Source organism: Adonisia turfae CCMR0081, from assembly GCF_011009555.1.
In the GTDB taxonomy this organism is placed as follows: Bacteria; Cyanobacteriota; Cyanobacteriia; order Phormidesmidales; family Phormidesmidaceae; genus Leptothoe; species Leptothoe turfae.
On record NZ_QXHD01000004.1, the window covers coordinates 5,565,465 to 5,623,135 of the forward strand.

General features: G+C 48.6%; 49 protein-coding genes and 1 pseudogene (1 of these 50 only partly in view). 29 read left to right on the forward strand and 21 right to left on the reverse strand.

From position 1 onward, the window contains the following. A pseudogene (locus tag DXZ20_RS27675) lies at window positions 1-341 on the reverse strand (SpoIID/LytB domain-containing protein); the annotation flags it as partial. A gap of 409 nt (window positions 342-750) precedes the next feature. Between DXZ20_RS27675 and DXZ20_RS27680 the strand changes: the two are divergent. After that, a complete protein-coding gene (locus DXZ20_RS27680; RefSeq protein ID WP_163660363.1) occupies window positions 751-1,233 on the forward strand; it encodes a Dps family protein in 483 nt (160 codons plus the stop codon). 309 nt (window positions 1,234-1,542) lie between these two features. Beyond that, a complete protein-coding gene (locus tag DXZ20_RS27685) occupies window positions 1,543-2,700 on the forward strand; it encodes an aminotransferase class V-fold PLP-dependent enzyme (protein WP_163702310.1) in 1,158 nt (385 codons plus the stop codon). Window positions 2,701-2,708: 8 nt separating this feature from the next. On the opposite strand, the gene DXZ20_RS27690 is transcribed toward DXZ20_RS27685, so the two are convergent. After that, window positions 2,709-2,915, reverse strand: a complete 207-nt coding sequence (locus DXZ20_RS27690; protein ID WP_163702312.1) for a hypothetical protein — start codon at window positions 2,913-2,915, stop codon at window positions 2,709-2,711. Between the two features lie 254 nt (window positions 2,916-3,169). On the opposite strand from DXZ20_RS27690, the gene DXZ20_RS27695 reads away from it, so the two are divergent. Next, window positions 3,170-3,853 (forward strand): helix-turn-helix domain-containing protein, encoded by a 684-nt coding sequence (locus tag DXZ20_RS27695; RefSeq protein WP_163660357.1) that lies wholly within the window; start codon window positions 3,170-3,172, stop codon window positions 3,851-3,853. Here DXZ20_RS27695 and DXZ20_RS27700 read toward each other — a convergent pair. After that, window positions 3,843-4,196, reverse strand: a complete 354-nt coding sequence (locus tag DXZ20_RS27700) for a CU044_2847 family protein (protein WP_163660355.1) — start codon at window positions 4,194-4,196, stop codon at window positions 3,843-3,845. The genes DXZ20_RS27695 and DXZ20_RS27700 overlap by 11 nt on opposite strands. Window positions 4,197-4,633: 437 nt before the next feature. Here DXZ20_RS27700 and DXZ20_RS27705 point away from each other — a divergent pair, with 437 nt between their 5' ends. The 6 genes from DXZ20_RS27705 (at window position 4,634) to DXZ20_RS27730 (ending at window position 10,219) form a co-directional block, all read left to right on the forward strand. Next, window positions 4,634-5,095 (forward strand): Fur family transcriptional regulator, encoded by a 462-nt coding sequence (locus DXZ20_RS27705; protein WP_163660353.1) that lies wholly within the window; start codon window positions 4,634-4,636, stop codon window positions 5,093-5,095. Window positions 5,096-5,450: 355 nt separating this feature from the next. Continuing rightward, window positions 5,451-6,191, forward strand: a complete 741-nt coding sequence (locus DXZ20_RS27710; protein WP_163660351.1) for an alpha/beta fold hydrolase — start codon at window positions 5,451-5,453, stop codon at window positions 6,189-6,191. A 138-nt stretch (window positions 6,192-6,329) separates the two neighbouring features. Continuing rightward, complete coding sequence (locus DXZ20_RS27715) at window positions 6,330-6,905, forward strand: Crp/Fnr family transcriptional regulator (RefSeq protein ID WP_006513766.1); 576 nt, start codon at window positions 6,330-6,332, stop codon at window positions 6,903-6,905. Window positions 6,906-7,134: 229 nt separating this feature from the next. After that, window positions 7,135-7,899 (forward strand): histidine phosphatase family protein, encoded by a 765-nt coding sequence (locus DXZ20_RS27720; protein WP_163661684.1) that lies wholly within the window; start codon window positions 7,135-7,137, stop codon window positions 7,897-7,899. A 590-nt stretch (window positions 7,900-8,489) separates the two neighbouring features. Then, on the forward strand, window positions 8,490-9,548 hold the full coding sequence (locus DXZ20_RS27725; protein ID WP_163702321.1) for a Fe(3+) ABC transporter substrate-binding protein: 1,059 nt from the start codon (window positions 8,490-8,492) through the stop codon (window positions 9,546-9,548). A 224-nt stretch (window positions 9,549-9,772) separates the two neighbouring features. Then, window positions 9,773-10,219, forward strand: coding sequence for an SRPBCC family protein (locus tag DXZ20_RS27730; protein WP_163702323.1), 447 nt, complete (start codon window positions 9,773-9,775; stop codon window positions 10,217-10,219). A 12-nt stretch (window positions 10,220-10,231) separates the two neighbouring features. Here DXZ20_RS27730 and DXZ20_RS27735 read toward each other — a convergent pair whose 3' ends face one another. The 3 genes from DXZ20_RS27735 to dpsA all read right to left on the reverse strand — a co-directional run bounded on the left by DXZ20_RS27735 (window position 10,232) and on the right by dpsA (window position 12,481). After that, window positions 10,232-11,002 carry a hypothetical protein gene (locus tag DXZ20_RS27735; protein WP_163702325.1) on the reverse strand — a complete coding sequence of 257 codons (771 nt, stop codon included), beginning with the start codon at window positions 11,000-11,002 and terminating at the stop codon, window positions 10,232-10,234. Next, window positions 10,992-11,576, reverse strand: coding sequence for a (2Fe-2S) ferredoxin domain-containing protein (locus DXZ20_RS27740; RefSeq protein ID WP_163702327.1), 585 nt, complete (start codon window positions 11,574-11,576; stop codon window positions 10,992-10,994). Before DXZ20_RS27740 ends, DXZ20_RS27735 begins: the two co-directional genes overlap by 11 nt. Window positions 11,577-11,941: 365 nt before the next feature. Further along, window positions 11,942-12,481, reverse strand: coding sequence for a DNA starvation/stress protection protein DpsA (dpsA, locus tag DXZ20_RS27745; RefSeq protein ID WP_163702330.1), 540 nt, complete (start codon window positions 12,479-12,481; stop codon window positions 11,942-11,944). A 532-nt stretch (window positions 12,482-13,013) separates the two neighbouring features. On the opposite strand from dpsA, the gene DXZ20_RS27750 reads away from it, so the two are divergent. Continuing rightward, a complete protein-coding gene (locus DXZ20_RS27750; RefSeq protein ID WP_163702332.1) occupies window positions 13,014-13,226 on the forward strand; it encodes an Asr1405/Asl0597 family protein in 213 nt (70 codons plus the stop codon). A 432-nt stretch (window positions 13,227-13,658) separates the two neighbouring features. Continuing rightward, window positions 13,659-14,687: a chlorophyll a/b binding light-harvesting protein gene (locus DXZ20_RS27755; protein ID WP_163702333.1), complete on the forward strand. Its 1,029-nt coding sequence runs from the start codon at window positions 13,659-13,661 to the stop codon at window positions 14,685-14,687. Between the two features lie 557 nt (window positions 14,688-15,244). Here the strand turns inward: DXZ20_RS27755 and DXZ20_RS27760 are convergent. Then, on the reverse strand, window positions 15,245-16,909 hold the full coding sequence (locus tag DXZ20_RS27760) for an ABC transporter permease (protein WP_163702335.1): 1,665 nt from the start codon (window positions 16,907-16,909) through the stop codon (window positions 15,245-15,247). Window positions 16,910-17,036: 127 nt separating this feature from the next. Here DXZ20_RS27760 and DXZ20_RS27765 point away from each other — a divergent pair, with 127 nt between their 5' ends. Beyond that, on the forward strand, window positions 17,037-18,152 hold the full coding sequence (locus DXZ20_RS27765; protein ID WP_163702337.1) for a saccharopine dehydrogenase family protein: 1,116 nt from the start codon (window positions 17,037-17,039) through the stop codon (window positions 18,150-18,152). A 74-nt stretch (window positions 18,153-18,226) separates the two neighbouring features. On the opposite strand, the gene DXZ20_RS27770 is transcribed toward DXZ20_RS27765, so the two are convergent. The 7 genes from DXZ20_RS27770 to DXZ20_RS27800 all read right to left on the reverse strand — a co-directional run bounded on the left by DXZ20_RS27770 (window position 18,227) and on the right by DXZ20_RS27800 (window position 28,748). Next, window positions 18,227-19,180: an S-layer homology domain-containing protein gene (locus tag DXZ20_RS27770; protein WP_163660329.1), complete on the reverse strand. Its 954-nt coding sequence runs from the start codon at window positions 19,178-19,180 to the stop codon at window positions 18,227-18,229. A 797-nt stretch (window positions 19,181-19,977) separates the two neighbouring features. Next, window positions 19,978-20,613, reverse strand: a complete 636-nt coding sequence (locus DXZ20_RS27775) for a DUF6232 family protein (RefSeq protein WP_163702340.1) — start codon at window positions 20,611-20,613, stop codon at window positions 19,978-19,980. A gap of 17 nt (window positions 20,614-20,630) precedes the next feature. After that, the gene (locus tag DXZ20_RS27780) at window positions 20,631-21,830 is read right to left on the reverse strand and encodes an HlyD family secretion protein (RefSeq protein ID WP_163702342.1); all 1,200 of its coding nucleotides are present in this window, start codon (window positions 21,828-21,830) and stop codon (window positions 20,631-20,633) included. Between the two features lie 48 nt (window positions 21,831-21,878). Further along, on the reverse strand, window positions 21,879-24,119 hold the full coding sequence (locus DXZ20_RS27785) for a peptidase domain-containing ABC transporter (RefSeq protein WP_163702344.1): 2,241 nt from the start codon (window positions 24,117-24,119) through the stop codon (window positions 21,879-21,881). Between the two features lie 669 nt (window positions 24,120-24,788). After that, the gene (locus DXZ20_RS27790; RefSeq protein WP_163702346.1) at window positions 24,789-25,292 is read right to left on the reverse strand and encodes a DUF937 domain-containing protein; all 504 of its coding nucleotides are present in this window, start codon (window positions 25,290-25,292) and stop codon (window positions 24,789-24,791) included. A 57-nt stretch (window positions 25,293-25,349) separates the two neighbouring features. Continuing rightward, window positions 25,350-28,292 carry a DUF4912 domain-containing protein gene (locus DXZ20_RS27795; RefSeq protein ID WP_163702347.1) on the reverse strand — a complete coding sequence of 981 codons (2,943 nt, stop codon included), beginning with the start codon at window positions 28,290-28,292 and terminating at the stop codon, window positions 25,350-25,352. Between the two features lie 63 nt (window positions 28,293-28,355). Further along, window positions 28,356-28,748 (reverse strand): hypothetical protein, encoded by a 393-nt coding sequence (locus tag DXZ20_RS27800; RefSeq protein ID WP_163702350.1) that lies wholly within the window; start codon window positions 28,746-28,748, stop codon window positions 28,356-28,358. 293 nt (window positions 28,749-29,041) lie between these two features. On the opposite strand from DXZ20_RS27800, the gene DXZ20_RS27805 reads away from it, so the two are divergent. The 8 genes from DXZ20_RS27805 (at window position 29,042) to DXZ20_RS27840 (ending at window position 40,045) form a co-directional block, all read left to right on the forward strand. After that, a complete protein-coding gene (locus DXZ20_RS27805; RefSeq protein WP_163702352.1) occupies window positions 29,042-32,023 on the forward strand; it encodes an AAA family ATPase in 2,982 nt (993 codons plus the stop codon). 207 nt (window positions 32,024-32,230) lie between these two features. Beyond that, window positions 32,231-33,679, forward strand: a complete 1,449-nt coding sequence (locus DXZ20_RS27810) for a glycoside hydrolase family 13 protein (protein ID WP_163703636.1) — start codon at window positions 32,231-32,233, stop codon at window positions 33,677-33,679. Between the two features lie 80 nt (window positions 33,680-33,759). Then, window positions 33,760-34,929: an esterase-like activity of phytase family protein gene (locus DXZ20_RS27815; protein WP_163661682.1), complete on the forward strand. Its 1,170-nt coding sequence runs from the start codon at window positions 33,760-33,762 to the stop codon at window positions 34,927-34,929. A gap of 41 nt (window positions 34,930-34,970) precedes the next feature. Then, the gene (locus DXZ20_RS27820) at window positions 34,971-35,117 is read left to right on the forward strand and encodes a hypothetical protein (protein ID WP_163702354.1); all 147 of its coding nucleotides are present in this window, start codon (window positions 34,971-34,973) and stop codon (window positions 35,115-35,117) included. Window positions 35,118-35,302: 185 nt separating this feature from the next. Next, window positions 35,303-35,710, forward strand: a complete 408-nt coding sequence (locus tag DXZ20_RS27825; protein WP_163660311.1) for a Gp49 family protein — start codon at window positions 35,303-35,305, stop codon at window positions 35,708-35,710. Window positions 35,711-36,029: 319 nt separating this feature from the next. Further along, window positions 36,030-37,229, forward strand: a complete 1,200-nt coding sequence (locus tag DXZ20_RS27830) for an NAD-dependent epimerase/dehydratase family protein (RefSeq protein WP_163702355.1) — start codon at window positions 36,030-36,032, stop codon at window positions 37,227-37,229. A 262-nt stretch (window positions 37,230-37,491) separates the two neighbouring features. Then, window positions 37,492-38,622, forward strand: a complete 1,131-nt coding sequence (locus DXZ20_RS27835; protein WP_163660308.1) for a glycosyltransferase family 4 protein — start codon at window positions 37,492-37,494, stop codon at window positions 38,620-38,622. A 352-nt stretch (window positions 38,623-38,974) separates the two neighbouring features. Beyond that, on the forward strand, window positions 38,975-40,045 hold the full coding sequence (locus DXZ20_RS27840) for a WD40 repeat domain-containing protein (RefSeq protein ID WP_163702357.1): 1,071 nt from the start codon (window positions 38,975-38,977) through the stop codon (window positions 40,043-40,045). 99 nt (window positions 40,046-40,144) lie between these two features. Here the strand turns inward: DXZ20_RS27840 and DXZ20_RS27845 are convergent, their stop codons facing one another. The 3 genes from DXZ20_RS27845 to DXZ20_RS27855 all read right to left on the reverse strand — a co-directional run bounded on the left by DXZ20_RS27845 (window position 40,145) and on the right by DXZ20_RS27855 (window position 43,008). Further along, window positions 40,145-40,600 carry a phosphatase domain-containing putative toxin gene (locus tag DXZ20_RS27845; RefSeq protein ID WP_163702359.1) on the reverse strand — a complete coding sequence of 152 codons (456 nt, stop codon included), beginning with the start codon at window positions 40,598-40,600 and terminating at the stop codon, window positions 40,145-40,147. A 28-nt stretch (window positions 40,601-40,628) separates the two neighbouring features. Then, a complete protein-coding gene (arsB, locus tag DXZ20_RS27850) occupies window positions 40,629-41,774 on the reverse strand; it encodes an ACR3 family arsenite efflux transporter (protein ID WP_163702361.1) in 1,146 nt (381 codons plus the stop codon). Window positions 41,775-41,994: 220 nt separating this feature from the next. Further along, a complete protein-coding gene (locus DXZ20_RS27855) occupies window positions 41,995-43,008 on the reverse strand; it encodes an ArsJ-associated glyceraldehyde-3-phosphate dehydrogenase (protein ID WP_163702363.1) in 1,014 nt (337 codons plus the stop codon). 534 nt (window positions 43,009-43,542) lie between these two features. On the opposite strand from DXZ20_RS27855, the gene DXZ20_RS27860 reads away from it, so the two are divergent. The 5 genes from DXZ20_RS27860 to DXZ20_RS27880 are packed head-to-tail and all read left to right on the forward strand — an operon-like array spanning window position 43,543 to window position 48,610. Beyond that, window positions 43,543-45,174: an ABC transporter substrate-binding protein gene (locus DXZ20_RS27860; RefSeq protein WP_163702365.1), complete on the forward strand. Its 1,632-nt coding sequence runs from the start codon at window positions 43,543-43,545 to the stop codon at window positions 45,172-45,174. After that, complete coding sequence (locus DXZ20_RS27865; RefSeq protein ID WP_250564694.1) at window positions 45,165-46,169, forward strand: ABC transporter permease; 1,005 nt, start codon at window positions 45,165-45,167, stop codon at window positions 46,167-46,169. Before DXZ20_RS27860 ends, DXZ20_RS27865 begins: the two co-directional genes overlap by 10 nt. Further along, the gene (locus DXZ20_RS27870; RefSeq protein ID WP_163702367.1) at window positions 46,166-47,026 is read left to right on the forward strand and encodes an ABC transporter permease; all 861 of its coding nucleotides are present in this window, start codon (window positions 46,166-46,168) and stop codon (window positions 47,024-47,026) included. The genes DXZ20_RS27865 and DXZ20_RS27870 overlap by 4 nt, the downstream gene beginning before the upstream one ends. Window positions 47,027-47,028: 2 nt before the next feature. Next, window positions 47,029-47,958 (forward strand): ABC transporter ATP-binding protein, encoded by a 930-nt coding sequence (locus DXZ20_RS27875; RefSeq protein ID WP_163660293.1) that lies wholly within the window; start codon window positions 47,029-47,031, stop codon window positions 47,956-47,958. Next, window positions 47,945-48,610 carry an ABC transporter ATP-binding protein gene (locus DXZ20_RS27880; RefSeq protein WP_163702369.1) on the forward strand — a complete coding sequence of 222 codons (666 nt, stop codon included), beginning with the start codon at window positions 47,945-47,947 and terminating at the stop codon, window positions 48,608-48,610. Before DXZ20_RS27875 ends, DXZ20_RS27880 begins: the two co-directional genes overlap by 14 nt. 68 nt (window positions 48,611-48,678) lie before the next feature. Here DXZ20_RS27880 and DXZ20_RS27885 read toward each other — a convergent pair whose 3' ends face one another. Next, window positions 48,679-50,172 carry a serine hydrolase gene (locus DXZ20_RS27885; RefSeq protein ID WP_163702371.1) on the reverse strand — a complete coding sequence of 498 codons (1,494 nt, stop codon included), beginning with the start codon at window positions 50,170-50,172 and terminating at the stop codon, window positions 48,679-48,681. Window positions 50,173-50,406: 234 nt separating this feature from the next. Between DXZ20_RS27885 and DXZ20_RS27890 the strand changes: the two genes are divergently transcribed. Both DXZ20_RS27890 and DXZ20_RS27895 read left to right on the forward strand, forming a co-directional pair. Next, window positions 50,407-51,672, forward strand: a complete 1,266-nt coding sequence (locus DXZ20_RS27890; RefSeq protein WP_163660287.1) for a sensor histidine kinase — start codon at window positions 50,407-50,409, stop codon at window positions 51,670-51,672. Then, complete coding sequence (locus tag DXZ20_RS27895) at window positions 51,669-52,304, forward strand: response regulator (RefSeq protein WP_163702373.1); 636 nt, start codon at window positions 51,669-51,671, stop codon at window positions 52,302-52,304. Before DXZ20_RS27890 ends, DXZ20_RS27895 begins: the two co-directional genes overlap by 4 nt. 37 nt (window positions 52,305-52,341) lie before the next feature. Here DXZ20_RS27895 and DXZ20_RS27900 read toward each other — a convergent pair whose 3' ends face one another. Further along, a complete protein-coding gene (locus tag DXZ20_RS27900) occupies window positions 52,342-53,187 on the reverse strand; it encodes a response regulator transcription factor (protein WP_163702375.1) in 846 nt (281 codons plus the stop codon). Between the two features lie 543 nt (window positions 53,188-53,730). Here DXZ20_RS27900 and DXZ20_RS27905 point away from each other — a divergent pair. Continuing rightward, window positions 53,731-54,288: an RICIN domain-containing protein gene (locus tag DXZ20_RS27905; RefSeq protein WP_163702376.1), complete on the forward strand. Its 558-nt coding sequence runs from the start codon at window positions 53,731-53,733 to the stop codon at window positions 54,286-54,288. Window positions 54,289-54,395: 107 nt separating this feature from the next. Here the strand turns inward: DXZ20_RS27905 and DXZ20_RS27910 are convergent, their stop codons facing one another. Together DXZ20_RS27910 and DXZ20_RS27915 are read right to left on the reverse strand one after the other, a co-directional pair. Continuing rightward, a complete protein-coding gene (locus DXZ20_RS27910) occupies window positions 54,396-55,460 on the reverse strand; it encodes a hypothetical protein (RefSeq protein ID WP_163660279.1) in 1,065 nt (354 codons plus the stop codon). Between the two features lie 5 nt (window positions 55,461-55,465). Next, complete coding sequence (locus DXZ20_RS27915; protein ID WP_163660277.1) at window positions 55,466-57,298, reverse strand: purple acid phosphatase family protein; 1,833 nt, start codon at window positions 57,296-57,298, stop codon at window positions 55,466-55,468. A 332-nt stretch (window positions 57,299-57,630) separates the two neighbouring features. On the opposite strand from DXZ20_RS27915, the gene DXZ20_RS27920 reads away from it, so the two are divergent. Further along, a protein-coding gene (locus DXZ20_RS27920) for an energy transducer TonB (protein ID WP_163702378.1) crosses the window boundary here: on the forward strand, window positions 57,631-57,671 show its beginning. It continues 802 nt past the right edge of the window; only the first 41 of its 843 coding nucleotides appear in the window; the start codon lies at window positions 57,631-57,633; the stop codon falls past the right edge of the window.

The following is a 57,671-nucleotide window of genomic DNA, read 5'->3' on the forward strand; positions in this document are numbered from 1 at the left end:
TGTGCAACTTCTGCGGCAATGCCCTTTGCTATCCACTGATTTGCACTTTCTTCGGCACTTTCAAAGCTACGGTGGCTACTGAGCACCACCCATTCTTGTAAAACAGGTTGGGGTAAAGGGTTAGCCCCTACCGCCAACGTCAGCTCCTGGGTGGTAATTGTCTGGGGTTGGCCACCGGTTTCAAAGGTCACCGTTAGGGTATCGCCATTTAGGGGGGTGAGGACAAGCTGATCGTCCCGCTCTTCTCCAAACCGCTGCACCAGACCGATTTGAATTTCGGGATTGAGCGGTGCTTGGGCTAGACCACGGCTGGGAATTACAGCCAGAAAACCGACAGCCATAACTATGGCGTGTTTGCCTAAGGACCGCTTCACTATCTGCCAATGTGCCAATGCCATTTGCCCAAATGTAATAATCCCTCAAACCATAGCCCAAACCTCGATCAACTGTGTTGGTAATTTGTCTGAGTTTTATATCTAACTGATGTTGCCATGCAGTGGTGTTTTTACATTGACTGTAGTCAATAAAAAAATATTGCAAGTCGAAGTCGTTATGAGTATGATTAAGAAGGCCACAAAATACAGTCAGGCAAGGTTTCAATATCTATAATTGCTGCGCTGCACTATATTGTTTGGCCAAGCAGGTTATTGAACGTTGTGCATGTCTAAGGCTAGAGTGCTCTTGCAAAAGCAGCTGCATTTCAACTTGGACATCGTTTAAGACCCACCACTCACTATCAGGAGACTAGTCATGTCCACGTCAACTCTCCCTATTAACATTGGTATCAGTGACGATCAGCGTCAGGCGATCGCAGATGGTCTATCTCGCACCCTGGCTGATACGTACACGCTCTATCTCAAGACCCATAATTTTCATTGGAACGTGACTGGCCCTATGTTCCAGACACTTCATCTCATGTTTGAAGGGCAGTATAACGAACTGGCGCTGGCGGTGGATGCGATCGCAGAGCGTATTCGTGCCCTCGGTTTTCCTGCCCCTGGCACCTACAGTGAATATGCCAAACTCAGTTCTATTAGTGAGACTGAGGGGGTTCCCAAGGCAGAAGAGATGATCGCTCTGTTGGTTGAAGGCCAGGAGGCGGTTGCTCGCACGGCCCGTGAAGTGTTTGCGATCGCAGATGAGGCCAACGATGAGCCGACGGCTGATTTGTTGACCCAGCGGCTACAGATTCATGAGAAAAATGCGTGGATGCTACGCAGTTTGTTGCAGTAATCAATACCTGTTACTCGTGGGACTAGTCTCCGAGTAACAGGTATAACCAAGTACTTGTGTCCCCCTAACGTTGGCGAAGCCTATCCCTGTGACTAGGGGGATGACAGGGGGTAAACACTATTAGCCGAGTCTCCTCTGCCCACAGAATCTTTCTTAGGGGAGCGTGTTATTAGGCTGTTTTATTATGGGAGCAAACGCCACCTGACTAATATCCTCCACCAGCTGAACACTCCTAATTCCGTGGGCCAGTGGCGATCACAACGGTGAATATGATGACAAGATCAGGTGGTTTTCTATTGAATTTAGGATATGGCAAACTTCACGATTAACGCTCTCATCGATCGATCTAATTATCCAAGCCTTAACGATTCTGTCTATCTCAACCAGGCTTCATTAGGGCTCATTGGTCAGCCCGCTGTACAGTCAATGCACGACTTTCTTGATAAGATTGCCCGCCATGGCAATCTCAGAATGACCGATGAGGAAGAGGTGGGATTCTTTGAGTCGTTACGTCAGCGCGGTGCAAGACTCTTGAATTGTAGTCCTGATCGGCTGGCAATTATAGCCAGCGCTAGTGAATTGCTCGGTCAACTTCCCTTTTTGATTCGCCCAACATCCGGTAGTTGCATTGTTGCCGTATCAACAGATTTTCCAGCCATCACTCGCCCTTGGATTCGATATGCGGAAGAGCATGATTGCGCTCTTCGTTTTGTTGATGACATTGCAACCGAGAATCTTACAGATGGCCTGATCGATAACATCGATAGTCGTACCGCCGTTGTAGCCATCAGCTCTGTTCAGTTTTCCACTGGAACCATGGTTGATATTCCCCGGTTACGCGAAGCCTGTGGGCGTGTGGATGCAAGGCTCGTGGTCGATGTCACCCAAGCAGCAGGAATTCTGAAGATAGATTCACAGCATTGGCAGGCTGATGCTGTTGTTACCAGTGGCTATAAGTGGTTGGGGGGGCATGGTGGTGTTGCGATCGCAACCGTTGCTCCCGGTTTGCTTGAGCAAGATACACCGCTTCCAGGCTGGATGGGAACAACCAATCCGTTTGATTTTGACGCCACAACGTTAACGTTTGCCACCGGCGCACGACGCTTTACACAGTCGACGATGTCCTACATTTCGATGGTGGGCCTCACAACGGCGCTTGAAAATTTAATGACGTTGAGCGCAGGTCAACGTGAGGCCCACTCACGTCGTCTTGCCCACAGGTTAATCCAGGGAACCCAGACATACGGATGGACACCATTTCGAGCATTGGAGACTCCGTCGGCTTCTCCCCATATCGTCACGCTTGCTCACTCAGAATTTGATGTGGAGAGAGCAAGAGACGCCTTACGTCGTAACCGAATCGTTTGTGGCACGCGCAATGGTCGCATTAGGATTTCGCTTGCGCCGTATAACAATAGTGTTGATATTGATGCGTTGGTCGATGTGTTGGCTACCCTCGAAAGCTGAAGACTCTATCAGTCTTCACCGCCTTCACCCCCTTCGTCGTCGCCATCGTCGTCGTCGTCGTCTCCTTCACCGCCTTCACCGCCCTCAGGGGCCACGTCTTCAATGTCAGCAGGCTCTGTAGCTTCACCGCCTTCACCCCCACCACAAGCCGTACCAAGGGTGGCAATCATACCGACGGTTAGAAAAAGTTCTAGGGGCTTCAATCGCTTCTTCATAACTCACCTGTACTAAAAATATATTTCAAGAAATAAAACTAATTATGAGCCTATATTTATCAATATTACATGTCAATTATATAATTATTATTTCTTCACTATTAGTGGCGCTAGGAAACCGTTTGCATCATTGGGAATAGTTTTCAGCCATAGGAGCGCTCAGCTCGATGGAGTCGACGATTCTATGGCTGGCCCTAGGCACAGCAGGTTCTGGTTAAGCGGTACAATCCCATAACGCTTCATACCGCACGTCAATGTCCAACGCATCTAACCACGGTGATCCCTCAGCCAGCGAGCAGGCTCTGCAAACTATGATGCAGCAAGCCAATATCCCTAGCCAGCGGGCACTGGCCGAAAAAGCAAAGGTCTCTCGCTGGCAGGTACAACAGCTGAGGCAGGGAAATATTGACACCATGCGGGTGACTGCTTTGAAAAAGCTAGCAGCAGCTCTTGAATGCTCTCTTGCTGAGCTGTTTCAGGCATTTGACCCCGAACAGTCTACGGCAGAAATCATAGCTGCTTCCATTGGAGAGAGCACCAGTGACGAAGTTGCCCGATTGCGCCAGGAATATGCTCGTTTAGAGCAACGGTTAGAACAACAAAGCCAGTATCTACAGGAGCAATTCCAAGCGGATTCGCTGCAGGTGCTGGAATCTTGGCTGACTTATTGGCCCACAGCGGCAAAAGCCGCCACCGAGCATGACGGCTTTGATGCTAAAAAACTATTGCCTTTGGTCAAACCCGTGGAACGATTGCTGGAAAGCTGGGGGGTGACTGTTATCGGCACAGTGGGCCAACAGCTTTCCTATGATCCACAACAGCATCAATTGGTCAGGGGCATGGCCAACCCCGAAGACCTGGTACGTGTTAGCCATGTAGGATATCGCCATGGCGGTAATTTACTGCAACGGGTTAAAGTGGTGCCGCTTAATCCTTAAATGAGCATTCAACGGTAATTTGTAGATTGGCCTCGGCACTGCCCTCTGTGATATAGGGAATGCCCGATGATCCTGCTATTTTCAGACCAAACTCAAGGTTGACCTTATCGACATTACCACTGCCTAATTCTTTGAAGGCGTTTAAGACATAACGGGTGTACTGGGTAATGGTGTTTTTGACGGTTGGTAACTGGCGCTGAATGCCTGAGGAAAATGCTCCTTTAGACACCCGTCCTGGTTCCGATTCATCAGTAGGGGGGGCACTGGGGATATCGTTACGATCGGCCGCTTCAATGTAAATGGTCGTTCCGTCTTCGAGAATAATAGGCGCTAGTTGAGACATGAATAGACGTCCTGTGACGTGTAGATGCTGTTCTTTCTATGCCCATTTTCTAAGAGTTACTACCGTTGATATATGCAACCCCTTGGCATGCTTTGGATTTGCCCCCTCCCTCACTATTGAAAATCTATATTATTTATGTGACGTGGGATACGAGAAGCCGCCAGCGATCTTTAATAGAAACTATCGTTAACTGTCTGGGCATTGAATTATGGTTATCGCAATGCTGATTTTTTGTAGAAGGCGTTAGATTAGTCGATAAACTAGGTATTTAATAGGCATTTTCGGCAATTGCGCTAGCTATTTAACATAAAAAACTTGACCAATCTAGGTCCTCTAAATAAGAATGAGTATCAATCTTGTTAATGCGAACTAGTCCATGGCGGAGTGCATAGCCCAAATAGCGTGGCTCAGGCGAAGCCTTTCCAAAGGAGAATCCCATGTCTTTCTATTCTGATGATGTATGGAAAGCCGAGCTTAATGCCCGAGGCTACCGCTCTACGCCTCAGCGTCAGAAGATTCTCAGTATTTTTCAGACCCTAAGTCAAGGCAATCATCTGAGTGCTGAGGATCTTCACGATGTTCTTAGAGAAGATGGCGAACGCATTAGTCTGTCAACGGTATATAGGACGTTGCATCTATTGGTGTATATGGGTTTATTGAGGGAATTAGAATTGGCTGAAGGACATAAGCATTACGAACTCAACCGCCCTCTGCGGGATCACCATCACCATTTGGTGTGTGTTCAATGTGGTCAAACCCTGGAATTTCAGGAAAATAATATTGATCGGATTGGTCAAGGACAGGCAGATAGCTCTGGCTACCATGTTTTAGATTGTCAGCTAATGCTCTACGGTGTCTGCCCTAGCTGTAAATCACGGGGCAAGGTCTCCTGTGGGTAGCCTAACTAATTGGAAGAATTCTTAATAATTCTGTCATCACACTTAATTCAGTAAGCTGAAGCCTTTTTCTCCAAGCGCTTCAGCTTTTTTATTATTCAGCTATCGAGATCTATTCCTATTTATCCAAAAGTGATTTATACTAACTTCGAAGCTTATTGAAATCTATAATCAATAAGCTGGTGGGCTTGGGAGGTTTCAATGTGGCCATGATTGGTTTGTTTCTAGTGGGGGCAAACGTTTGCCACTAGTTGCTTATTTCAGAAATAACGTTGAGAAGTGACGTTGTCGTCATCCAGGTTGTTTTACCAAATATCAAAACCCGTTAATCAGATTGTTGCGTTAATCATTATTGTCTATGTCTTACTTTCCCTCTGCGTTGTGGTTGACGGTTAGTCCTAATCTCAAGAGATTTGACCAGAGATTATTGTGTCGTCTGTCAAAGCGAGTTTCCATCGCTCGCTGGGAATATATTCAAACGGCTGATGAGCCCTGTTGTTTAGAGGTGGCCATCAGTTTGTTGCATGACTATTTGCATAAGAATTTTGTACATACCAAGCAGCCGATAGATTTAATAGGACATGGTTTGAGTGGCGTTGTGGGCTGGCTTTATGCCCAGCGATATCCAGAACATGTTAGATCGTTGACGCTGTTGTCTGTGGCAGCTAGTCCAGGGGTTAATTGGCACGCACACTACTATGCTTTGCGACAGTTGTTGCCCTGTAGTCGTGAAATTGTGTTGGCCCAGATGGCGCGAATGTTGTTTGGTCAACGCAGTTGTGATATCACCCGCGTATTGGTCGAAATGCTGCAACAAGATTTAGATTCAGGGCTCGCTATCCATTCTTTGGTGAAGTGTCAAGATATTGAGTCAACCCAGATTCAGCCTCCATTGTTGGTATGTCAAGGGGGTAATGATGCCGTTGTGAATGGTTCGGAACGTTGGCAGTCGTTGCTGAAGCCCAGCGATCGCATATGGACCTGTCCTGAAGGCCATCATTTCTTTCACTTTGATCAGCCGCGTTTAGTCGAATCCACCATCCTGCACCATTGGCAACAGGTAGAACAGTTAAGCCGTGCTGCTGTATTAAATCACTAGTGTTGCTGGTTCTTGGGAGGGTCTAATCTGAAAAATACTGATGTAGGACAATCTTGCTAGATCGATTCATCCTTTAAATCAGCAACGGAGATTACTAACTTTCTAGCTATATCCCATGTTGTAAACACTCTATTCACTATGTCTTCAACGCTGTTACAACCCAATTATCGTTTTAAGCGTCGCGATCGCATCTCTGTTGACACGTGTACACTTTGGCAAGTGCGCTCTGGGTTAGTGCGTACGGTCACATGGAGTGAAGAGGGTGAAATTGTTGTTCTGGGTTTATGGAGCCCAGGCAGTGTTATTGGCGTTCCCATCAGTCAAGTGGAACCCTGTGAATTACAGTGTTTGAGTGCCGTTGAACTGATTCGACTACCCCTAGATTATCCCCTCACAATTGATATGCTGCTCAAGCATACGGCCCAGGTTAATCGCTTATTACAAATTATGCACTGCCGCCAGGTACAAGATCGATTGCTGCAGTTTACCTGTTGGTTAGCAGAGAATTTTGGTCAACCCACGAGCCATGGCCGGTTGATCACTATCAGATTAACCCATCAAGAAATTGCTGAAACCATTGGTACTTCAAGAGTTACCATCACCCGATTTATTAAACAACTGGAGGCCACTGGGCTTATGCGCTGGTCTGGTAGAGAACGATTTGTCAGCAATAAAGCCCTTAAGGCTCACCACAGAGAATTGATGATTGCCTAAACATCATCATAAAGAGGTCCCATAAGGTCCGTAACGCGTTAGTGCCTGTGTTGATTGTCGGTCAGCACAGGTTTTTTCTCCTGTAATGCTGGAGTAATTTTTTAGGTGTGTTGACAACAGAATCGGCAGCTAATCGATATTTTAATGGATGTCAACATTTTTATTTGACATCCACTCTCAATAGTGTAATTAATCTGTAATGACTGTTTTAAACAGATGGAGAGTGATGATGAGACAACCAAAAGCTGTTGAGTTATTTTTAACCCTTGGTCTTACAGTGGCTCTTGTGGGATGTGGTGGTGGAACGACGACTGGTGACGCTGCTGATACAGCGACCGATGCACCCGTCGCTGAGATTGCTGAAGGCGGGGAAGGCGGAGAAGGTGGAGAAGGTGGAGAAGGCGGTGCTGACTACAGTGCTGGAGAGCAGGCCAATGCTGATTTTCAGGACCAACTAACTGGCGCGGATTTATTGGCTGCACTGCAAGAAGGCGGTCATGTGATCTATTTCCGACATGCTCAAACAGAGCGTGACTATGCGGATCAGGCTGATCCCAACATGGACCTCAACGACTGTGAAACCCAGCGTAAACTCAACGATGTGGGTATACAGCAGTCAAAGGATATTGGCGCGGCCTTTGAAGAAAAAGCAATTCCAGTGGGTGATGTCATCTCCAGTGACTACTGCCGGGCATGGCAGACAGCGGATTTAGCCTTTGGTCGCCATGAGAAGAATTCCAAGCTAAACTTCCTGCCTTTTGAGGAATACACCGATGCTCAGGTGGAAGAAATGCAGGATAACGTGATGCCACTGCTGACAGCGGTACCTGAGGCTGGGCAAAACACGGTCATTGTTGGTCATGACGATATTTTTGAAGCTGCAACGGGTATCTATCCGGCCCCCCAAGGGTTAGCCTATGTGCTCACCCCCGATGGTGCTGGAAGTTTTGAACTGGTTGCCAATATGCTGCCTGAAGAATGGGCCGATCTATAATCTCCCTTTTAACCCATTAACTTTCCTTAACGCACACATGTGGTCCGATGGAGTCGTTTTCTCCATCGGATTTTCTGCCTAGAACATTGATATTGGTTATCAACTATATATTCTATAGAAAATAGATTAGTTAAACTTATTATGATTACTACCTGGCTTAACGTGTGTCTAAAGCTGGTGAAATTACCATAAACAAAGGATTTATCGCTTCTGTAAGCGATAAATCCGCTTAAATGCGTGTTCAGTTTATTAGCTATTGATGTCAATAAGCTTCTGTGGGATAATCCTTTGGCATCTGTGAAATTACTGAAAGTGGGAGTCAATAACTACGTTCATGCTCAGTAATGGAGCGCTTAGATATATCGCCAGCCCGATATTTAAGCACGACAAGGATGGCTACTGATACAAGCGGGATTTGTATCGTTGCTCACCTTAGTCTCAGTGAGCAGAAATTGATGATTTTTGCAACCAGTTTGTTTTTGGGTTTTCATCTGTTAAAAGTAATCACCATGCAGAATGATAATTAATCCTAATAAACGATGCGTATTGATGGCGTTGTTCGCCTGTAGTCACCAGAAGGATCGGAATCTATGAAATTTTCACGGCGTTCTCTTTTGATTAGCGGTGCTGGTTCAACAGCAGCGTTTGCAGCAACTCAGGTGTTTGCCCCTAAGCGGGGGGGTGCGCAAACGGGTGAAGTAAACCTGTATTCTTCTCGCCATTACAACACCGATGACACGCTCTACAAGGAGTTTACTGAGCGCACAGGGATTCGGGTTAATTTGTTAGAAGGTAAGGCTGATGAGCTGTTAGAGCGTCTTAAGGCAGAAGGTGATCGCAGCCCAGCTGATGTGTTTATGACCGTGGATGCAGGCCGGCTCTGGCGAGCTGATCAAGAGGGTGTCTTTGCACCCGTATCTTCCACCATTCTAGAAGAGCGTATTCCTGAGAGTCTACGTCACCCTGATGGCCATTGGTTTGGTGTCAGCAAGCGGGCACGGGTGCTGATGTACAACAAAGATTTAGTGGATCCTTCTGAGCTATCTACCTATGAAGCACTGGCAGATTCTCGCTGGCGTGGCAAGATTTTGACCCGCTCTTCCAGCAACATCTACAGTCAGTCTTTGACGGCGTCTATGGTTTCTGTCCATGGTGCAGCAGATGCTGAAGATTGGGCGACCGGACTGGTGGCTAATTTTGCACGTCAACCTGAGGGTAATGATCGGGCCCAAATTGAAGCGGCAGCCGCTGGCATCGGGGCAATTGCGATCGCAAACACGTACTATCTGCCCCGCTACGCCAAGGACAGCGATCCCGCTAAGCAAGAGATTTTCAAGAAGATCGGTGTGTTCTTCCCCAACCAGGGTGAAAATGAGCGGGGGACCCATGTCAACATTAGCGGTGCTGGTGTGGTTAAGTCTGCACCCAACCGTGAGAATGCTGTTAAATTCTTGGAATATCTTGCCAGCGATAATGCCCAGGCATTCTTTGCCCAGGGCAACAATGAGTACCCCGTTGTTGAAGGAATTCCTGTGGATCCTGTTGTGGGCGAATTTGGCACCTTTAATGCCGATACCCTCAATGTGAATCAGCTCGGCGAGAATCAGTCTGAAGCTGTGCGCATTATGGACCGTGTAGGTTGGGTATAAAGGTTATAGGCTTTCATCAGATTGGTCCGGACCACTGGGTTCGGGCCAAAGTTCCCCTTCTCGCCAAGCTCCTCGATATGTCACAGGGCATATCGAGGAGCTTAGTGGGTCATGTCAGCAATTAAGAACACTGCATGGCAAACAGAATCTAAGGGTTTAAATGCCGATGTGAGAGGCTTGATTACACTTGAGATGCTGCTTGAAGTGCCATCATCTCTATTGAAATGACCTCAATTACCGTCACTCGTAAAATTCTGGCTCCGGTATCCGTCGTGTTTAATGCGGTTGCTGATCCTAGCCAATTTGCCCAAGCAATCTCTGGGGAAACCAAAGTTGAGTTTTTGTCAGAGAACAAATTAGGCGTGGGCACCCGGTTCCGTCAGTCGCGGGTACTTAATGATAAAGAGACAATGATGGAATTTGAGGTGACTGAATCCGTCCAAAATGAGCAGGTCCGAATTATTAACGAGACCAATGGCACATTGTGGGATTCTATCTTCATCATCATTCCCTTTGGTCAGTTCAGCACATTAATCATTCAAATGGAGGCCATCAGCAAAAAATTGTTTCCTAAACTGCTTCTGCCCATAGTGATGCCGCTATTTATCAAAAAAGCGGTGGAAAAAGATCTAGATGATTTAAAGTCATTTTGTGAGCAAAAGCTATCCTAGTCTTCAGTGGGGTTAGCTCCCACTCTGTGGACTATCTCCCAATGTCTGTAACTCTTGCTGGGTAATGATGCGCGGCGTAATAATATAGATTGCTGTCCTTAATCCTTCCCCAAACACATTCAGGTACTTAATCTCAGCCTTATCGGGTAAACGCATCTCAAAAATTCTGTGGTTACGCACATCAGAATCATCGTTTCCCTCATAGGGGGTTAACTCATAGCCCTGAGCTTCTAATCTGTTTGTGATGTCTTGCACAGCGTCTATATAGTTTTGACCTTCAGCTGTGCGACAGTTTTCTAAGCCATAACAGCCTGCCTGTGAACCTGCCAGGTGGGGAAAATCATTGCCAAATTGAAATGCAATCCCAGCCTCTGGCTCACTATTTTCAGGGTCTAGTTCATCCTCATCAGAAAGCTCAATCGGTTGTTCTACCGCTTCAGGCTCCTCCAAATCTTCTAAAGCGTCTTCAATAATCGACAGATCCTCCATTGCCGACCCATTATCGGGTACCTGGATCAGGGGAGGGGGCTCAACAGGTTCAAGCTCTTGTACGGTGGGCGCTTCAGGTTGAAGTGGAGGATCGGACTGGGGGATTATCGGTAGAGTCGTAATAGCGATCGCACCACTTTCCTCAATCACCTCCTCCGGGTCAGACTCTACGGGCATTGACCACCATTGGGGCATGGGCAACAGCAGCAGCCCCCCGTGGAGAAACACCGATAACAGCACCAATGCTCCCAATCCCCCAGGCAAACGCAATGGCAAAGAGGGTTTAACCAACATTACTCTGCTGCTGAAAATGCTCAGCAATCACCCCAGGGATCTGACCAGGCTTGACTTTCGTATAGCGCTGCTTTTGGGGCATCACCACCATATTCGGTCCCGCTTTGCACTTATCCATACAGCCCGTCAGCTTAACGTCAACTGAGTCGGTTAAACCATAATGTGCGAGGGTGGATTTTACTTCACGGCAGACCTGAGACGCCCCCCGTTTCCGACAACTGGACTTCTGACAAATTAAGATCTTTGGCTTCTTCTGTTTAGCCTTAGGCGGTGGCGTTGAAGCTACCGAGTTGGCGGGAGGAGTCACGACATCCGAAGGCTTAACCCGAATGACTTCTTTTGCCTTTAGTTTAGGCTCACCGGTTTCTTGATCAATGGACCGATCACCGATCACCCGAATCCAGTCACCGACCTGCAGGTAGCGAAACAGCATCAACCGTACAGATTTAGGTAGCTTAACCGCATACTGATCATCAGCTCCATGCAGGCTTAAGTACTTAAACGGAGACTTACTCCCCGCCATAAACCCTTCAAAACGGCCTTCCAGACAGAATATTTGTTTCTCTTTTGCCATGCCAGTCTGCGTAGCTTACTACGGCTAGTCTAACTCAGATCCCCATGCTTATTGAGACTAGTTCCTTTAAAATTAGCCAAATTAAATCTAGGACAAACTCCTATTAGTAAAGGCTATTGAATACTGACATACCCGATCGATCTGCCAGGTAGTGGTGAAAACCCTAGTGAATAAAAGCATATGGTTGCTTAGAAAACATTGATAGCTATTGACATGCTGGCTATGTGTAGAAAAATGTCCCAGCTTCTTGACACTTATTTTCATTTGCTGTTCAATTGGAACTGGGAATATTTTTCAAATGGAAACCATTAAAAAACCTCCCCTTAGGGGAGGCCGGTCTTTGTTTGGGTTGTTTCTAGGGTTGGCTAGTTGTTAATGACAACTAAAGTATCATTGGCCAAGAAATTATTGAGGTGATAAGCGCGTTCTTCTGTCTTTAGCAGGATCGTTTCATACAAATAACGGGTGGCGCGATCCCCCACGCTCTCAGCTTGGGCAGCCTGGCGACGTAGAACTGTAATTATTGCCTGTTCTCCAGCCAAATCGTTTTCGACCATTTGGCGACAGCGATAGATACCATCAGGTTCTGGGGTAAAGCAGCACAGCTCAGCTAGTTTGCTAAAGCTGGCAGCCGGTACTCCACCCAGTCCATCTAAGCGTTCACCGACGTCGTGAACATGGCCTTGTACCTGGTCATAACTTTCTTCAAAATAGTTATGCAGCTGGTAAAATTCGGCCCCTTCTACGACAAAGTGATGTTTTTGGTACTGAATATACATTGCCTGAAAACTGGCTAAAAGGATATTCAGACCTTCACATACAGGTGCTGTGATGGATTGTTCTAGCGCGATCGCGTTCTCTGTAACTTCACCAAAGGGGGTAACTAGTGCGGATAAGCTAACCATGTATGACTCCTTGAAAGGATTTAAGCGTGATGTCAAAGCTCGACTGAGCTGATTATTGCAGCATAGTTGAATTGTTCGTATTCCCTATGTTAGCTCACCAAAACCAACTAAAAGCACTGGTATGTATGGGCTTTACTGTTGTCACGTGAGACGTATTCGCAATAGTAGCTCCCTATAACCAAGGGCAGACTAGGGATTTACCCACTTTTGTCACCACCCACGTTTCATTAGCTTTTCTGCTGATGCAATTAGCTTCTAGTTATTTTGTTACGGCTGATTAGAAAGTAATAACGATTAATGACTGAATTTCTATTTTATTTATTTATTAAGTACTTAGAAGAGATTTGCACCTGACCTAGAAGAGTTTGTCGGCGTCTGACTTGAAATCTTTTAGAAATGAGGCTTATAAGCGTTTTATATATTGCTGTTGCCAATGGTTGCCAGGACCACTTTTTAAAATTCAATGACATGTGTTCAATGGTTGGTCATGTCCTGGTAACTCCAGTCCCTATCAAATCTATTGAGTAGTTCTATGGTTGAAATTGATTGTTGTGAGCGGTGGGAAGCCTATTTTCGATTAAAGGAGTTGGGCATTACCTGTGATTGTAAGAGTTACCAACCCCTCAGAGTTCATGTTGTGTCAGCGAACGAAGCAATCCAGGTGTGGTGTGTGACCAATCGTTTGGCTCAGTCACGACAAAGTCTTGCAACTTGGTTAGAAGGCTGTCTAACTCTGGTGCAATAGTCCAATTAACTATCGGTGTTGCTGATCCCCGGGAGGATTTAATCTAAAAAAGATTGACTTAGGGCAAATTTACTAGCTCGATAATCCCCTAAATCAGCAACAGCTAAATATCCTCTCAATCTGGATGGCATTTGCCATCCTTTTTTGTTGGGAATTTTTCTCTTTATAAAACAGGGAAATCGATCTAAAAGCTTGACTTTTATAAGCTATAATCCTTGCATGTCATCTAATTAAATGTTTCTTAGATCACTATTATTAAGAATAGATCTCATTAGTTGCTAAAAGAAGCTTTATGGGACAAGCTAGTCTCAGCCATTGAAAATAATTTAGTTAGCAGATTGTTTTCAATCAGGATTTGTTGTTGCACCGTGACATCTATCTCCCTAGGCAACAACATAACTATCGTAGTTATTCGGAGACATCATCACTATTATGCAAGCGTATGGTGAATCAAGTCCGACTTACGACTGGTGGGCGGGTAACTCTCGCTTTGCTGATAAGTCTGGACTGTTTATATCAGCTCATGTGGCTCAAGCAGCCCTCATTACATTTTGGGCCGGTGCCTTTACCCTGTTTGAGCTATCGACCTATAATTCCTCTTTGCCCATGGGGGAACAGGGGTTAATTTTGTTGCCCCATCTTGCCAGCCTGGGGCTAGGTGTCAGCGATGGCATTATGGTTGATACGTACCCTGCTTTTGTTGTTGGCGCTGTGCACCTGGTTTCTTCTGCTGTACTGGCTGCCGGTGCCCTGTTCCATTTAGTTAAAGGTGAAGAAGACTTAAGCAAAGCCTCCGGTAGAGCCAAGAAATTCCATTTTAGTTGGGAAGATCCTAAGAAGCTGGGCTTCATCTTAGGGCATCATCTGCTGTTTTTAGGTATGGGTGCCATTCTATTGGTCCTATGGGCGACAAAATGGCATGGTCTTTATGATCCAGCTTTGGGTGAGGTTCGTTTGGTTACCAATCCCACATTAGATATTGCCACCATCTATGGCTACCAAACTCATTTTGCTAGCATTGATAACTTGGAAGACTTGGTGGGAGGCCATGCCTTCGTTGGCACCCTGTTAATTCTGGGTGGAATCTGGCATATTCTTGTACCTCCCCTCGGTTGGGCCAAGAGAGTACTCTCTTTCTCAGGGGAAGCTATCCTTTCCTACTCTTTAGGGGGGATTGCCCTAGCCGCATTCGTTGCTGCCTATTTCTGCGCCGTTAATACTCTGGCCTATCCCGTTGAATTTTATGGCCCCGTATTAGACACAAAGCTTGGGGTGTCTCCGTATTTTGCAGACACTATTCAACTACCCTTGGATGCCCATACGGCTCGGTGTTGGCTGGCTAATACCCACTTTTTCTTAGGGTTCTTCTTTCTACAGGGCCATCTATGGCATGCACTACGGGCAATTGGCTTTGACTTTAAACGAGTCAACAAGGCTCTAGATAGTATTGCCCAGGCCTAACGCTCTTAAATTTCCGACAGTTTAAGGGCTCATTAAGAAATTCTCCTCTCTCAACTTGGCCTGTACTTAGCAGTACAGGCTTTTTTGTTGAAATGGATCTTAATTGCCCCTATTGATTTTTATTTTTATTTACGGGAAACGTAGTATATGTGCCGTTTAGAGCGTCTAAACTTTTTGACTCCCATGGACGAGCGGGAATGCCTACGCCACTGCTCGTATCTAGATTTATAACACCAAAGCCAGGATAGTCTGAGCCCCCAGGCAGAGACTGCTATAAAGCAAACAATAAACAGCCAACCATGCCAGTTCATAAATTAAGATGCCTTAAGGGAGCATTTTTGCGTCAATGTAACGCATTTACTTGACCACCATTCTTCTCACTTATGATAACGGATCTCAATAAAATCACAAACTTAAGCGTGACATTCCCCCAATTGCTTTTACAAAAAGCAAACTGGCTCAGGTGAGCTATCCCCAGCCAGTTTGCTGGATAGCTGGGATTGCATCGTGGCCAGCCACGTTAGTCAGCTAGTAAGAATGGTCGTTACACCCTCAATCTATCTCTCGCGGGCAATACGCCAGCTCAACAAGATAACGGGTAACAACCCCACCAGCAAAATCATTAATGCTGGAGCCGATGCTTCCACTAGACGTTCATCAGAGGCATATTGATAGACTCTGACTGCCAGGGTGTCAAAGTTAAAGGGGCGCATAACCAGGGTGGCTGGTAGCTCTTTCATGACGTCTACAAACACCAACATAATGGCTGTTAGTAAACTGCTGGCCATGAGGGGGGTGTGGATTTTGACCAGGGTTTGACTAGGAGCACAGCCCAGGCTACGGGCAGCGTCATCTATGGTGGGGCGAATTTTGGCCAGACCTGATTCAACGGTCCCTAAGGCCACAGCAAGAAATCTGACTAAATAGGCAAAGATTAGGGCCACAATTGTGCCACTCAGAATTAATCCCATTGAATGTCCTGTACTGGCTTCTACCCAGGCTGCCAGTCCCTTATCGAGTTTGACAATGGGAATCAAAATACCCACAGCAATGACTGCACCGGGGACAGCATATCCCATGGAGGCCAGACGCACCCCAAGACTGACAGTGCGTTGTTTACTCAAACGTTCGCCATAGGCTAAAACTAGAGCGACGATGACACCTATACCAGCGGTGAGTCCTGACAAAATTAGGCTATGACGAGCCAGCTCAAAGAAGCGATTATCCAGGGTCTCATCCAGATGAGTGAGGGTCATGTGGGCCAGTAACCCACCGGGTAACAGTAACCCTAGGGTAATTAGCAGTCCGCAGGCTAAGGTCGCTCCCCAGGCGCGAATGCCTTGTAGATTGTAGGGTTGAGGTCGCTGAACACTGTTTTTTGCCTGATAATATTTTGCCTGTCGTCGCGACCAGCGTTCTAGAATAATCAGCACAAAAATGAAGACCATCAACATGGCAGACAGTTGGGCAGCGGCCACTTGGGCACCCATGCCAAACCAGGTGCGATAAATGCCAGTGGTAAAGGTGGCGACACCAAAATAGTCAACAGTGCCAAAATCGCTCAGGGTTTCCATTAATGCCAGCGATAGTCCTGCCATAATCGCTGGGCGCGCTAAGGGTAAGGCCACTTTAAAGAAACTGCGCCAGGGGCTACAACCCAGGGAACGACTGGCTTCTAAGGTGCATACTGACTGTTCTAGAAAGGCTACCCGTGCCAGCATATACACATAGGGATAGAGGGTGAAGCTAAACATGACAATGGCCCCACCCACCGAACGCACGTCGGGAAACCAATAATCGGTGACAGACTGCCAGCCAAATTGCGATCGCAACCAAATTTGCACCGGGCCATAATAATCCAGCCAGTCCGTATAGGTATAGGCCAGCAGATAGGCCGGTGCAGCCAGCGGCAATAGCAGACCCCATTCAAATAAACGACCGCCTGGGAAACGACACATGGTTACCAACCAAGCCGTCGAAATGCCTAAAAACAGCACCCCAGCCCCCACCCCCACCATCAAGACCAGAGAATGGGTAATGTACTGGGTCAGTACCGTTGAAGCCAGGTGACTAAAGACCCCCTCACTATGGGAAAACACACTGCCCAGGACCACTAGAATAGGAGATGCCACTAACATGGCAATTAGCCACACTGTAATGATCCAGCCATTAATCGCAGGCAGATAATCACGAGATGCTTTGGGGGTGACGGGCAAAGTCATAAAGAATGAGGTCAACGTGTAGTTGGTTTATTGTCAGCTACAGCCGGTCTTTGCAGCAACTACAGGTTGTCAATAGTGAAGGTGTGAACGGAGGATAAGCTTGGCATAGCGTTGGGATAACTGGTTTATGGCACAGCGAGTTTTGATTATCGGCGGCAGTGGCCGCATTGGTCGGAGCGTGGCTGCTGATTTGTTGCGTCATACCGATGTGGAAATGACCCTAACGGGCAGACGTGCTCAGGCTGCGTTTAGTCTGGAGCCACGCCAGCGATATCAATCTCTGCACCTGGAAGACAAAGTGCGGGTGAGGGATGCGATTTCATCTCACGATTTAGTCATCCACTGTGCGGGACCATTTCGCCCACGAGATTTCCATATTTTGTCCCAATGTATTGAGCAAAAAGTTCCCTACATTGATGTTGCCGATAGCCCTGATTACGTTAGCAAGGCATTGGCATTTAGGGAGGTTGCCAAAGTGGCCGGTGTGACCTGCATTGTCAGCACTGGGGTGTTTCCCGGCATCTCTAATGGTATGGTGCGTCAGGGTATTGAGCAATTAGAAAAAGCTCAGCATGCTCATCTCAGCTATTTGGTGGCTGGGTCGGGTGGAGCAGGTGTAACCGTTATGCGCACCACATTTATCGAGTTGCAAACTCCCTTTGCAGCCAAAGTTGACGGTCAGCAACGCTTGATTCAACCCTACAGTGAGCGAGAAGTTTTACCCTTCCCTGCTCCCTATAACCAAGGGGCCGGCGTGTATTGGTTTAATACGGTTGAAGCCCTTACCCTGGCCCAATCCTTTCCTCAATTAAATACCGTAATCACTAAATTTGGCTCCCTGCCTGACATCTATAATCACCTGACCAGTTTAATGACTCTGATGCCATCTACCTGGCTAAAACAACCTGCCATAACAGAATTTCTCTCTCAGGTGAGTTATGCCATGACACAAGTCACCGATCGCTTCAGTGGTACAGGCATTGCCATGCGTTTGGCTCTCCGTGGGCAATCTCATGGACAAGCCGCCACCTACCTGGCTACGACGACCCATCCAGATACAGCTGCTGCTGCTGGGTATGGCACCGGCAGCGTAGCTCAGTTAATTTTATCAGGGCAACTCTCTCTCCCAGGTGTATGGCCAGTGGAACGAGCGCTGCCAACGTCTCTCTTCAAAGAAACATTGGCAGAACGGGGGGTAACGGTTCACAGCACCCTCTGTCTAGATGAAAATCTGTCTAGATGAAAACTGTCGTGCCAAAACCATTCATTAGATAATCTTGCACTCAAACGTGCTGACTGGTATCACTACTCAGTTCATTAATCATCATCGTCGTCATCGTCGTCGTCGTCATCATCGTCATCGTCGTCGTCATCGTCGTCGTCATCATCACCGCCGTCGTTGCTGCTATCGTTATCAATATCAACCGAGTTATCTATCTCAATATCGTTGTTAATCGAGATGAAAATATCGAGGAAGTCGTCGGCCACATACTCATTACGAACATATTCAATAATTCCCAAGCTGGCCATGGCCTGATGGATAAAACCACAGGCTTCGGAACGACTCACTACTTGGGAAAGGTTGAGACGACTACGATTGGGGTAATTAACGATAATGCCACGCTCAGTCAGTGCTGCAATGATGAGGCGGTATTCCGTGGGAATAGTATCAGCGTCTTCATAGATACTGAGAATCTCCGTCACGGTCTTCCCCGAAATAATTTCGGTGTAGCCTAAACCACGGGCTAAAGAAACCAAAACATCTAATCGTGTCAGTCGTCGTTCTGGATTAGCAACAACATCATCTAGATCGATAAAGCCCATGGAATAGGCCTTTTGAATAGCATTATAGGCCCAGTAGCTGCGAGAAATGCCAGAAATAGACGAGACTTGGCGCACTTGCCTCACATCAAAGGCTTTGTTAACTAACGCCGAGAACTGAGCATGGGTCAATCCATTGGTAGGCATAAACATGCCATTGGGAAACCCTTCGATAATGCTACGTTCACTTAAGGGGTAAATAAAGCTTGATGCCCAATAATTTTGACGAAGATCTGTAAAACTAGTTTGCCGAACAACACTGCGACGAATCACCTGTGTCCTTTGAGTTTGAGCAAGCAATTCTGAATCATTGTCTGACGTTACTACCTGTGCATCACGGGTGTTTGCTTGCACCGTGCTGGAGAAAACGCAGAGAGAGAGTACTGTTAGACAGGAAATGCCTAGGCCTGTGATGTTGCGTACAAGTCCTAAACGTTTAGAAGTATCCATGTTTAATTTCCTTTAGATTCAGATAAATTAAAAACAATTTCACACATCGAATGTTCAGCCATCCCCGATTTTATTTGTACTGATATCAGCCCGTATCTATTGATACTCTAACCGTGGGTTACCTTTAGTGACCGGCAATCCACACCGAATCGACAACAAACAATATTAGGGCTTATGAGTCACACTGATGTAATAACAATATGGAAGGTCTGTAGTAGATTCTGTGGTAGAAGACCTTAGATGTGATTCAACCCCACCGTGCCTAGCTAGGACAAGATACTATGGACCAATTTTTTAAGTGGTTTTCAACTGGGAAATCTACGAAAAACTTAAGTACTATCGCGTAGATATTCTAGATACTTGCAAAACTGAGTAGCTCGTTACGGTTGTTTTACATCCCCACCAGCAACTTTGAAATATATTGACAACTCAAATACAACATTGTTCAAAACAATATAGGGTCAATTTGAAAATTGGTTGGTTTACAAATGTTACTGATTTAGAGACAGCCAAAAAGCTAGTTTAATCTAATTTTGATCACGTATTTAAAGCTTCTGTAAAGGCTGTGGCAAATAGTTTGAAGATTGTAATTTTGCCCTTGTCAAACGTTGCTAGCGTATATTAACAACAATCAATATAGCAGCCTAGATAGAACTCAGGAGGACATTGTCCTGAAGTATCCTAAGTAAATAGATGTCAGTGTGTTGCCCCTTCTTCAACCGTTAGACGCTTGCGCTTAAATCATCACCCCATTATTCCATCACTCATCCACCCCTCTACAGCCCCAACCTGGGGCTTTATGCCTTATGGAGGGTTTCGCCTGTGTACATATTAACCATCAGGGACTCATCGTTAAGATTGACCTGATCTAGACGGCGAAAAAGAATTTGATATAAGGTCTGAATTGCCTTGAGACTATGGCTTGTAATGACAACTTTTGACTCAGTCTGCATGGTCATGACAAGTCCGAATTCACCGCGTCTACGTTGTTCAATCCACCAATTAAAATACACGGCATACCCCAGACTACTGATGAATAGGATCATGCCAAAAACGTGCACTAGCCAGGGTAGAGAGCCAATAACTAGCACTACACCAATTGTGGCTATAATCCCAGCAGCAAAGTTACTGAGCTTTTTTTGGATGACGGATCGCCTGCGATGCAGTTTTACGATTTGCAGTGAGTCAATGTTCTTGATAGGATAGACAGCCTCACCATAGAGTAACTCGGTGGCAGTGACCAAAGCTTCATCCCAGAAAATTTCTACCGTGTGGGAGCTAGGCTGAGACGCTTGCTTATCTACATGAAGCCTTGGGGATAGGGTGGCTGTATCCAGTACTAGTTCATTAGCTACTAGGGTCGCATCTCTAAGCGCTAATTTACCCTGTGACAAAGGCATTTCTTCTAGTTGTCGCTCGTCAGGCTGTACCACGGTAGTTTCTCAATAACTTAAATATTGCTGCTGAAACGCAGCTTCCTCAAAAAGAAGTTAAATAGCTTCTCTTGTCCAGTGATGATTGTTAGTTCCCCCTCCATCCCAGGCAACAACTCACAGGCCTCTGATCCGACAGCCTGTAGGGCCTGTTCTGTGGCTTCTACAGTGACTATGTGAGAGGTATCTGAAAGATTATCTGATTTGACTAGATCAGTTGCCACATCTGTTTGTGCTGATTCAATTAAGCTAATTTGGCCTGGTAAGGAACCAAATCTAAACGCAGCACATTTGGGTAAATGTAGCTTTGTAGGATGGCCGATTTCAATGTTTTGAATATCATTATTAGGTAATAACGCCTTAATCACTAAACCTGTTTCATTGGAAATAACTTTAGCGATAGGTTCATCGGAAGCAACGGTCTGCCCTAACCTTTCAAGCTCTAAATCATAGACAGTACCTGCTTGGGGAGCACGAATTGTTAGGCTGTCGATTAATTGTTGAGTTTGTTCTAACTCTTTTTGTTCCTGCTTTAATTGGCTTGTAAGATTTTTTTGATATTCCAAGAGCGTGTTCTTAGAATATTCAAATTGTGGCAGGTTATTGTTAGTTCCTATTCCCCCTGGTACCAATTGTTTTAACCAGCTAGACTCTGCTATACGTCTCTGTTCCAGGGAACTTAGCTGACCTTCAACTTGGGCTAAGCGCTCTTCAATCCCAACAAGCTGAGTTTTGATGCGAGTGGCTTTAGCAAGCAGTGTTGTATTTTTTAGAGTAGCAATCTCTTGATCTGGTTTTAGGGAGTCGTAATCCTTAACGAGAATCTTGTCAACAACTCCTCCCATACCTGCTTTGACAGACCGGATATCACCAATGGGCTCAACTACAGCTTCAGCTTTAACCGTTGTGTTGTAAGTGATTAAAGTAGATGCAAATGCCCCTATACCCAGTAAACTTGCCAAACCTAAACCGCCAAAAATCAGTAGGCGGTTAGGGGACGGCAAAAAATCATCGACTACAGGTGATGCCAGAGACTGGGCCTCTTCTACAGATGTTTGCCGCGCTTGATATTCTTGTTTTGCTGGTAGGGTGCCTAAAGGTGATTTTGCTTGCTCAATTACAAGCTCAATGTCAGTAACGGACTCAATCGCTGTTGTTTTTTTTATTTGACTAGGCAACTCAAACATAGAATTTGAAATAGCATCATCATATTTCATGGGCCACACTCACATTGCCAATTATTATAAGTTTTTTGTGTAATTTGATTAGTTCTCTCGACGTCCTGGGAGAGAGGAAATATCAGAGATTGTTTTAGTGTTACTTGCCACGAGACGCTTAGCCCCCCCTGAAGAGTATGGTGATGAACCTTCCAGAAATTGTAAGTGGCCACCTTCTTGACTGAGTAAGTATTCAGGCGAGCCAGCAATATCTGCTTCCCCGTTGTTAATGACGGTAACCCAATCAGCGATGCGGGTAACACTGGCGCGATGGCTAATTAGAACCGTTGTATGCCCCTTGCGATGCACTAACAGTCGTTGGAGTAGGTCAGCCTCACTGAAGGGATCTAATGCAGAGGTAGATTCATCTAAAATTAGGACAGCTGGTTTCAGCGCTAAGGCTCGAGCAATGGCCAAACGCTGTAGCTGACCTCCCGATAGATTAGATCCGGACTCTCCCAAAACGGTAAGATAGCCTTCTGGTAACTGGTCAATAAAAGAATCTGCGCCCGTAATGCGGCAAGCTGCGACAATCTCGTTATAGGTGGTCTTAGGTGCACAGAGCTGAAAATTTTCTAGAATTGAACGACTCCAAAAATGAGTCGTCTGGGATACTAAAACAATCTGTTGACGAACACATTCAGAAGATAAATCCCGTAGATTGTGTGGACCGACAAGTACTTCGCCTGACTGATAGGGATGTAGGCCCGCTAAAATCTTAGCAATCGTACTTTTTCCAGAACCAGAGGCTCCAACAAGGGCAGAGAATTTACCACCAGGAATTGAGAGGGAAAACGTTTCTAGTAAATTGAACCGCCCCGGATAGTGGAAGGTGACTTTCTTAAAGGTGATATCTCCATCTGAGGGAATTTCAGCTAAGGGCTTTAGCCAATCATCTGGATTTTCATCCTCGACATCAATAACGTCATCAAATCGTTGAACTGATGTCTTAACTTCCATAAATCTGTCTGAAAATTTGACCAGAAAACTAATAAATTCCAGAAAGCTATAGCTCATGATGCTAAAGGCTAGGAGCTGCCCTAAGGTCAATTCCTCTTTAATCACCATGGAGGTGCCCAGCCAAAAGATACCAATTTGCCCAACACCTGATGTCAAAGTTGCTAACTGGCCAGTAAAAAAACTGAGTTGTACAGCGTCAGCTTTTTTACTAGCTAAATTACCAAATCTTCCCTGTATTTCTTTCCAAATTTGGGGCTGGGCCGTTGTTGTCTTTAATGTCATAGCCCCTCTGAAGATTTCCACCAGCATGGCCTGGTTCTTAGCTTTCAGAGATAGCAGACGTCGAATACGGATCTGAAATATAGGTAGTAATGTCAAGGTTGCTCCTAACATTAGGGCCGCTGTTAGCAGTGAGAAGGCTGTCAGACGATAGCTGTAGAAAAACAGCATGCAGCCAAGGGATACGGATGCTGTAAAAAGTAACCCAGGTAGCTGAACGGCTCCATCAATAATGAGCTCATTAATACGGGAAATATCTTTGAGACGACTAGCAAACTCACCGCTACGTCGAGTTTCATAGTAATTGAGCGGTAGCTTTAGTAATTTACGCCCAAACTCTAGGGTAATTCCTAGTTCTAATCTTTGAAAGATATTGGCGACTAACGTAACTTGGACTAGATTTAATAAGCTTTTAATGATAAAGAAGCCCAGAGCCGCTAAAGCCACCCTAGGCAACAGATGAATATCACCTGCAATTAGCACATCATCTGTGATGAACTGAATCAGAAATGGAAAAATTAGGGATAAAAAGCCAATGAAAAGACCGTATACTAGTATTTGAATTAATGAAACACGATAAGGCCAAAGCTTTTGTAGAACACCAATAACTCTGCTGGGTTGATCGGTTGATAAGCGATAAAATGGTTCATCGGGTACCAGCAAAAGCATGGCACCATCCCCCCAATTGCGCTTGATTTCGTCCGCACTGAGGTGGCGAATGCCAATACTTGGATCCGCTATAACGTATTTATTTTGTTCTTTTCCGTAGAAAACAACCCAGCGCTCCCTACCCCAGTGAATAATCGCGGGTAAAGGCAGGCGATGTATGCGATTAAAAATATCATCGGTTGCCTGACCAGAACGAGCTTGAAAGCCTAAGGCTTCAGCCCCTTGTTGCAGACCTAGTAAAGATGAACCCAGCTGGCCAGTTCCTACAAGTTCACGGACATGTGACAGAGGAAGTTTTTGACCATAGTGCTTGGCGATCATTGCAATACAGGCAATTCCGCAATCTTCTTCTCTAGGTTGATTAACAAATGAGTACTTCATAGGATTACGGCGTATGTGCCTTGGGGCCAATCACAAAACTTCCGGGCATAAGATTCAATGCCACAGGAGAAAAATACAGATAGAACCTATTTGTGATGATGAACCTTGAGGTAATCTTCGACAGATAACTCTTACTATCTGAAACGAAACCACCAGGATGAGAGCAGCTAAATTCAGTTAGATGGCTGATATTCTAGCTGATATTCTATTTTTAGTAGCTTTGAATACCGCCAATAAAGACTTTGCTCAACTACCTCCCTTAATACAAACATCATTAATAATGCATAGCGATACTTGAAAAAAGTCAGCCAGGTAGACCTATGACCAATTCAAATGTATATGACAATGAAAGTGGTCAATGTGTTTCTACGGAAGGATGGGGGCTTGTATAAATGTGCCCTAATGCTCAGTGGACTATGCAGAACGTCGCTGCAAATAATGTTCTAGATTTGCACCTGTCAAGTAGGACGATAAAAAATCATGTATGTTTCCAAAAATCCAAGATTTTCGATAAAGTCTCTGCTTTTATACGGATTAAATGTAGTATGTTTTTGGGGGATATACTACCTGTCTCAATACTTGGGCACGGATAGGATGATCGAGAACGTTTTGCTATTTCACATCTAATTTATTGGAGATTCACATACTTAAGCAGCCTTATATGCTTAGTCAGGCTAAAAATCGCTCTGCAAATTTCATAACATGGCCTAAATCCGTATTTTTCCCACGATTGCTGTCTAAAAACACACTTAGCAGAGAGTTGATTCCACCGACGCTGCCTGGTGTTGGCGCACCCATGTTAAACAACTGCATCACAATGGGCAGCAGTTTTGGGAACATAGCCTGGGCCGTAGAGGCTTGCATTCCAGTTTTTTGGGCGACTGTGTGGGCGAGTTGTTCCTGTAGCTGTGGAGAAATGATCGATGTCAACACTGAGGCATCATCTGTGCGACCCAGCATGGAGGCTAGCTGTCCAGCGCCGAACTGAGACTGTTTTTGTTGTAAGACAGGCTGTAGAGCTCCACCTAAAACAGTCATCATGGACTGCATTTGATGGGGATTAACGCCCTGACTACTGGCCAACTTTTGCACTGATGTGATTATTTGTTCTAACTGACTGATGTTGGCCTGCTGGTTAGGATCGTTGATTGCACTTAATACTTCGAAAAACATTGTTTTATTCTCCAAAATGCTCTTACTATTTGTGTTCCAATAGAGTTGTTGTGCCACCTATTGCTTGACTATTGACAGGGTGACCTCGCCTGAGTTGTCATCTGGATAGGTGTCTAAAAAGAAGGCGCAAATTTTAACACGCTCTCTAACATCCAAAATTAGGGTGTCATCATATCCATTGAGTGTGGTCCAGGTGGAACTGACGGGAACCCCAGTTTTTTGATTGATGACTGTGCCTCCATGAACCCAAAGCAACACAAAAGCTTCCCCTGGGTGATTGTCGTCAGCGTCATAGTTGAAGACTCCATCTCGAAGCTGCAATGTGTACATGCCCGAAGTTAACTGATAAGTGCTGGCAACATTATGTTCAATGTGGTGCAGCTGACCTTCATCAAACATAATGGCATTGTTGCGGCTATGGACTTGAACAGTTTGAGTAGAGCCTTGATTTAAGGGGGGGACTTGTGGTGTATCAAGGTTGTTTCCATCTGTGGGATCGGCCTGCCGAGCTTTGACTGTGGCGGCGGATAGACTGCCAGTGGCCACAGCGGCGGCGACTGGAATGGGGGATGTTTGCTCAGGGACTGTGTCTGTTAAATCAGCCGTATTGTCGGATTGGGTTAAGACTTGAGAGGGGGTCACTGGGATGGATCGAGCCAACGTTAGCCAGTCTTCAGAGGCTGTTTGGTAACCGACCTCTGCTACATACTCACTGTGATCATTGGGTAGATGAACGGTGCGATCGCAATCCGACTCCGATAGACCGTAGGTAAGTGTGCTGTTGGGCGACTGTCGCTCGATATCAATAGCTGTGACATCGTGAATACGCAACTGATAAGCCTGCCCCCCTGCTGCTTTGAGGGCCGATTTTGCTGTTTCAGGAACTTCCCAAAAGGCATATGCCTTTTGAGAGCTGTGCGGAGCCATGACAATCCGACTGTTGGAGATGGCTGAGTTTGCAGCTTGTCCGACAGCAGCACCTGCGACGGCAGCACCTGCGACGGCAGCAGCACCTCCCAGCACAGCAGCACCAGGAAAGTTGCCGGTTAACGTACTTTCTTGACGACCGCCAGCTTGTACCAAATTTGATTGAGCTAAGGATAGCCAGCTACCTGAGGCAGTCTGATAACCAACGTCTGCGATGTAGTCGTGACCTGACGTAATGGGGAAATGGGCATCCCTATCCGCCGCTGCACACTCCACCTGAGCAGCAGGTTCCGGTAAGGCTGCATCGTTGGGTCTATCGGTAACATCGTAGAGCTTCGCCACCAGAGTTTCACCCCCTTGAAGCTGAGCATCCGCCAAGTGTTCTTTGGGAATTTCCCAGTAAGCATAGGCGTTTTGCCCATTGCGCGGCGTGAGAACCATGCGCCCCGCTGTTGCAGACGGTTTTGCTTTACCCCTTGCTAGCTTAGTTCCTAGGGCCGCAGCTCCTCCCGCCAGAGCCGCCCCACCTAAAACCGCACCTCCCAGAGCACCAGCCATGCCTTGACCACTAGGTTTTGGTGCTTTAAGCTCGGATAGATTAGAGGCAACTGGCTTGACGTCAGGACGGACAGGTATCCGTATGGGAGCTGATTTGGTAATGGGTAACCATTGATTATCGTTGGTCAAATATCCCACTTCTGCACAGTAATTGCGACCGTCCCCTTCAATCGGTAAGTGGAGATCAGGGGTGGACTCCAAACAGGGTAACTCCGCTGTGGGGGTAGGCAGAGGCGAATTTTTACTGCGTCCAGTGACATCGTAGAGGCGCAGCATCATGGTTTCTCCCCCTTGCCGCTTTACTTCAGCCAAATGCTCTTGGGGAATTTCCCAATAAGCATAGGCATGCCGATCGTTTCGGGGAGTTAATACCATACGAGGTTGGACTGGACTCTCTGCCACGGATGCAGGGGGAGCACCACCGCCGCTTTTTAACAGCCACCACAGCAAACCTCCTAATAACGGAATCGCGAGCAGTGGCAGTAGCCAAAATGGAAATCTACCGGTCTCTCTACTGGTTGTTGCCCCCGCTGGTGGATCAGCTGCTGTTGTACCGGGAGCAGTCGCTGATGTATCAGCATCGGTGGGAGCATTACCACTGGCTGATGTTGCGGTTGGTGTATCGGTTGGTGTATCGAGGCCAGATGCAGCGTCTCCAACAGCAGGAACCTTTTCCCCTAGTTCAGTGGTTGCAAATCCTAAAAAAGCAAGGGCTGCGGGACTAGCGCCTTCTTTATAAACAAAGGCACGATATTGAGAATAGGGATAGCGGGGATCATCTGGTAACGTTTGGTGCATGGGGATGATGGTCACATCATCGCGTTCGGCCACCTGGGACACCACCGCATAACCAATACCATCAGCGCCAAGGGCTGAAATCACACTTTCAGTTTCATCATCTGATACTGGATCAGCGATGGTCCCTGTTGTGAATGGCTGTCCTTCAAAGACGTTATAGGTACTGAAGGCCCGTCGGGTATCACTATAGCCAGGTCGATCAACTAAGCGAATGGGAACATTCGGACCGCCCACTTCAGACCAATTGGTAATGTCTCCTCGAAAGATACGGGCAAACTGATCAAAGGTGAGATCGCCTTCAAATCCGTTCTCTGGGCCAATGATAATGGCCAGTTTTTCCCGCTGTTCCAGAGGAACTTCTATGGCACCCTGCGATTTTTCTGCATCCGTTAACGGTCGACCTGTGGCTAGGATATCAATGTCGCCATTAATCAGCGCTTGAAATGCTTGATCTGTGCGGCTGGTATCGAGCTCAACATCCACATTGGGAAACTGTTTCTCAAATCGACTCTCTAAATCTTCGTTGGTGAGGCGCATGCTGGTGGAACCATCCACCTTGAGAGTTGTACCATCTGGTAGAGCATTGGGAATCGGAAAGCTTTCAGGAGGCGCTTCAAACGATTGAGCGAACAAATTTTGTCGCGCAAAGCTCTCATTAAGCACCTGGGAAACTGCTATTGTTGCAACAATAATTTTGGCGAATTTAACCAAAGACATCTTTCGGTACACGTTTTTGATCCAAATGTATGGAATACGAGAGATGGGCAGACAAAACCACGCTCAGAGGGTGGTGACAGATAGGGTTAATTCACCACTGTGGTTGCCTGTGCTGGTATCGAACAAAAAAGCACACAGCGTTGCTGGCTCAGTCACATCCATTGTCAAGGCGTCATCGTAGCCATTTAGCGACGCCCAGGTGGCAACAACTTCCACATTTGTTTTTCTATTAATAACTTTGCCACCATAAATCCATAGCAAAATCCAGGGTTCGGCCTTGGCCCCCGTGCCCGTTGTGTAAGAAGTCTCGTTTTTCAGAAGCTTGACAATGTTAGTGCCAGGATTTAGCGTCACCGAAACACCCTTATCTTGAATCGCATTCATTTGTTCGGGACTTAGGCGATAACAGTTATATCGACTATGCACTTTCAGATCTGTAACTACGTCAGCTTCCATGGTTTCAGCCTCCTTTAATCTGCCAGTGAAAAATTACAAGTCCATTTTTAAGGACAGATAAAGTTTTCTATCCACTTAGTCAAAACGGAACCTTATCGGTTATGGTTTTTGAACTTTGCTACAACATACGGCGAATTTAGCCCAAGAATAATCTCTCTTAAGGATAAAACTGGAATTACAGGGCGTTATAAGTAAACCAGATCGATGGGATCGCTAGTTATTTAAAAAACAGATCGCAAGTACTAAAGATCGTATGTACTTGCTATGGTGGGCATAGGCTGTAAAGCTATGCCATGATTCCCAAGCGTCTAACCCTAATTAACTTTTTGAGCTATCGAGAGGTTACCCTCGATTTTGCGGGGTTGCATGTGGCCTGTATCTGTGGCCCCAATGGTGCCGGTAAGTCTTCGTTGCTAGAGGCGATGGCATGGGTGATTTGGGGACACAGTCGGGTGGCCACCGATGATGACGTTATTCACCTAGGTGCCAAAGAGGCCAGGGTAGAGTTTACCTTTGAGCACCAGGGCCAAGTTTATCGAGTTTTGAGGGGACGCAGACGCAAGCAAGGCTGTTTACTCGAATTTCAGATACAGACAGAAAATGGATTTCGCAGTCTGACCCAGCGGGGAGTGCGGGCAACGCAGCAGCTGATTCTTCAATATCTGAAGGTGGACTACGAAACGTTTATCCATTCGGCCTATTTGCGGCAGGGCCGAGCGGATGAGTTTATGTTAAAGCGCCCAGGTGAGCGGAAGCAGATTTTGGCTGATTTGCTAAAGCTGAGTCAGTATGACCGTCTGGTGGAAAAAGCGCGGGAGCGGGGGCGTGACTATCAGGCTGAAATTAAAGTCTTAACTACAACGCTAACTCAGGCGGAGGAGCAACTGGCAGAACGCAGTGCGATCGCCACCCACTATCAAACATTGCAGCAACAGGTTACAGACATCCAGCAACAGCAGCAGGCGGCTCAAGAACAGCGCGATCATCTGCAACAACAGCAACAGCAGCGGCAGCAACAGCAACAGTTGTTGCAAACCCTGCAACAACAACTTGAGCACTTACACCAAACTAAAATGCTGCGGTATGCAGAGCTACAGCGGGTTGAGGAGCAGTTTAATGCTTTTCAGGTGGAGTTAAATGCAGCTCTCGACATTGAAGCAGGCTATGGTCAACTGCAACAGTTGCAGACCCAAGAAGAGGAGTATGCCCAACGCTTTCAGCAGTATCAGCAAACCCAGACTAAACAGGTGCAGTTGCAGGCCCAACGCCATGAACAACGGGCAGCATTACAGACCGCCATTGGCCAAATGCAGCTGAAACTTGCCTCACTAGACGAGACAATTGCGGAGCTGCAGCAGGGTCTGAGTCAACGGGAAACCGTGAAGGTCAGTTTGACACAGCTCCATGCTGCCCGTCAGCAGCTGCGCCTATTGGACCAACGCCAGATGGATGTCACACCGTTACTACAGCGACGGCAGCAGGTTCACACCCGACTGAAACAGGCATCGGCACGATTGGAAGCCCGCTTAGAAGCCATCAGTCAAACCCAGGCTACCCTGGCCCCTCAGCAACAACCGAAACTCCATCAAACCCTGGCCCAGGTACAGCATCAGCTCACCTATCTAGAACAACGTCGGGCCTATCAAGCTCAAGTTCGTCAAAAAGGTCAAGAGCGACGAGATTTTATGGCACAGCTCCAAAGTGAGCAGCGTCAGATTGAGCAGCAGCTGATCCAGTTAGAACAGCGGCTAGCGGTGCTGACCCAGCCAGCCGCAAACTGTCCTCTATGTGAGCGCCCCCTGGCGGATCATGGCCCCCAGGTGATTTCCCAACTACAACAGGAGCGAGACACCTTACAAAAGAGAGTATGGGTGATCCGTGAACAGTTAACCACCTCTGAACGAGAGATTCAGGTGCTCCGGCGGGAATATCGAGCCCTGGAAGCAGAGCTAGAAAAGTACGGTATGGTGTTGCAAAAGCAGGGGGCTCTCAAGGCTCAACTCAGCTCTGCAACAGAAGTGACCATGCGGCTCAAAGCACTGGAGCAAGAACGGCATCATTTAGAACAATGTTTAGATTCAGAAGACTATGCAGCCGACTTACAACAAGAATATCAACAGCTAGAACAACAACTTACCCGATTAAATTATGATGAGCGCGATCACGCCCTCGTTCGTAATCAAGTTGAACAGCTACGTTGGGCCGAATTTAAGCAAGCGGAATTATCTCAAGCCGAGCGCAAATTGGAACGACTGTTGGCGGAACGACCTGAAAAAGAAAATGAGTTAGCGGCATTGCGATCGCAACTCGACACCTTTGATCAACAACTCCCTCAAGAACTATTGCAGTTAGAGGAAACCCTGGCAGCGCTGGATTACTCCTCTGAGCATCACCAACAGCTCCGGCGACGTCTACACGCCCTGCAACCCTGGCAGCTGCGCCATCAGACATTACAGCAGGCCCGCTCCACATTGCCTGATCTAGAACAGCAGCGCCACACCTTATCCACTATTCAAGCGGAACAGCAGCAACAATGCGAGATGCTACAGCAACAGATTGCCAATACTGACGTCAACCTTATTCCTGATGCCACCGAGCAAATCCAGCAGTTGGATGTTACGTTGGCCCAACTGCAAACCCAGCGAGAAGCACACATTAGCCAGCTGGGTCGTCTAGAACAGCAGCTACAGCAGTTGGATGCCCTACAGCAACAGGTCGATCAACAGCGGCAACGACTCCACAGTCATCAGCATCAGTACAGGGTGCATCAAGAGCTGCAGCATGCGTTTGGCAAAAACGGCATACAGGCATTGATGATTGAAAATTTACTCCCCCAGCTAGAGGCAGAAACCAACCAAATTCTGGGGCGTCTCAGTGCCCATCAGCTGCATGTACAGTTTGTCACGCAGCGTTCGGGGCGTAAAAAACTGATTGACACCTTAGATATTCTAATTGCCGATACCCAGGGTACAAGGGCCTACGAAACCTATTCTGGTGGTGAAGCGTTCCGGGTCAATTTTGCCATTCGGTTAGCCTTGGCCCGGCTTTTAGCCCAGCGATCTGGCATGGCGCTGCAGATGCTGATCATTGATGAGGGGTTTGGTACCCAGGATCAGGCAGGGTGTGATCGATTAGTGGCAGCGATCAATGCGATCTCACCTGATTTTGCTTGTATTTTAGCCGTGACCCACATACCCCATTTTCGAGAGGCCTTTCAAACCCGCATTGATGTGATGAAAACGGAAGCGGGCTCCCAGGTACGACTATCGGGATAATGTAATACGAAAGGGAAATACGGAGGGGAAATACGAAGGGGACCTACAGGAGGGATCGACAGTCAGCGCTGGGGATCAACTCCCTCTGCCATGGCCTCTACATGGCCTCTACATTCAGGTAGCAACCATATCTTTAAGCATCCTAACGTCTAAACGATTTTCCCTAACAAACCGCTACCCTAAGCGATGCAGTCTGCCATAGCTTCTATGCAAATCCAAACTCCTGACTGGGTGAAACATGCCGTCTTTTATCAGATTTTTCCGGACCGGTTTGCCCGCACCCAGCGACAATCCCGACCTCCTATGATGCAGGTGCCTTTGGAAGCGTGGCAGGTACCGCCCACCCTCAGCGGGTATAAAGGGGGTGATTTATGGGGTGTGGCCGAAAATCTAGACTACCTCAACGACTTAGGTGTGAATGCCATTTACTTTACCCCCATCTTTCAATCTGCCAGTAACCATCGCTACCATACCCATGACTATTATCAAGTCGATCCATTGCTGGGGGGCAATGAGGCCTTTTTTGATTTACTAGAAGCCGCTCACCAACGAGACATCAAAGTTGTTCTTGATGGTGTTTTTAACCATGCTAGCCGTGGATTCTTTTTCTTCAATGACATCCTTGAAAACGGTCCCACATCTCCCTGGTTAGACTGGTTTAAGGTAGAAGGGTGGCCCTTATCTGCCTATGATGGAGCTAAACCTGCTAATTACGAAAGCTGGTACGATAACCGAGCCCTACCGGAGTTTAATCACGATAATCCCCAGGTTCGCGAGTACATCATGCAGATCGCTGAATACTGGCTTCGTCAGGGAATTGACGGCTGGCGATTGGATGTCCCGTTTGATGTAAAAGCAGAGGGTTTCTGGCAAGAATTTCGTCAGCGGGTAAAGGCCATTAACCCAGAGGCCTATATTGTGGGAGAGATATGGACCGATGCCCGCCAATGGCTTGATGGCACACAGTTTGATGGGGTAATGAACTATCTCTTTACGGGACCAGTGCTGGCCTTTACAGCTAAAGATCGAGTTGTTATGTCCCTGGTGGAGAGACCCGCCTACTTTCCCTATCCTGCCCTCGATGCCCAGGGCTATGCCAAAAAGATAGACGAGTTGTTGGCCCTGTATCCCTGGGAGATTCAATTAACCCAGTTAAATTTGTTATCAAGCCACGATATTGCCCGTGCCATTACTGTTGTTAGCGACGATCAGCGGAGTTTTCAACTGGCTGTGTTGTTACAAATGACCTTCCCTGGTGCGCCCAGCATTTACTACGGTGATGAAGTAGGATTGACGGGTGCCCACGATCCAGACTGTCGTCGTAGTTTTCCTGATAAACCAGATTGGCATCAAGCTTTGTTAGCCCTGCACAAAGAACTCATTGCCCTGCGGCATCAGCATCCTGCCCTACGTACCGGCTCCTATCAAACCTTGGCTGCTGAAGACGATCTTTATGCCTTTGCCCGCAGCCATGAAGAAGAAACAATTGTAGTGGTGGTGAACACAGGTAAGCAGCCAGGCATGGTTACCCTACCAACGTTGCCAACGTTAAGGAAGGACATGGACGTTCTTTGGGGAGAGATTGAGTTTGCCAGCAAGACTCAGCAGGTCAGACTCCCACCGCAGTCAGGGGGAGTCCTAGGTACATCAATTTAGTGGGTCGCTTTTACAGACGCTTTAATGAGCCGTCTGCTACCCTAGGAGGGTTTATGAAGCTTTTGTTAGAGGCGTGGGTAATGAACAGGCTGAAACAACGGGGGGGAAGCGGTTTTTTAGGTTTTTTAAACGCTTTTCTGTGGATAGGATTGTTGGCGGTTGTTGTCAGTAGCTGTGCCGTTTCCCAGGTCAGTGCCGAAGAACGTTTATTTCTGGATCTATCGGTAGAGGCTATTAACCATATAGTGCTGCCCATGGAAGACTTTGAAGGGACTCAAGTCGGCGGGCTATCAGCGATTGCCTACGATCGCGATCGCAACCAATACTATGCCCTCTCTGACGATCGCCAACGCCCGCGATTTTACACCCTCAGCCTGGCGCTGAAGCCGTCTGGCATCCAGGCTGCCAGGGTAGAAGCCGTCACTGATCTACAAGACCAGGATGGCAACTCCATTGCGCCTCTGGATGCTGAAGGCATGGTTCTTACCCCTAGCCGCAGCTTAATTGTTTCCAGTGAGGGCTCCCCTCAGCAAAAAATCCCACCAAAATTACAGGAGTTTGATCTAGAAACTGGGCATCTCAAAACTAACTTTCGTATTCCAGAACGGTATTTGTTGGCCTCCCAGGATGGCGAAATTTCGGATCCCCAAACCCAGGGCATTCAAGAAAATATTGGATTTGAAGCATTGACCCTGAGTGCTCCCGGTGGCTCCTATGAACCCTTTCGACTATTTGCTGCCACCGAAGGCCCACTGTACCAGGACTTAGATGTTGACCCGGATATTCCCTTTAAGAACCGCTGGCTCCACTACCTGATTGATCCCAATTTTGTCGGCACAGGGCAGTCTACACTGTTGTCAGAACACTTGTATTCCATGGACCCTGCTCCCCTGGGGGCACTGCTCAATGGGTTATCGGAAATTTTATCTATCGATGTGGGCGGGCACTTTTTGGCCATTGAACGGGCCTTTGGCCTGCAAGGACTATCCATTAAGCTCTATCAGCTGGCCACTGGAGTGGCGAGTGATGTCAGTGCGATCGCAACTCTCAAGGGTGACACCAGCGGCATCACCCCCATTCGCAAGCGGCTTGTGGCAGATTTAACGCCTTTAGAGCCAGATAATCTAGAGGCCATGACCTTAGGCCCGAAACTGTCAGATGGACGTCAAAGCCTGATTATGGCCAGCGACAATAACTTTGACAATCGGCAGGAAACGCAGATTTGGCTCTTCACCTTAAGCGGTCTCTAAAGACAACCTTTTATAAACGCCACTAGTCTCGAAACTAATCAATGCTTTATAGAGCACATCACACAGCACGGGAATGCTGGTGTGGGGAGCGATTAGCTGCGATCGCAGCGGTAATCAGCGTTGGCATTGGCACCTTTGACCGATGGCTAGTACGTGACAATATCCGGGAAACTTACGAACGGGGATGAATCATCGTAACGGATAACGTTGCAACGTCACGCTATGACCAGGCTCTAGCCGGTAATGTGACCGCTGCTATCTGCGGGCTGAAGGTCAGCTAGGATGGCCTGATCAGTCGCCTCAAAAAGCAAGAAACTGCTCAAGTAGTGTTCTACATGCCCGACAAAAAACGAGCTACGTAAGGAGAAGCCTCATGCATCAAACTTACATCGGTGTCAAAGAAGTGGAAGCTAAACCACTCAAAAAACATGGTCGAGATGGATATGAGGTGATCTATCCTGATGGGTATGTGAGCTGGAGCCCGAAAGCCACCTTTGAAACCGCTTACTTTCCCATTAGTGACAGCACCCGCATTTCTGAAACAGTGGTAGAGGCCTTTATCGATGATACGGAAACCCTCACCTTGGGAGAAAAAACCACCATTATCAGAGCCCGGCTAATTAATGGATTTGAACTATTTGCTCATTCTGCCTGTGTCGATGCAGCCAACTATAACGAGGTATTAGGGGCTGCCGAGTGTTTGCAAAAAATCGAAGCTCAGGTATGGCACCTTCTAGGCTTTACCCTCCGGTGGGCCAGAACTGGAGTACCCACCGATTAAAACCGCTTAACTAAAGATGTGACCACCCTGGGGGTTAAGCAGTGCGATCGCAGATGGACAGGTTGAGGCAATGGATACAAGTACACTAACCAGCAGCGACTCCGGTCGCGACTACTCCAACCGACGCCCAGAACGCTAAACAAAAGTGACGATCACAGCCAACATCGATCCTGGGAATGTCCATATATACAGACGCTCTCTTATTTTCTCAGAGGTGAGAGAAAATTTTGGTTCTTTGAGTTTTGCAAATCTTGGTTTACGCTTGGTAGGAATCGCCCAACAACTCTAGGGCGTGTGAAGGAGGCTTAAGCGCTAAAGGATGAAAGTAATCGTATTAGGGGGAGATGGCTTTTGCGGCTGGCCCACTGCACTGCATCTATCCAACGCAGGTCATGAAGTTGCCATTATTGATAACCTATCGCGACGTAATATCGATAATGAGCTAGAAATTGCTTCTTTAACTCCCATTAGCTCCATGTCTACTCGCCTATCGGCGTGGCAAGAAGTCAGTGGTAAAACCATTGACTTTCATAATCTCGACATTGCCCAAGAGTATGACAGACTCTTGCATCTAATTTGTGACTATGCTCCGGATGTGATTGTGCACTTTGCCGAGCAGCGGGCTGCCCCCTACTCCATGAAGTCAGCAAAGCACAAGCGTTTCACCGTTGATAACAACCTTAACGGCACCAACAATGTCCTATGTGCCATCGTTGAGTCTGAGCTAGATATCCATGTGGTTCACCTCGGTACCATGGGTGTTTACGGCTACGGCACCGCTGGTATGAAGATTCCCGAGGGGTATCTGGATATCCAAGTAGTTACCGATTCGGGTAAGGTCATCGAAAAACAGATTCTGCATCCAGCTAATCCTGGCAGTATCTATCACATGACCAAAACCCAAGATCAGTTGTTCTTCGCGTACTACAACAAGAACGATCAAGTACGGGTGACTGACTTACACCAGGGAATCGTTTGGGGTACCAACACCCGTGAGACTGCCATGGATGAGCGGTTGATCAATCGTTTTGACTACGATGGTGACTTTGGCACAGTGCTGAACCGTTTCTTGATGCAGGCTGCCATTGGTCATCCGCTAACTGTTCATGGCACCGGTGGTCAAACACGGGCATTTATCCATATTCAAGACACCGTCCGCTGTGTTGAGCTGGCCATTGATAACCCACCGGCCAAGGGTGACCGCGTTAAAATCCTGAACCAGATGACAGAAACCCATCGCGTGCGGGATCTAGCGCGCATTGTGGCTGACATTGCGGATGCTGAAATTCAGTATATGGAGAACCCCCGTAATGAAGCGGCAGAAAACGAGCTAGTCGTTGACAATCAGTGCTTCTTAGATATGGGGCTCCAGCCTACCCAACTGGACAAAGGTCTAATGTTGGAAGTGACAGAGATTGCCAAGAAGTATGTTGGTCGCTGCGACACGTCCAAGATTATCTGCACATCCAGGTGGACTAAGAAGTCTACTGCTGCACCTACCCCCATTCCTGCAGGTTAGGTCCCAGTGATTACGGTCATGTGATTACTGGATAGGCAGAGTATGGGATCAGGGAGTCGCTCCCCATTGATTCTATGCTCTGTTTTTTATTTTAGGGGCTCATCCCATCTCAAAGCTCACTATCGATCAATGCAATCGATGTTGCCTAGGATATTGCCAAAAAAAAGATTTTATGAAAGCTTGAGCCTGAGGCAATTTCGCGATTGAATAATCAACAGCTCAGTATTTTTTGATACATCTGCATTCAATCATTGCTAACCGTATGCGCATTGCTCTGTTTACCGAAACATTCCTTCCCAAAGTTGACGGTATCGTAACCCGTCTCAAGCATACCGTCGAACAGCTTCAGGCCTTAGGGGATGAGGTATGCGTGTTCTGCCCTGAGGGGGGGCTAACGGAATATAAAGGGGCCAAGGTGGAGGGTGTTTCTGGCTTTCCCATGCCGTTATATCCAGAGCTGAAGTTGGCTTTGCCCCGTCCATCTATTGGTGAGGCACTAGAAGCATTTCAGCCTGATTTGGTGCATGTGGTTAACCCAGCGGTCCTGGGCTTAGCAGGCGTCTACTATGCCAAGGCCTTAGAAATTCCGCTTGTGGCTTCTTACCACACGCACTTGCCTAAGTATCTAGAGCACTATGGCTTCGGGATGTTTGAGGGCATGCTGTGGGAGCTACTCAAAGCAGTGCACAACAATGCACGGATGAATTTGTGCACGTCTACAGCAATGCAGCAGGAGCTAACTGAACACGGTATTGAAAATGTCAAGGTTTGGCAGCGGGGTGTCGATACAGACCTGTTTCGCCCGAGTCTGGCCAGCCGAGAAATGCGTGGGCGGCTGAGTGAAGGCCATCCAGATGCACCATTGCTGCTGTATGTGGGACGTCTATCTGCTGAGAAAGAAGTGGATAGAATCAAGCCAATTTTGGAGGCGATTCCAGACGCTCGCTTAGCTCTGGTGGGTGACGGTCCCTATCGAGAAGAACTGGAGGAGCATTTTGCAGGAACCGCGACTAACTTTGTCGGCTATCTTGGGGGTGAGGAATTAGCGTCTGCCTATGCCTCTGGCGATGCGTTTATTTTCCCATCTCGAACAGAGACGTTGGGATTGGTGCTGTTAGAGGCGATGGCGGCAGGCTGTCCCACTGTGGCCGCTAATGCAGGCGGCATTCCCGACATTGTTACCGATGGTACAAACGGATTCTTGTTTGATCCTCAGGATGAGGAAGGGGCAATTAAGGCGACACAGCGTCTGTTGGCGACCCGTGCTGAAATTGAGTTGTTGCGCCGCAATGCTCGCATGGAAGCTGAGCGTTGGGGCTGGCGTGGGGCCACGCAGCAGCTACAGAAATTCTATGCTGAGGTGCTTGCTGCTGAAATACCCATGGTGGCGTAATAAACGGGGGGATGTCCAACCTCCATTTCATTCATTGACATTTAGATCATACTCAGGTAGCGTCCAGACAAATCTCATCTGGGCGCTGTATTTTTGTGTTGAGTGGATCGTATGCCAGTTCTTGGTTCTTGGTTTTGAGTTGTGGAACTATGACATTGCTCAGTTCTGACATTGCCAAGTATGGAGGGCTCTGAACTGTAGACATGCCTTTGGGAACTGATATTAGATGACTATGCTAAATTCAGAAATATGTGATTGTTGATACTCAACGTGGGATGTCTGGTCTGTTCACTTGTTGTTAGCAATGGGATAGCTGTCTTAAGTAAGACATTTAAGACATTAGGGACGCATCATGAACTATCTAAATGGCTGGCTACGACCATGGTTTACTGAACTGAACCAGCGACCATTGTTATGGGTACCCGGTATTGCTGGATTAGTCGCGGCGCTGGCGCTGGTCATACCGGCAAGCCTAACCCGTACTGTAGAGCCCACGCCGACCAACGATAGTGGATCTGCACAGCTGTCCATTGTGCCTAAGACTCAATGGACATTGGCCCAGTATTTTCAGGGGGATAGCCCAGTATGGACAGTGGTTACCCATACCCAGGAAAGCGGTCTCTCTCTTTTAATTGGCGGCGAGGCTAATGGCCAAATAAAGGTGTGGGATCGGCAAACGGGTGACCGTCTGCACACTCTCATCGGGCATGAGGATGCGGTTAGGACCTTAGCGATATCAGCAGCTGGCCACTGGCTGGTCAGTGGCGGCGGCGATGGTTTGAAGGTGTGGCGATTGGAAACGGGAGAACTGCTGTATAGTCTTCCGGTTAAAAATTCCCCCGTATGGTCAGTGGCTTTGAGTCCTGATAATCAGATATTGGTCAGCAGTGACTATGCTGGCAATATTACGGCCTGGGATTTTAGGACTGGCGAACAGCTTTACAACAGAAATATCAGCGAGCCCGTGTGGTCAGTCAAGATTACACCCGATGGTAAATCCTTGATCAGCGGTGGTAGCGATCGCATCATTCGCCAATGGGATTTGGCCACCGGTACCCTCCTAAACAAGCTCACCGGCCATGACGATACTGTGCGCTCACTGGCCATTAGCCCAGATGGTGAAACCCTGGCCAGCGGCAGTTGGGATCAAACCATCAAGCTGTGGGATTTGACAACCGGTACGTTGCAAACCACCCTGACTGACCATAGCGATCGCGTCGTTGCTCTGGATATTAGCCCCGATGGCCAAATCCTGGCCAGTGGTAGCGTAGACACGGCGATCAAGCTGTGGGATTTATCCAGCCATCAGGTAATTCAAACATTGGATGACAACGATAATTGGATTTTGTCGGTGGACTTTGACGTTTTGGGACAAACGCTGATTAGCAGCGGCAAAGACCAACCCGTCAAGGTGTGGCAGTAAGGTTGGCAAAATCCAGCGCCTCCCTGACGGTTCCCCGTACCAAGGGGAACCAGTTGTTGCCAAAAGTTTCACAGGATCGCTCACGTATCTGAACATTGCTTAATCCGAGAGACTTTTGAGAAAGTTAATCTGTGCTTCCCTCAGCTCCACCGCTGGATTAACCGTCAAGATGGTATTTAAAGCCTTTTCATAGCTGTCTCCTGCCTTGATTAATAATGCAGCCAGCACCGTACCGGTACGGCGACGACCGCTGGAACAGTGGATAGCCACGGCATGCCCCAGACAGGTTTGCGCATCTACAAAGGTTTTGATTTGTTCCACCTGCTCCAGACTGGGGGCTTTGCCACCGAGGATGGGTACCCAGATATGGGGAATTTGATGCCGTTGGTAAAGCTCCAAATTGCCATCATCACTCATCAGTGAGACCAGTGCGCCAATGCCCTCACCCATCAGCTCTGCTAGCTCTGCTTCAGTGGGTTTGCGCACACCAGCAAGACGCTCGGGGATAACCCACCACAGCTGCTGAGAAATGGGGGGCAAGGACAGGTCTGACATGGTGGTCTTTGGGAATAGCTCTAAATATCTAGGAAAGGGGACGGATACAACGGGGGTCAGGCAGGGTGGCTTTGTGGGGTTCACGGGAGAACCAGAACGCTGTGCGTTTGCACAGGGCCACTAGCATGAGCATAACGGGTACTTCGATCAGCACACCCACCACGGTGGCCAGGGCCGCACCGGAGTTGAGGCCAAACAGGGTGACGGCGGTTGCGATCGCAACTTCAAAATGATTGCTAGCCCCAATCAGCGCCGCCGGTGCAGCATCTTCGTAAACCATGCCCATCTTTTGAGCGGCCACGTAGGTAATTAAAAAGATAAGGTTTGTCTGCAGAAATAAGGGCACCGCAATCAGCAAAATATGTAGCGGATTACGAACAATCAATTCTCCCTTGAGGGCAAACAGCAAGATCAGGGTGGTGAGCATGGCAAGAATCGCCACCGGTCCCAAATACTTCAAAAACACATTCTCAAACCAGGCTTTGCCCTTGTGTCTTAGAATCCAGGTACGTGAGATACTGCCCGCCAACAGGGGTAATCCCACGTAGATGAGCACCGACAGCACAATGGTTTTCCAAGGAACGATCAGGTCATTGGCAGAGAGTAGCCATCCCCCCAGAGGGGCGTAGAGAAACAACATGGCCAGCGAATTAATAGCCACCATGACTAACGTGTGGCCCTGGTTGCTATAGGATAGGTAGCCCCACATCAGCACCATGGCTGTACAGGGGGCAATCCCCAGCAAAATTGCCCCAGCAATGTAGGAATTGGCCAGGGTCACTTCACTGCCGCGAATAATCTCGGTGCCTGTGAGTATTGGTTGAAATAGCCAGCCCAGGAAAAACTGGGCCAGCACCACCATGGTGAAGGGTTTAATCAGCCAATTAACAACCAGGGTAAGCAGCACTGGTTTTGGTGTTTGAGCCGCTCGCTTAGCCTGGGAAAAGTCAATTTTCACCATGATGGGATACATCATGAAAAACAGACAGATGGCAATGGGAATCGATACTTGATAAACACTCATGGCATCGAGTGTTTGGGCCACACTGGGAAAGACTCGCCCGAGGAGAATTCCGGCAACGATGCAAACGGCTACCCAGAGGGTGAGATAGCGTTCGAAGATATTGAGTTCACCACCGGCCTGGGGGGGAGCTTGGGAATAATCGCTGGTCATGGGATACGTCCTGATTTGGTTATGAAAAAAGTGTGTGTGTAAGGCTCGAAAGTGAAAAAAGAGCTTTAGTTTGTCCTCCCCTTTCGAAAGGGATATGCCGTAGATGGAGGGGTTTCTTCGATACTTCGCGCTAGTGTCGAGACCCCCTGTAGTCCCCCTTCTAAAGGGGGACTACTCTCTAGAATTGAAGTTATAAAAAGAATTCTTTTTGCATTAGCCATTAACTGCCAGTCCCCAGTGTCTCCGCCACCTTTTGTGTCAGCTCAGCCATGCGGCAGGAATATCCCCACTCGTTGTCATACCAGGCCAAAACTTTTACCTGGGTGTCGTCGACCACCATGGTGGATAGGGCATCAATGATGGATGAGCGAGGATCATCCCGGTAATCAACGGATACTAGAGGTCGTTCCTCATAACCCAAAATATCCTTAAGGTCTCCGTCAGCAGCGGTCTTAAACAGCTGATTGACTTCCTCGACGGTGGTGGGTCGGGCGACTTCAAACACGCAGTCCGTCAAAGAGGCATTGAGCAACGGCACCCGTACGGCAATGCCGTTAAGTTTGCCCTTGAGCTCAGGGTAGATGATGGTGATGGCCGTAGCTGACCCAGTGGTGGTGGGAATCAGGGATAGGCCGGTGGCCCTGGCCCGCCGCAGATCTTTGTGGGGTTTGTCGACGATGGTTTGGGTGTTGGTTTGGTCATGAATTGTGGTGATCACGCCATGCTTAATGCCCAATCCTTCTTTAATGACTTTGACAACGGGGGCCAGACAGTTGGTCGTGCAAGAGGCGGCTGTTAATAAATGATGCTCGGCGGGATTGTAGAGATGGTCATTGATGCCGTAAACAATATTGAGTGCCCCCTGTTTGACTGGGGCCGCGACAATCACCTTTTGAACCCCACGTTTAAAATAAGGAGCTAACCGGCCGGGTGTACGAAACTGACCGGAGCACTCTAGAACGATGTCTATACCCAGGTCGTCCCAGGGGACTGCGCCAGGGGTGGCATGGTCGCTAAAGGTAACGGATTTATGATCGATCAGGATGCGATCGCACCCAGCCGCTTCAACGTCTGGAGTCCAACGCCCATGAACAGAGTCAAACTTAAGTAAGTGGGCGGCAGCGACAGTACCGCCAGTAATTTCATTAATATGGACAATGTCCAACTGTGGCCAGGCAGCCCGCAACACCAGGCGACCAATTCTGCCAAAGCCATTAATTCCAATCCTCACCATTACCCGGTCACCCTGAAACTGCGTAGACTATATTAATTATTTCAATTTTAGTTGAAACTTAAAGTTGTCTGCACGACAATTAGGCAACTCTACTCAACAGATACAGCAACAGATAAGAGCTAATCAAGTATTACGTCTGTATCAGAGAAGAGATTTTGAAGCACTACAGGCATATGCGGTACACATGAGTCGAAAAGCTTATAACCACAACAAAAGGAGGTCTAACGATAGATATCTCGATAGAATCGTCCGATAGTTCAAAACCAGCACCCAAAAATCAAGGGGTTACTCAAATCAAAAATCTTACTTAAAAGATTGGATTTATGCCCCTCAGGGGCATAGAACCCCTGGAAACTGTTTCGATAATCTATGGGGCAGACGAGAGTCTTCAGGCTTAGCGATCGCACCCGTAGTTGATTGAGAAAGTCTTCTACCATCTCATGACCCGCTCCACTGCGGAGACCACCAAGCAAGCTAAGAGATCTGTTGACCCTCGTCTAAGCCCCCACGCAATTAATAGGGTGTAAGCTCGCTATGGGTAAACGAAAACAGATATTACTTGGGTCTCTGGGAACCGCTTTGCTGGGAGCCGTTTTAGTCGGCTGCGGGGCTGGTCCAACGGGGTCTGGGGCAGAGGAGCCTGCTTCCCGCACAGGTTCAGCACAGCAGATTGTCCTAGCGATCGCGGGCGAAAGTGAAGAAGGCTACGACCCCACTTTGGGCTGGGGGCGCTATGGTTCCCCCTTGTTTCAAAGCACGCTGCTAAAGCGAGATGCTGACCTAAACATTATCAATGACCTCGCAACAGACTATAGGGTGAGTGAGGATGGGCTGACTTGGACCGTGACCATCCGCGATGATGCGATCTTTTCCGATGGTGAACCCGTGACGGCGTCTGATGTGGCCTACACCTTCAACCAGGCCGCCGCAAGCGGGGGGCTGACGGACGTGACCATTTTGGAAGAAGCGGTGGTCATAGACGACACCACCGTCGAACTGCGCTTAAACGAACCCCAAAGCACGTTTGTTAATCGCCTGATTACCCTCGGCATTGTGCCAGAACATGCCCACGGTCCGGAATATGCCCGTAATCCCATCGGTTCGGGTCCTTACCAGATGGTGCAGTGGGATGAAGGGCAACAGCTGATTGTCGAGGCTAACCCCAACTACTACGGCGAGTCTGCCGGTATTGATCGCCTCGTCTTTCTGTTTGTGGAAGAGGATGCCGCCTTTGCTGCGGCCAAAGCGGGAGAGGCGCAGGTGGTGAGTGTGCCCCAAGCATTAGCCGTGCAAACCATTGAGGGCATGACGCTTTACGATGTGACCAGCGTTGATAATCGGGGTCTGATGTTTCCCTTTCTGCCAGCGTCAGCCGGTGAAACAACCCCCGATGGTGACCCGATTGGCCATGATGTGACGGCAGATCCGGCCATTCGGCAGGCGGTGAACTATGCCATTGATCGCCAAGCTTTGGTGGACGGGGTCCTCGAAGGCTACGGGTCCGTTGCCTTCGGTCCTGTCAGTGGTCTCGCCTGGGAAGAACCGAGTGCGGCCATCGAAGACGCCCAGCCTGAGCAGGCCCAAGAGATTTTGGCGGCGGGCGGCTGGACAGATAGCAATGGCGACGGTGTGTTGGAAAAAGACGGTCTCACGGCTGAATTTACGATCCTCTATCCCGCCAGCGATAGCACTCGGCAAGCGCTGGCCCTGGCCACGGCAGCAATGCTCAAGCCCGTTGGCATTCAGGCAAACGTCGAGGGTAAAAGCTGGGATGAAATCGAGCCCGCCATGCACAGCAATGTGGTGGTATTCGGCTGGGGCAGTCACGACCAGACCGAGATGTACAACCTGTACCACAGTCAGGCCGCCCAGGGAGATTTCTACAATGCCGGTTACTACGCCAATCAAGCCATCGATAACACACTGGATCTGGCCATGGGCGCATCGTCAGAAGCGGAGGCGATCGCCTTTTGGAAAGCGGCCCAGTGGGATGGCGACACCGGATTTACCGCTAAAGGCGATGCGGCTTGGGCCTGGCTGGTCAATCTAGACCACACTTACTTTGTCAGTGACTGTCTGGATATTGGTCAACTCCAGGTTGAACCCCACGGCCACGGCTGGCCGATTACGGCCAATATCGCTGGGTGGGAGTGGACATGCAGCTAACAATATTGACCTTTACGGCCCAAAAGCTGTTGCGGCTCGGTCTCTTGCTGCTGGCGGTGGCCATCTTCACCTTTGTGTTGCTGAGCCTATCCCCGATTGACCCGGTGCAGGCCTATATCGGTGCTGACATGATGCGCATTAGCCCGGAGCAGCAACAGCTGATCGCCGAGCGTTGGGGGTTGGATCAGCCCATGGCGGTGCGGTTTTGGGATTGGCTAGGGCAGCTGCTGCAGGGTAACTGGGGCACTTCGATGGTGTTTAACCAACCCGTGGGCGAGGTGATTGCCAAGCGATTTTGGGTGTCGGTGCAGATGCTTGCGATCGCATGGCTGCTGTCCGGCACCCTCGGCTTAGGTCTGGGCATCCTGGCGGGAGCTTTGGCAGGCTCCTGGATCGACCGAGTGATTCGCCTCTACGCTTACACGATGGCCTCATCGCCCACTTTCTGGGCCGCGCTGCTACTGCTGATTATCTTCTCGGTGTCCCTGAGGGTAACGCCCATCTGTTGTGCCGCACCCCCCGGTGTTTTGGCAGGCGATGTCACCCTCTGGCAACACCTGCACCACCTGCTGCTGCCTGCCATTACCCTCAGCATCATCGGCATTGCCAATATTGCCCTACATACCCGACAAAAGCTGATTGATGTACTACACAGCGACTACATCCTGTTTGCCCGTGCCCAGGGTGAACCGCTCTGGGGCATCATTCGCTACCACGGATTTCGCAACTTAATCCTGCCCGCGTTGACCCTGCAATTTGCCTCCCTGAGTGAGCTGTTTGGTGGGTCGGTGCTGGTGGAGCAGGTATTTGCCTATCCCGGACTGGGGGAAGCCACGGTACAGGCCGCCCTGCGAAGTGACATTCCGCTGCTCGTCGGCATTGTTTTTTTCAGTGCGCTGTTTGTTTACACCGGCAATACGATAGCTGACTTGGCCTATCCTATCGTTGATCCGCGCATTCGGCTGGAAAGTTCACTGGGGAGTTCACAGTCATGACGATTACAGTTCCTTTTGACCCTGTCTCCCGCGGTCTCCGCAATAACCGGCGACAGCGCACACTTTGGGGGATTGCCCTGTGTACGTTGTTTTTACTGGCAGTCATTTTTAGCACCTGGGTAATTGGCGATGGCGGCCTTGGCCCTGTGCTATCTCAGCGTAATCAGCCCCCCTCTGTAGCCCACCCCTTCGGCACCGATTGGCTGGGGAGAGATATGTTCAGCCGCTCCCTCCACGGCCTGTCCCTCAGCTTACGAATCGGCCTCCTCGCCGCCGCCATCAGCGCCCTGATCGGCACTGGCTTGGGTTTGGCGGCGGGCACACTGGGGGGCTGGGTCGATGCCGTGATCACCTGGATTATTGATGTCTTCTTTAGCCTGCCCCACCTGGTTCTGCTGATTTTGATTGCCTTTGCTGTTGGCGGGGGCACCCGTGGGGTAATCATTGCCGTGGCGCTCACCCACTGGACAAGTTTAGCGCGGGTGATTCGGGCGGAAGTCTTGCAGGTGAATAGCGCTGACTATGTAAAGATCTCCCACCGCTTTGGCCGATCGCCCCTCTGGATTGCCCGACATCACATGGTGCCCCACATCATTCCACAGCTGATAGTGGGGCTGATTTTGCTCTTCCCCCACGCAATTTTGCACGAAGCGGCCCTGTCATTTATTGGCATTGGTCTGTCGCCCCATATTCCGGCAATCGGCATTATTTTGGCGGAATCCATGCGCCACCTGTCAACGGGATACTGGTGGCTGGGTGTCATGCCGGGGCTGCTGCTACTGCTGTCGGTCAAATCGTTTGACTGGCTAGGGGAAAATATGCGCGCGTTGCTGGATCCAAAGACAAGTCAGGGGTAACCATGCTCACCATCTCAAACCTGGGGATTACGTTTACCCAATACGATCAAGGACTGCACCGCAAGCGGCTAACGGTGATCACTGATTTGGATTTAACTGTCCAGGCAGGAGAACTGGTGGCGGTGGTGGGTGCCAGCGGTTCCGGGAAAAGTCTTCTGGCCCATGCTCTTTTGGGGATATTGCCGGAGAACGCTCAGCTCTCTGGGACGATGGAATTTCAAGGAAAACCATTAACCCAGAAGCGATGCGAGGCATTGCGGGGTAAAGCGATCGCACTTATTCCCCAATCGGTTGGCTACCTCGATCCGTTAATGACCGTCGGGCGGCAGGTGCAGCGGGTGGGGCAGCTCAATGGTCTCCCTGCGCGCTCAGCCAGAACCCTGGTGGAGCGCACCTTTGCTCGCTATGATTTGCCCGCTCATACGCCAAAGCGCTACCCGTTTCAGCTCTCGGGTGGGATGGCGCGGCGAGTTCTGGTCTCAACCGCCGTCATGACCCAGGCTCAGCTTGTGATTGCCGATGAACCGACGCCGGGTCTGCACCCTGACGTGGTGACTGAAACCCTCAATCACCTGCGCGAACTGGCTCAGGGGGGTCGAGGCGTGATGCTGATTACCCACGATATTGAAGCGGCCTTACAGGTCGCTGATCGGGTGGTAGTTTTCTATGGCGGCACCACGGTTGAAATCGCCAACGCTCAGGATTTCACAACTGGTAATCTGCGCCATCCCTATACCCAGGCTCTCTGGCGATCGCTACCTCAAAACGACTTTGTGCCGGTGCCGGGGAATCAGCCAAGCCCTGACCAGCTGCCGGTGGGCTGTCTGTATAGCGATCGCTGTTCCTGGAGCACGGCTGACTGTAAACGGGCGCGACCAGAACTGCAATTTATTCGTCAAGGTTGGGTGAGGTGTATCCATGCTGAAGGGTGAAGGTCTGTGGTTTCGTTACGGCGCTAAGCTGCCGTGGGTGGTGCGCGATCAGTCGCTTGCGATCGCACCAGGAGAAGTGATAGGTCTGATCGCCCCGTCCGGGTATGGCAAAACCACACTCGGTAAACTCCTCGCTGGATATCTGAGGCCCAGCCACGGGCGCATCACGTTAGATCAACAACCGCTGCCAGGAGGCTACTGCCCCGTGCAGCTGGTCTTTCAAAATCCTGAGTTGTCGGTCAACCCGCGCTGGCGCATCGACCGCATCCTGCGAGAAAAACATCCGCCCCAGCCCCACATCCTGGATGCCCTCGGCATTCATCCCGGTTGGCTGACCCGCTATCCCCATGAGTTGAGCGGTGGAGAACTGCAACGGGTTGCGATCGCCCGCGTGCTTAACCGCAACACCCGCTATCTGATTGCCGATGAAATGACGGCTATGCTTGATGCCAATACCCAGGCGTTGATTTGGCAGGCGGTCCTAGAGTTTGCTCGCCAACATAGTGTTGGCATCATCGCCATTAGCCACAATCAGCCATTGCTACAGCGGATTTGCCAACGAGGTTGTTTGGTCGCTGAGCAGACTATCGTTAATCTCGTGTCCGAGAGACAACCTTCCCATCGTCGTTGCGGCACCACCGCCAACTCCTAACGCCTATCTGATTCAATCCGAAAAGATCGCTCTGCCACCCACACCCACCGCAGTTTACAGACTTACCATTAGTCGTCTAACCTGGGTGCAAAGAGTTCATAACCATGGTCGAATAGGGTAAACCCTTCGACGGTGCCATCCTCACTGAGGTTGAACTTAATGAGAATGTCCACTACCTGGGCAAAAAACTCGGTTTCTGAGCTGGGATAAAGGATCACCGACGCTTGCCCTGTGGCTTGGCTGACAAGCTGGTTGTTCTCAACCCTTAGTTTGACCTGGAGCTCGGGCAACAGTTGATAGGTGCCGACATACTGCTCATAAAGGGCGGGGTCCAAATCAATGGCCTCACGCTGTCGAGGCATGGTGTAGGGTTCGTCTAAGAGAATAGCGGCTAGCCCTTCAGCTATAGAGTCCGTGGCCTGATTGGTCAAGTTGAGGAGCACACTAATGGTTAAGTTCTCTTCGGGATAATGCATCAGGCTAGAGCGAAATCCATTGATGCCACCACTGTGGTGAATCCGCTGTCGGCCAAGATGGGCATCGCTCACCAAGCCATAACCGTAGAAGGCATCGGGCTGGTCCTCATCGGCATCCATTTTGGCCACTGGCTGGGCCAGCAAGTCAATCGATGCTTGACTCAAAATGGGTTGTTCCAGCGGCTGATCCCCGTAGAGCCATTGATTCCAAATGGCGAGGTCTCCTAACGTGGAATATAGGCCCCCTGCCCCCTGGGGGATACTCATGTCGATGGGGTCGGCTTGCAAGTAGAGATCAGGCCCTGCAAACGTGTACCCCTGGGCCAAATCGGGAATCACCGCATGGGGAATCTCATAGCCTGTATTATTCATACCCAACGGTGTAAAAATGTTGGCCTGCACATAGTCGGCATAGGTTTGCCCAGAGACCGTTTCTAAAATCTGGGTTAGCAGAACGTAGCCAGAGTTGCTGTACTTAAACTGGTCTCCAGGATCAAATTCTAGGGGCAAATCTTTGAAGCGATCCACCAACTGGTCCAGGTTAGAGGGCAGTCGCAGCCATTCCTGGATGTCGGGGAATATCTCTCCATCCAGATATTCTGGAATGCCTGAGGTGTGGGTTAACAGATGATGGCTGGTGATACGATCGCCATCTGGATAGTCAGGGAGATAAGAGGAAATAGGGGCTTGTACATCTAATCGCCCCTGTTCTTGTAACTGGAGGATAGCAACGGCGGTAAATTGTTTGGTAATAGACCCGATGCGGAATTTGGTCTCTACAGTATTCGCGACTTGATGTTCGCGGTTGGCTAAACCGTAACTACAGGTAAATGTTGAAGCAGTACCGTAGTCAATGACAACATTGCCCGAGAGCCGCCCCGTTTGGTCATAGGCATCTAAGTACGCGTTGATTTCATCGATGGTATCAGCTGTCAGGGCAGTTTCTGTTGAAGATGTGGCGCACTGATCGACCAGTGCTGGTGCGTTTGCAAGCATAGGTGCATCCTGGGGTTGTAAGAACTGTAGCGTTGTTAAATCCGACGATGAAGCCATGGCATTGGCGCTCCAAGCGAAGCCGACAGCCATGCCTATCAGTGAAGCTAATTGAAGTCGCCTGCCCATTGTCCCGTTTTATACCTGTCTTAGTAGCAATGTATGTGTACTTTAACGACGGGGAGCATGCGGTTCCATAGTGAAAGGTCATGCGTTGTCATGACCTTTGTCATGGAGCCAATCAGGCGAATGGTTTAGCATTAAGCAACGGTAAACCCTAGTTAAGTCAGCCACAGCCCAATTACCCTGCTACACCATCAACCAAGCATGAACGCTGTTAGTCACGTCCCCAGATTAGGCGAAAAGACCAAGCCCCTATCAGCCGCTAGCGCCAATCTGTCCCCATCTATTCCTAAAACCCTGCGGTATGTGGAATGGACGTTTGTGTTACTGGTGGTTCTGCGCGTTGGGCTACTGATGCTCAATAAACCCCTGGGGTATGAGATGGGTCCAGGAGACTATCTTGGTTTCACTGTGCTGGGGGTGCTGGTCATCCTTAGCATTGTTTTTCCCCTACAACAGCCCATGGGGCTACGGCGGGGATACATTCTGTTAGAAATTGTTGTTTTACTGATTAGTCGTCTGTTCACTAATTGGGGATTTGATCCGTTTTTGTATCTTGTCCTGGTCAAGAGCTGTTTCTTGCTAAGTCGTCGCGATGTCATTTTTACAACAATCCTGGCGGGGATTGCGTGGCAACTTAGCCTGGCCCAGCGAATTTTTCATGAATTCTCTATCCCCACAGAAGAACTGCGAGCCCAGTTTGAGGAATCCTTAGCAGCTCCTAAAGCTCTGTTAGTGTTGGATGTGATTATCAACAGCACCACTATTTATGTGATTACTTGTTTGTTAACCATTTTGTTGTGTTGGGCAGTTTTATCTGAACGTAAAAGCCGACAACAAGCGGCGGCACTATCCCAGGAAGTAGAAACCCTGGCAACAGATTTAGAACGAACTCGCATTGCCCGAGATATTCACGACTCTCTTGGGCACACGCTGACCACCCTTAATGTTCAATTAGAAGTGGCTCAAACTTTATATTCTCAACAACCTGACCAGTCTTTGCAGGCACTCAATCGAGCTAAGATACTTTCTAGTCAGTCTCTACAGGAAGTACGACGGGCGGTTTCAACCATCCGCCATGGCACGTTTAATTTGCCCGATGCGTTGACGGGGTTAGTGGAGCAGATTCAGCAGGCCCACGCTACTGAGCCCCTGAAAATTGAAACTCGCATCAGCTTGCCAACCTTGCCCCTACAGGTAAACCAGCAGCTGTTTCTAATTATTAAAGAAGGGCTAACAAATATCCAAAAACATGCTCAGGCATCTACCGTAAAGCTGTGGGCTCAGCAAACCACAGAGGGCATTGCCATGGGTCTGGCGGACGATGGTGTTGGCTTTGTGCCTGAGGCATCTAACTCAGGCTATGGATTGCGGGGCATGCAAGAACGGGTACAGTTACTGGGAGGGCAAATGACAATCCAGAGTACTCTTGGAAAAGGCACATTAATTCAGGTTACAGTGCCACAATGATTCAGATTTTGTTGGTGGATGATCAACCAATGTTTCGGCAGGGATTGGCGTCGTTGCTATCCCTGGAGGATGATCTTGAAATTGTCGGTGAAGCGAATCATGGTCAGGAGGCCATTGCTCTGGTCCAGCAACTGCAACCGGATGTCATTTTGATGGATGTGCGCATGCCAGTGTGCAACGGTGTGGAAGCGACCCATGAGATCCATCAGCGGTTTCCGTGGATTCGGATTTTGGTGCTGACTACGTTTGATGAGGATGAGTATGTATTTGAGTCGCTGGAAGCAGGAGCATTGGGGTATTTGCTGAAGAGTACCCCGGCGAAACAGGTTGCGATCGCAATTCGTAACCTTCACCAGGGCTACAGCCAGTTAGGACCCACCATTGCCCCCAAGGTGTTTTCCCATGTCAAATCAGATAATGGCACCAAAGCAGATGTGGACATCCTTTTTAATAATCGGGAGATAGACATCCTCAAGCTATTGGGCCAGGGCCACAGCAATCGCGAAATTGCCGCTGCTTTACACCTGACGGAAGGTACGGTCAAAAACCATTTGACTAATATTTTTAGCCAGTTGGACGTTCGAGATCGCACCCAGGCAGCTCTCTGGGCCCACCAGAATCTGCTGTCCTAAAGCCTCAGGTCTACCCTTGCGATCTCAACATTAGACCCTAAAAAGTACTTTGGTGAGAAAGATGCTTGATCAAAATCTCCAGAACAGATTTTGCCTTGATGGGTTTACTCAAAAAATCTGATGCCCCCACCATTTTTGCCCGCAACCGTTCAGGGATTCTGTTTTTATTGGTCACAATGATGATAGGCGTGTTCTGAAAGAAAGAGATGCGTCGAATTTGGGCACAGAGTTCGTAACCATTTGCCACCGGCAGCACTAATTCTAAAAAGATTATTTTAGGCCTCAAGTCCATGAGCAGAGACACTGCCTGTAAGGAATCAGAAATATTAGCGTAGCTATAGCCAGCCGCTTGAACAATGTCCCCCAGTGCTTGACTATCTACTGCACTATTGTCCACATAGACCACCGTTACCTGGCCTACCTGACTTTGAGCATAGGGTGTCTCCTTTGGCCCCCTGTGCGACGTTGATGCAGACATTGATGCAGAAGATGGATTACCGCTACTACCGGTCAGCTCTTTGGCAACTTTATCCAATAAGGATTCTATTCTTTGCAAAATGTGTCTAGCAGCAGCGGGCTTTCTGACATAGGTGTCAAACCCAGTCTGTATCAAAAGTTGACCAGTAACCGTTGGCTGCGCCAGGGCAATTACAGGAATGAGCCATGTGGGACTAGACTCTTTAAGAATCTTAATCGCTTGCCAACCATTAAGTCCCTGGGCATCAATATCCATGACAATCAGGTCAGGAGCCTCCTCAACGGCCAGTGATAAGCCCTTATCACCACGATGGGTACTGACTACCTCATAGTCATATAGCTTAAGGGCATGCTCAAGGATCTGACGGCTTGCCCTATCTTTGTCTATTAATAGGATTTTAGCCATAAAACTATTTACAAAATTAGCCAGTCCCTTTGCAGGGCTTAGCTAGCGGCATTCTTTATCGTTGAGATCCCTTTGTCTTTGAATACTCAGATACGGCTTCAAAAATTATTTCTGAATATTCAAGGGCAAAGAAAATTAAGGAATAGCAAACCATATTGTACCTGCCCTTTCTACGAATTTACACAGATACGCTATAGAACATTTAATGATAGTCCATTTAACGCATGCTTTCAGGAAAAATCAGGCAGAATCAGCACCTTCACTTAAAACGCAACTTTTTCCAAAGTAGTAATTTTACTTACGTACATTGAGCGATGGTAATTAATTTCACACAGTTGATCCTCAGGAAAACAATCAAAAATGTTGTTTGAACGCTTGGTCAGGGTAAATACACAGAACGCACAGTCAAAAAGTTCACACTGATCCCATTGTTTTTCCGGGAGAAAATCTTTTAGTTGTTTTCTACTATTTTCCACAAGGGTGCATTGGCTAAAAATTGTCGCTAACGGCATCCCATATGGTGAAAAACAAAAAAGAGACTCTATGAATTTCAAGAAGATTCTCATGGTAGCAGCGGTCTCCCTAGGTGCTACATCCATCGCTCTCTCGGCTTCTAAAAATGTTGCCGATGCTCAGGTGGGCTACTTTAAGCTAACGACGATGTTTCTTGAAGATGAAGACAAGTGTTTAGAAGGGAATCGGTTAGCCCCTGAGTCTGTGTTAGAAGGTGCGGCGTTTATGGATGATTGTCAAAATGTGTCAGGTCAGTTTTGGAAAATAATTCCGGCTGATGGTGATTATTTTAAGTTGACAACGATGTTCCTTGAAGGTGAAGGTAAGTGTCTTGAGGGAAATCGTCTGGCCCCTGACTCTGTGTTAGGGGGGGCTGCCTTTATGGATACTTGTCAAAACGTGTCGGGCCAGCTGTGGAAGAAGATCCCGGTTGGCGATGGTTATTTTAGGCTAACAACCATGTTTTTAGAGGCTCAGAATAAATGTCTTGAGGGGAATCGGTTAGCCCCTGACTCTATGTTAGAAGGCGCAGCCTTTATGGATGATTGTCAAAATGTGTCGGGTCAGCTGTGGCGGATGGAGGAGTAAGGGGATGGGGTGGGTTAACCGCTGCTGCTGTTAGACAAGCAGGTGGGTAAATACAGGGGGCGGTCAATGGCGATAACTATTCAGGGGTATTTACCCATCCTCCAACTCTACAACCCGGAATCTCTTACCTTATAATCAATCTCCTCCACCGGCAGATTCTCGCCATCGCCATCGCCATACCGCAACTGTAACCGCCGCTCCTTGGCATACTCCACCAGCTGACCACCATACTTGTCAGCCTCGGTCCCCAACCCCTGGATCTGGATCTTGCCATTAAACACCGTTGCCCGTGCCAGATAAATCACCAGATCATCCCGCGAAGGGCGATTGACCGTCACACTGGCCGTCAAGTGCGCCACCCCCCGCTCATCTAACTCCTGGGGTAACGCCATGGCCGTATTCCGAATTCCCCGCACCGCCACAATTGCCGACGCAACGGCCATGGTAATATCCACCCCATCATCCGTAAAAATCTTATTATTCGAGAGATACTGAAAATTGCGCTCCCGCAGATCATCTCGAATACGGCGATGGATCAGATTATCTGGATGATACTGTTTCAGCGCTCCCACAATCGCCCCGCAGGCTGCCCGAGGTTCACGCCAGGGAGACTCACGAGTGACGCCATACATCTGGTTTTCACCATCCCGCAAACGACCCACGTGGGTTTTAAGATCAATCGCCACCAGCGATATGGACTGCGGATTACCTGCATACACCCGCTGCTTTAGCTGTTCATCTAACTCATGGGCCACCGTCACATGGGCCAATGTCGCCCCATTATCTGTACCCCCGCCAGCTGGGAAAAATGCCTCTAGTTTTAGCTCGCCAATTTCTGACAGCGTTGCAAACCGGGAGGCAACCACGTCACGATAGCGTTTGGTTGCCTCCCCCTGGTGGATGCGATCGCCACAGTTGGTATAGGCCAATGTCGTCACCACACTGGGCAAATTCATGTCCGCCCCGCAGGCCTTAATATCCGTTGGACTCGCCGCTGCAAACTGGAGTTCATCTCGCAAAATTTGCAATCCTTTGATCAGGGCGTAGCGATCGCTAACAATTTCATTAAGATAGTTGTGGTACGCATTACGCTCCATGCCAAAGCTAGCGCCAAGCTTCCAAAAATTGTCTACTCGACGCTGGGTGGCTGCTACATCAAACGGGGTGGTCATGGTCGTTATCTCTCTCGCTGGCCAAGGTTAAACACATCAAAAGGGATGACAGCGGATTCAGGCTTGCGCGTATCAAAGTAGTAGCTGGTGATGGTTCCCAAACCCGTGTCTAAAATACTGAAAGCCGTAATATCATTACTGGCAATATAGGGCATTGGATTGTCAAACTCATCTGTTAGGGGCTTCAGGGTGGGCATGATGGGAGTTAACCCATTGGGGTCACCAGTGGCAACATAGGTTTCTTTAAAGCGGCTGTCTTGGGGCACCGGTCTCGGCCTGGCCTCCGTGTGAGCGTGATAGGTATTACCCACATTAGAAGATTCTAAAAAGTGCATACCGCTGTCGCCTTTAAAGCGGTTCCAAATATGAGAGTGCCCATAAAACACCAAATCGGTTCCGGCCTCGTCTAATAGCGGTACCAGATATTTAATGATGTGATCCTCTTCTTTGGGATACTCATAGCGAATACCGGTGAGATTCCCTTCATCGCCATAGTCGTAGACAGGAACCGGAGTGGTAAATGCAGGTACTACATTATCCCCCAGGGTGTGGGCTGGATGGTGCAGCATAACAATCTTGTACTTAGCCTGCTGGAACTCGTCACTGGCCAGTTCTGCCTGTAGCCATTCATACTGGGGGCTGCCGGGTTCAATGCTTTCAAAAATCATTTGACCATGGCCCCAGTTTTGAGGGTTACCCAAATCAACGGCCCGTTCCTGGTAGCGCCCCCGAGTTTCATCATCCACCTTAAACATGCGCCAAATCTGGGTCACATAGAGAGACACCAGACGTACATCGCCAAAGGTGGTGGCGTAGTATCGTTGGGTCTGACCATTATCACGTTGGGCTTTGGGGAGAGAGAAAATCTCGTTGTAGGTATCGATGTTAAAAGAATTTTCTTTAAGCCAGTGTCTTTCTACAGCCTCATTTTCGGTGGGGTTAAAGATAGCTTTGTGTTGATCGTACAGGTCTTTAGCGGCATTCCAGGGAACAGGATCGTTGAACTGTTTATTTAAAGCAGTTGTGGTGCTGTAGCGCCCCATGACTTCATGGTTGCCCACGGCTGTAAATAGGGGCGCATTTTGAATGATTTTCCCCCCTTTGTAGACAGTGCCTTCTTCGTTTTCATCGTTGATCAGGTTATAGCTGGCTCGTCCCTGCAAGCAGGGGAAGAACGCCCCCCCACGGGCATCATCAAACCACTCGGAAGCGCGGTCGGGTATGTTCACCAGGTCGCCTGCCAGGAATACACCATCCACCTGGCCAATGGTTTCTTCTACTTTTTGTAGGTTGGCGGCGGTCATCGGCATCAGCTGATGATCGGACGTGAGCAGGATTTTAAGGGGCTCACCTGCCGGTGGTAAAGCCCTGAGGGAGAATTGATCGCTTTGAACAGTGGTGCCATCGTCCGTGGTGCTAGCAACTGCATAGGGAACGGGTAGACCAGGGCGTAATCCACTGATTTCAGCCTCGTGTCGCCAAATGGGGCGTTGAGTAACGGCCTCATAGGGCTCAACGGTTTTAGATTCGGCATCCTCACGGGTGCGGCTAAGCTGGGTGGTGTCGGCAAAGACCGTCTGATCGCCAGGGCCGTACATGACTTTGTGGTCGCTACCTGCAAATTCGGTAAACCAGACTACGCGTATCGATGACTCTGTTGGAGATTGTAAAAATGGGTCTGTGAGCAGGGTGACTTGGGGGGGCATGGATAATGGCTGTTGAAGGGGCACTATCGGTCGGTTGGTCAACTGTACAAATAGCACCACGCCCAGGGAGAAAAATAGTCCCAAGGCTACTAAGGTTCCGGTTTTGGTTTTTCCGGTTTTGGCTGAGGCCATAGAACGTTCCTGTGGGTTCCCTAACCTATGTCAGGGGGTAGGTATGCAACTCAAGTCTAGATAGTAGCCAATTAGTGCCCCAGATCTGAGTGACTAACGTCAATGCAATTTAATGGGGGCTAATTTACCCTTGTACAAATGCTATGTAAGCGTTAGATTTACCCCAATTCAAAAATTGTCTAACGGTGTATCTATTTCTAACGTCTGCAAGGAATGATAGATAGGTAAAGTGTTTGGAGAATTAACGTCTGCTTTTGCTGGGCTGACCTTTTAATCACGCTTTAATTCTGATGGCGCATGGGCATAGTTGACGGTTATTACAGCAATCTTTTATGACCAAGTTTCGCTTACCAAAATTGAATAGTTGGGTAAC

Coding starts and splice junctions, on each gene's coding strand:
- DXZ20_RS27915 (WP_163660277.1), bottom strand. CDS start 57,298: ATGGCCTCAGCCAAAACCGGAAAAACCAAAACCGGAACCTTAGTAGCC.
- DXZ20_RS27750 (WP_163702332.1), top strand. CDS start 13,014: ATGGTTGAAATTGATTGTTGTGAGCGGTGGGAAGCCTATTTTCGATTA.
- DXZ20_RS27790 (WP_163702346.1), bottom strand. CDS start 25,292: ATGTTTTTCGAAGTATTAAGTGCAATCAACGATCCTAACCAGCAGGCC.
- DXZ20_RS27875 (WP_163660293.1), top strand. CDS start 47,029: ATGCTCACCATCTCAAACCTGGGGATTACGTTTACCCAATACGATCAA.
- DXZ20_RS27715 (WP_006513766.1), top strand. CDS start 6,330: ATGTCTTCAACGCTGTTACAACCCAATTATCGTTTTAAGCGTCGCGAT.
- DXZ20_RS27730 (WP_163702323.1), top strand. CDS start 9,773: ATGACCTCAATTACCGTCACTCGTAAAATTCTGGCTCCGGTATCCGTC.
- DXZ20_RS27765 (WP_163702337.1), top strand. CDS start 17,037: ATGGCACAGCGAGTTTTGATTATCGGCGGCAGTGGCCGCATTGGTCGG.
- DXZ20_RS27755 (WP_163702333.1), top strand. CDS start 13,659: ATGCAAGCGTATGGTGAATCAAGTCCGACTTACGACTGGTGGGCGGGT.
- DXZ20_RS27695 (WP_163660357.1), top strand. CDS start 3,170: ATGTCCAACGCATCTAACCACGGTGATCCCTCAGCCAGCGAGCAGGCT.
- DXZ20_RS27890 (WP_163660287.1), top strand. CDS start 50,407: ATGAACGCTGTTAGTCACGTCCCCAGATTAGGCGAAAAGACCAAGCCC.
- DXZ20_RS27905 (WP_163702376.1), top strand. CDS start 53,731: ATGAATTTCAAGAAGATTCTCATGGTAGCAGCGGTCTCCCTAGGTGCT.
- DXZ20_RS27900 (WP_163702375.1), bottom strand. CDS start 53,187: ATGGCTAAAATCCTATTAATAGACAAAGATAGGGCAAGCCGTCAGATC.
- DXZ20_RS27910 (WP_163660279.1), bottom strand. CDS start 55,460: ATGACCACCCCGTTTGATGTAGCAGCCACCCAGCGTCGAGTAGACAAT.
- DXZ20_RS27860 (WP_163702365.1), top strand. CDS start 43,543: ATGGGTAAACGAAAACAGATATTACTTGGGTCTCTGGGAACCGCTTTG.
- DXZ20_RS27865 (WP_250564694.1), top strand. CDS start 45,165: ATGCAGCTAACAATATTGACCTTTACGGCCCAAAAGCTGTTGCGGCTC.
- DXZ20_RS27835 (WP_163660308.1), top strand. CDS start 37,492: ATGCGCATTGCTCTGTTTACCGAAACATTCCTTCCCAAAGTTGACGGT.
- DXZ20_RS27760 (WP_163702335.1), bottom strand. CDS start 16,909: ATGACTTTGCCCGTCACCCCCAAAGCATCTCGTGATTATCTGCCTGCG.
- DXZ20_RS27820 (WP_163702354.1), top strand. CDS start 34,971: ATGCTTTATAGAGCACATCACACAGCACGGGAATGCTGGTGTGGGGAG.
- DXZ20_RS27830 (WP_163702355.1), top strand. CDS start 36,030: ATGAAAGTAATCGTATTAGGGGGAGATGGCTTTTGCGGCTGGCCCACT.
- DXZ20_RS27710 (WP_163660351.1), top strand. CDS start 5,451: ATGTCTTACTTTCCCTCTGCGTTGTGGTTGACGGTTAGTCCTAATCTC.
- DXZ20_RS27785 (WP_163702344.1), bottom strand. CDS start 24,119: ATGAAGTACTCATTTGTTAATCAACCTAGAGAAGAAGATTGCGGAATT.
- DXZ20_RS27725 (WP_163702321.1), top strand. CDS start 8,490: ATGAAATTTTCACGGCGTTCTCTTTTGATTAGCGGTGCTGGTTCAACA.
- DXZ20_RS27735 (WP_163702325.1), bottom strand. CDS start 11,002: ATGTTGGTTAAACCCTCTTTGCCATTGCGTTTGCCTGGGGGATTGGGA.
- arsB (WP_163702361.1), bottom strand. CDS start 41,774: ATGACCAGCGATTATTCCCAAGCTCCCCCCCAGGCCGGTGGTGAACTC.
- DXZ20_RS27685 (WP_163702310.1), top strand. CDS start 1,543: ATGGCAAACTTCACGATTAACGCTCTCATCGATCGATCTAATTATCCA.
- DXZ20_RS27780 (WP_163702342.1), bottom strand. CDS start 21,830: ATGAAATATGATGATGCTATTTCAAATTCTATGTTTGAGTTGCCTAGT.
- DXZ20_RS27885 (WP_163702371.1), bottom strand. CDS start 50,172: ATGGCTGTCGGCTTCGCTTGGAGCGCCAATGCCATGGCTTCATCGTCG.
- DXZ20_RS27895 (WP_163702373.1), top strand. CDS start 51,669: ATGATTCAGATTTTGTTGGTGGATGATCAACCAATGTTTCGGCAGGGA.
- DXZ20_RS27795 (WP_163702347.1), bottom strand. CDS start 28,292: ATGTCTTTGGTTAAATTCGCCAAAATTATTGTTGCAACAATAGCAGTT.
- DXZ20_RS27855 (WP_163702363.1), bottom strand. CDS start 43,008: ATGGTGAGGATTGGAATTAATGGCTTTGGCAGAATTGGTCGCCTGGTG.
- dpsA (WP_163702330.1), bottom strand. CDS start 12,481: ATGGTTAGCTTATCCGCACTAGTTACCCCCTTTGGTGAAGTTACAGAG.
- DXZ20_RS27800 (WP_163702350.1), bottom strand. CDS start 28,748: ATGGAAGCTGACGTAGTTACAGATCTGAAAGTGCATAGTCGATATAAC.
- DXZ20_RS27815 (WP_163661682.1), top strand. CDS start 33,760: ATGAACAGGCTGAAACAACGGGGGGGAAGCGGTTTTTTAGGTTTTTTA.
- DXZ20_RS27845 (WP_163702359.1), bottom strand. CDS start 40,600: ATGTCAGACCTGTCCTTGCCCCCCATTTCTCAGCAGCTGTGGTGGGTT.
- DXZ20_RS27705 (WP_163660353.1), top strand. CDS start 4,634: ATGTCTTTCTATTCTGATGATGTATGGAAAGCCGAGCTTAATGCCCGA.
- DXZ20_RS27880 (WP_163702369.1), top strand. CDS start 47,945: ATGCTGAAGGGTGAAGGTCTGTGGTTTCGTTACGGCGCTAAGCTGCCG.
- DXZ20_RS27740 (WP_163702327.1), bottom strand. CDS start 11,576: ATGGCAAAAGAGAAACAAATATTCTGTCTGGAAGGCCGTTTTGAAGGG.
- DXZ20_RS27720 (WP_163661684.1), top strand. CDS start 7,135: ATGAGACAACCAAAAGCTGTTGAGTTATTTTTAACCCTTGGTCTTACA.
- DXZ20_RS27690 (WP_163702312.1), bottom strand. CDS start 2,915: ATGAAGAAGCGATTGAAGCCCCTAGAACTTTTTCTAACCGTCGGTATG.
- DXZ20_RS27825 (WP_163660311.1), top strand. CDS start 35,303: ATGCATCAAACTTACATCGGTGTCAAAGAAGTGGAAGCTAAACCACTC.
- DXZ20_RS27810 (WP_163703636.1), top strand. CDS start 32,231: ATGCAAATCCAAACTCCTGACTGGGTGAAACATGCCGTCTTTTATCAG.
- DXZ20_RS27870 (WP_163702367.1), top strand. CDS start 46,166: ATGACGATTACAGTTCCTTTTGACCCTGTCTCCCGCGGTCTCCGCAAT.
- DXZ20_RS27805 (WP_163702352.1), top strand. CDS start 29,042: ATGATTCCCAAGCGTCTAACCCTAATTAACTTTTTGAGCTATCGAGAG.
- DXZ20_RS27700 (WP_163660355.1), bottom strand. CDS start 4,196: ATGTCTCAACTAGCGCCTATTATTCTCGAAGACGGAACGACCATTTAC.
- DXZ20_RS27770 (WP_163660329.1), bottom strand. CDS start 19,180: ATGGATACTTCTAAACGTTTAGGACTTGTACGCAACATCACAGGCCTA.
- DXZ20_RS27840 (WP_163702357.1), top strand. CDS start 38,975: ATGAACTATCTAAATGGCTGGCTACGACCATGGTTTACTGAACTGAAC.
- DXZ20_RS27680 (WP_163660363.1), top strand. CDS start 751: ATGTCCACGTCAACTCTCCCTATTAACATTGGTATCAGTGACGATCAG.